This is a genomic window from Pseudoxanthomonas japonensis (assembly GCF_010093445.1).
GTDB classification, from domain to species: Bacteria; Pseudomonadota; Gammaproteobacteria; order Xanthomonadales; family Xanthomonadaceae; genus Pseudoxanthomonas_A; species Pseudoxanthomonas_A japonensis.
In genome coordinates this window covers 112200-169870 of the sequence record NZ_PDWW01000003.1, presented here as the reverse complement: position 1 = coordinate 169870, position 57671 = coordinate 112200, and the positions used below count along the sequence as shown (strand labels likewise).

Annotated in this window: 38 protein-coding genes, 1 tRNA gene and 1 pseudogene (2 of these 40 cut by a window edge); 12 read left to right on the top strand and 28 right to left on the bottom strand. The window is 67.3% G+C overall.

The genetic code is table 11. From position 1 onward, the window contains the following. Window positions 1-950 carry the 5' portion of an HD-GYP domain-containing protein gene (locus CSC78_RS04065; protein ID WP_162336622.1) on the bottom strand. The gene continues 313 nt to the left of window position 1, outside the view, so only the first 950 of its 1263 coding nucleotides appear in the window; it begins with the start codon at window positions 948-950; the stop codon falls past the left edge of the window. Between the two features lie 101 nt (window positions 951-1051). Here CSC78_RS04065 and CSC78_RS04060 point away from each other — a divergent pair, with 101 nt between their 5' ends. The 4 genes and pseudogenes from CSC78_RS04060 to CSC78_RS18845 form a co-directional block, all read left to right on the top strand. After that, on the top strand, window positions 1052-1456 hold the full coding sequence (locus tag CSC78_RS04060) for a GFA family protein (RefSeq protein ID WP_162336621.1): 405 nt from the start codon (window positions 1052-1054) through the stop codon (window positions 1454-1456). Window positions 1457-1553: 97 nt separating this feature from the next. Further along, entirely contained in the window at window positions 1554-2246 is a 693-nt protein-coding gene (locus tag CSC78_RS04055; protein WP_162336620.1) for a TetR/AcrR family transcriptional regulator, read from the top strand. 71 nt (window positions 2247-2317) lie between these two features. After that, window positions 2318-3532: an NAD(P)/FAD-dependent oxidoreductase gene (locus CSC78_RS04050; protein ID WP_162336619.1), complete on the top strand. Its 1215-nt coding sequence runs from the start codon at window positions 2318-2320 to the stop codon at window positions 3530-3532. A 70-nt stretch (window positions 3533-3602) separates the two neighbouring features. Further along, a pseudogene (locus tag CSC78_RS18845) lies at window positions 3603-3857 on the top strand (HupB); the annotation flags it as partial. 55 nt (window positions 3858-3912) lie between these two features. Here the strand turns inward: CSC78_RS18845 and CSC78_RS04040 are convergent. The 7 genes from CSC78_RS04040 to CSC78_RS04010 all read right to left on the bottom strand — a co-directional run bounded on the left by CSC78_RS04040 (window position 3913) and on the right by CSC78_RS04010 (window position 10375). After that, entirely contained in the window at window positions 3913-4341 is a 429-nt protein-coding gene (locus CSC78_RS04040) for a hypothetical protein (protein ID WP_162336692.1), read from the bottom strand. Window positions 4342-4356: 15 nt separating this feature from the next. Further along, window positions 4357-4563 carry a PspC domain-containing protein gene (locus CSC78_RS04035; protein WP_162336618.1) on the bottom strand — a complete coding sequence of 69 codons (207 nt, stop codon included), beginning with the start codon at window positions 4561-4563 and terminating at the stop codon, window positions 4357-4359. Between the two features lie 42 nt (window positions 4564-4605). Next, window positions 4606-4983 carry a YfeK family protein gene (locus CSC78_RS04030; protein ID WP_162336617.1) on the bottom strand — a complete coding sequence of 126 codons (378 nt, stop codon included), beginning with the start codon at window positions 4981-4983 and terminating at the stop codon, window positions 4606-4608. Between the two features lie 191 nt (window positions 4984-5174). After that, window positions 5175-6245: a class III poly(R)-hydroxyalkanoic acid synthase subunit PhaC gene (locus tag CSC78_RS04025; RefSeq protein WP_162336616.1), complete on the bottom strand. Its 1071-nt coding sequence runs from the start codon at window positions 6243-6245 to the stop codon at window positions 5175-5177. Further along, a complete protein-coding gene (phaE, locus tag CSC78_RS04020) occupies window positions 6242-7648 on the bottom strand; it encodes a class III poly(R)-hydroxyalkanoic acid synthase subunit PhaE (RefSeq protein ID WP_162336615.1) in 1407 nt (468 codons plus the stop codon). Before phaE ends, CSC78_RS04025 begins: the two co-directional genes overlap by 4 nt. A gap of 71 nt (window positions 7649-7719) precedes the next feature. Next, window positions 7720-8334: a CDP-diacylglycerol--serine O-phosphatidyltransferase gene (gene pssA / locus CSC78_RS04015; RefSeq protein WP_162336614.1), complete on the bottom strand. Its 615-nt coding sequence runs from the start codon at window positions 8332-8334 to the stop codon at window positions 7720-7722. 205 nt (window positions 8335-8539) lie between these two features. Then, window positions 8540-10375: a 3-hydroxybutyrate oligomer hydrolase family protein gene (locus CSC78_RS04010; protein ID WP_162336613.1), complete on the bottom strand. Its 1836-nt coding sequence runs from the start codon at window positions 10373-10375 to the stop codon at window positions 8540-8542. Between the two features lie 133 nt (window positions 10376-10508). Here CSC78_RS04010 and CSC78_RS04005 point away from each other — a divergent pair, with 133 nt between their 5' ends. Genes CSC78_RS04005 through CSC78_RS03995 form a run of 3 tightly spaced genes read left to right on the top strand, consistent with a single transcriptional unit; the run spans window position 10509 to window position 12415 of the window. After that, on the top strand, window positions 10509-11276 hold the full coding sequence (locus CSC78_RS04005; RefSeq protein ID WP_162336612.1) for a 3-hydroxybutyrate dehydrogenase: 768 nt from the start codon (window positions 10509-10511) through the stop codon (window positions 11274-11276). A 10-nt stretch (window positions 11277-11286) separates the two neighbouring features. After that, window positions 11287-11742: a hypothetical protein gene (locus tag CSC78_RS04000; RefSeq protein ID WP_162336611.1), complete on the top strand. Its 456-nt coding sequence runs from the start codon at window positions 11287-11289 to the stop codon at window positions 11740-11742. A 10-nt stretch (window positions 11743-11752) separates the two neighbouring features. Further along, complete coding sequence (locus tag CSC78_RS03995) at window positions 11753-12415, top strand: response regulator (protein ID WP_056881237.1); 663 nt, start codon at window positions 11753-11755, stop codon at window positions 12413-12415. A 1274-nt stretch (window positions 12416-13689) separates the two neighbouring features. On the opposite strand, the gene CSC78_RS03990 is transcribed toward CSC78_RS03995, so the two are convergent. The 3 genes from CSC78_RS03990 to CSC78_RS03980 form a co-directional block, all read right to left on the bottom strand. Continuing rightward, entirely contained in the window at window positions 13690-14178 is a 489-nt protein-coding gene (locus CSC78_RS03990) for an NUDIX hydrolase (protein WP_162336610.1), read from the bottom strand. Window positions 14179-14347: 169 nt separating this feature from the next. Then, complete coding sequence (locus CSC78_RS03985) at window positions 14348-17731, bottom strand: PAS-domain containing protein (protein WP_238391154.1); 3384 nt, start codon at window positions 17729-17731, stop codon at window positions 14348-14350. Between the two features lie 181 nt (window positions 17732-17912). Then, a complete protein-coding gene (locus CSC78_RS03980) occupies window positions 17913-20138 on the bottom strand; it encodes a TonB-dependent receptor (RefSeq protein WP_162336609.1) in 2226 nt (741 codons plus the stop codon). A 169-nt stretch (window positions 20139-20307) separates the two neighbouring features. Between CSC78_RS03980 and CSC78_RS03975 the strand changes: the two genes are divergently transcribed. From CSC78_RS03975 to CSC78_RS03960, 4 genes are all read left to right on the top strand, one after another. Then, window positions 20308-21711, top strand: coding sequence for a GntP family permease (locus CSC78_RS03975; protein WP_162336608.1), 1404 nt, complete (start codon window positions 20308-20310; stop codon window positions 21709-21711). Window positions 21712-21809: 98 nt separating this feature from the next. Further along, window positions 21810-23684, top strand: a complete 1875-nt coding sequence (locus CSC78_RS03970) for a DUF1800 domain-containing protein (protein WP_162336607.1) — start codon at window positions 21810-21812, stop codon at window positions 23682-23684. 7 nt (window positions 23685-23691) lie between these two features. Then, window positions 23692-25176, top strand: a complete 1485-nt coding sequence (locus CSC78_RS03965; protein ID WP_162336606.1) for a DUF1501 domain-containing protein — start codon at window positions 23692-23694, stop codon at window positions 25174-25176. A 306-nt stretch (window positions 25177-25482) separates the two neighbouring features. Beyond that, window positions 25483-26283, top strand: a complete 801-nt coding sequence (locus CSC78_RS03960) for a hypothetical protein (RefSeq protein WP_162336605.1) — start codon at window positions 25483-25485, stop codon at window positions 26281-26283. A 24-nt stretch (window positions 26284-26307) separates the two neighbouring features. Here the strand turns inward: CSC78_RS03960 and CSC78_RS03955 are convergent, their stop codons facing one another. After that, on the bottom strand, window positions 26308-27453 hold the full coding sequence (locus tag CSC78_RS03955; RefSeq protein WP_162336604.1) for an NAD-dependent epimerase/dehydratase family protein: 1146 nt from the start codon (window positions 27451-27453) through the stop codon (window positions 26308-26310). Between the two features lie 628 nt (window positions 27454-28081). Between CSC78_RS03955 and CSC78_RS03950 the strand changes: the two genes are divergently transcribed. Beyond that, entirely contained in the window at window positions 28082-28975 is an 894-nt protein-coding gene (locus CSC78_RS03950) for a hypothetical protein (RefSeq protein ID WP_162336603.1), read from the top strand. Between the two features lie 116 nt (window positions 28976-29091). On the opposite strand, the gene CSC78_RS03945 is transcribed toward CSC78_RS03950, so the two are convergent. From CSC78_RS03945 to nuoL, 16 genes are all read right to left on the bottom strand, one after another. Beyond that, window positions 29092-29511: a hypothetical protein gene (locus CSC78_RS03945; RefSeq protein ID WP_162336602.1), complete on the bottom strand. Its 420-nt coding sequence runs from the start codon at window positions 29509-29511 to the stop codon at window positions 29092-29094. A gap of 138 nt (window positions 29512-29649) precedes the next feature. Beyond that, complete coding sequence (locus CSC78_RS03940; RefSeq protein ID WP_162336601.1) at window positions 29650-30912, bottom strand: CynX/NimT family MFS transporter; 1263 nt, start codon at window positions 30910-30912, stop codon at window positions 29650-29652. 151 nt (window positions 30913-31063) lie between these two features. Beyond that, complete coding sequence (locus tag CSC78_RS03935) at window positions 31064-34768, bottom strand: TonB-dependent receptor (protein ID WP_202924114.1); 3705 nt, start codon at window positions 34766-34768, stop codon at window positions 31064-31066. 23 nt (window positions 34769-34791) lie between these two features. Next, window positions 34792-42099 carry a DUF7507 domain-containing protein gene (locus CSC78_RS03930; protein WP_162336600.1) on the bottom strand — a complete coding sequence of 2436 codons (7308 nt, stop codon included), beginning with the start codon at window positions 42097-42099 and terminating at the stop codon, window positions 34792-34794. A gap of 242 nt (window positions 42100-42341) precedes the next feature. Beyond that, on the bottom strand, window positions 42342-43016 hold the full coding sequence (locus tag CSC78_RS03925; RefSeq protein WP_162336599.1) for a DUF3617 domain-containing protein: 675 nt from the start codon (window positions 43014-43016) through the stop codon (window positions 42342-42344). 566 nt (window positions 43017-43582) lie between these two features. Then, window positions 43583-45691, bottom strand: coding sequence for a polyribonucleotide nucleotidyltransferase (pnp, locus tag CSC78_RS03920; RefSeq protein WP_162336598.1), 2109 nt, complete (start codon window positions 45689-45691; stop codon window positions 43583-43585). Window positions 45692-45875: 184 nt separating this feature from the next. Beyond that, a complete protein-coding gene (gene rpsO / locus CSC78_RS03915; protein WP_162336597.1) occupies window positions 45876-46136 on the bottom strand; it encodes a 30S ribosomal protein S15 in 261 nt (86 codons plus the stop codon). 150 nt (window positions 46137-46286) lie between these two features. Then, window positions 46287-47237 (bottom strand): tRNA pseudouridine(55) synthase TruB, encoded by a 951-nt coding sequence (gene truB / locus CSC78_RS03910; protein WP_162336596.1) that lies wholly within the window; start codon window positions 47235-47237, stop codon window positions 46287-46289. Window positions 47238-47372: 135 nt separating this feature from the next. Next, window positions 47373-47744 (bottom strand): 30S ribosome-binding factor RbfA, encoded by a 372-nt coding sequence (gene rbfA, locus CSC78_RS03905; RefSeq protein WP_162336595.1) that lies wholly within the window; start codon window positions 47742-47744, stop codon window positions 47373-47375. Between the two features lie 110 nt (window positions 47745-47854). After that, complete coding sequence (gene infB / locus CSC78_RS03900; protein ID WP_162336594.1) at window positions 47855-50503, bottom strand: translation initiation factor IF-2; 2649 nt, start codon at window positions 50501-50503, stop codon at window positions 47855-47857. Window positions 50504-50610: 107 nt separating this feature from the next. Next, window positions 50611-52122, bottom strand: a complete 1512-nt coding sequence (gene nusA / locus CSC78_RS03895) for a transcription termination factor NusA (RefSeq protein ID WP_162336593.1) — start codon at window positions 52120-52122, stop codon at window positions 50611-50613. Window positions 52123-52126: 4 nt separating this feature from the next. Then, complete coding sequence (gene rimP / locus CSC78_RS03890; protein ID WP_162336592.1) at window positions 52127-52741, bottom strand: ribosome maturation factor RimP; 615 nt, start codon at window positions 52739-52741, stop codon at window positions 52127-52129. 165 nt (window positions 52742-52906) lie between these two features. Beyond that, window positions 52907-52983: transfer RNA gene (locus tag CSC78_RS03885), tRNA-Met, on the bottom strand. A 128-nt stretch (window positions 52984-53111) separates the two neighbouring features. Further along, window positions 53112-54575, bottom strand: coding sequence for an NADH-quinone oxidoreductase subunit NuoN (nuoN, locus tag CSC78_RS03880; protein ID WP_162336591.1), 1464 nt, complete (start codon window positions 54573-54575; stop codon window positions 53112-53114). 9 nt (window positions 54576-54584) lie between these two features. Beyond that, window positions 54585-56096: an NADH-quinone oxidoreductase subunit M gene (locus CSC78_RS03875; protein WP_162336590.1), complete on the bottom strand. Its 1512-nt coding sequence runs from the start codon at window positions 56094-56096 to the stop codon at window positions 54585-54587. A gap of 58 nt (window positions 56097-56154) precedes the next feature. Next, window positions 56155-57671: the 3' portion of an NADH-quinone oxidoreductase subunit L gene (gene nuoL / locus CSC78_RS03870; protein WP_162336589.1), read on the bottom strand. It continues 706 nt past the right edge of the window; 1517 of the gene's 2223 nt are visible here — the last part of the coding sequence; its start codon lies off the right edge, out of view; its stop codon occupies window positions 56155-56157.

Sequence of the window (57671 nt, the reverse complement as noted above, 5' to 3'; positions counted from 1 at the left end):
GATTCGGCCGGATCCCAGCCGTTCTTGTAGGGCCGGTTGGAGGTGATGGCATCGTAGACGTCGCAGATGCTGCTCATGCGGGTGAGCAGCGGCAACTCGGTACCGGAGAGACGCTGTGGATAACCTGCGCCGTTGACCTTCTCATGATGGTGGCGGGCGATGTGCAGGATCGCCTCCTGGGTGATGCCACCATCCCGCAGCAGCCGTTCGCCATGCACCGGGTGCTGGCGGACGATGGCAAACTCGTCCTCGGTCAGCTTGCCGGGCTTGTTGAGCACGTCCAGCGGCAGCATGGCCTTGCCCATGTCGTGCAGCAGGCCGCCCAGCGCGGCGTCGCGCACCTGGTCATCGGGCAGCTGCAGTTGGCGGGCCAGCATCGTCATCAGCGCGCTGACCGCCACCGAATGCAGATAGGTATAGCTGTCGGCGTCCTTGAGCCGCGCCACGCTGACCAGGGCGGTGGGATGACGGTCGACCGAGCCGGTGATTTCGTCCAGCAGCGGCTTGACGTGGCCGGCGTCAACGCCACGACCCAGGCGCACTTCGCGGAACATCGCCTCGACCGCGTCGCGCCCCTCGTCGCAGATGCGGCGGGCACGCGAGATCTCGGACGCCAGACTGACGGTGCCGTCGGCCACGATCACCCGGCGGTGCTCGGCCTCCGGATCCTTATCCGTATCCGTGGCCGACGGGGACATCGCGACCGGCTGCGCGGGCACCGGTCCTGCCGCGTCCGGGGTCGGAGCCTCGGGTGAGTCGCGATCGCCGTCCAGCTCGCTCCGGGACAGGTCCACCACCACCTGCCCAACCCCGCTGTCCTGCAGCTCGGCGATGCGTTCGTCGTCGAGCAGGAACGACGTGCGCCAGAACGGATGCTGCATCCACGGACCCAGCAACTTCTGCACGTACATGCCCGGCCGGAGGTCGGCGACATTTACGGTCTGCAGCATGCATGGCTCCGCCAGGTTGGGGGGTCCGTTATGCTCCCGCCCATCGACCAGCACGGTGGGGCGACCCCAGTCCCCCGAACGGTATCGGCACGGGAGCCCACATGCTGAAGACCTATAACGGCAGCTGCCACTGCGGCGCAGTCCGCTTCGAGGCCGACATCGACCTCACCCAGCCCACCTACCGGTGCAACTGCTCGATCTGCCGGCGCAACCGGTTCTGGCCGGCCATCGTGGCGCCCGACCGGTTCCGGCTGCTGGCAGGCGAAGGGGAACTGGTGGAGTACCGCTTCAACACCCTGCGCAACTCGCACCACTTCTGCCGGACCTGCGGCGTGCGGCCGTTCGGCATCGGCAACGACATGCCGGGGGAAGCGCGCATCTACGGCGTGAACCTGGGCTGCCTGGAAGATGTCTCGCCCGAGGAGCTCGACGCCGCGCCGGTCGTTCACGTGGATGGCGCGCACGACCGCTGGCAGGAAGCGCCCAGGTTCACGCGTTACCTTTAGGCGGCACGTCGAACAACGACCGTATAGCCGCCACAGTCCCGCGGCGTTTTGCTAGGCTGGCGCAATATCGCCACCCAGCCGTGTGCAGGGACTTTCCGTGAGCATCCAGTCCGAATATCTGGAAAACGTTTCCAGCGATGCCGACCCCGGCACGGTGCCACTGCGGGCACGCCCGCAGGTGGAACTGTGCCGTCGCGGCGAGATCCGCGCCGAGAAATTCCTCGATGCCGCCACCGAGGTATTCGCCGAGAAGGGGTACCAGCACGCTCGCCTCAGCGAGATCGTGGCGCGTGCGGGCGGATCGCTGGCCACGCTGTACCGCATCTTCGGCGACAAGGAAGGATTGGCCTGCGCCATCCTCGAACGTCGCCTGGACCTGCATATCCATGTCCTGAGCGACCTCAACCTGACCGAGCTTTCGCCCCAGCAGGCGCTGCGGCGCGTGGCCATCCGCATGGCGCAGCTGATGGCGGGCACCGATTCGCAGGTGGTCTACCGCATCGTGATCGGTGAGGGCCAGTCGTTCCCCGCCTTGCGCGACTGGTTTTTCGATCATGTGGTGGCGTCCATCCGCCGCACGCTCGAAGATTATTTCGAGCAGCAGGTCGCCGCGGGCCGCCTGCACCTGGCATCGCCCAAGGCGGCCGCCGGCCAGTTCTACATGAGCCTGTTCGGCGACCAGGTCGTCCGCCTGGCTGCGGGCGGGCCGCACCTGCCGGACGTCGACACGCTGGAAGCGCAGGCACTGGCGGCCGTCGACCTGTTCCTGCAGGGCGCTTTGCCGCGCTGACCGCGCGTCCTTCACCCCTCGATGGCAGGCGGCCTGCGAGCATGGTCGCCTCGTGACGGGACCGGACGCGCATGGACCTCAAAAGCGGTTATCCCTTCTGGGCGGTCAGCAACGGGCTGATGCAGGCGTTTCCGCGCCTGGAAGCCGACCATCGCTGCGACGTCGCCGTGCTCGGCGGCGGTATCACCGGCGCGCTGATCGCCGATGAACTGGCCCGCCATGGCTTCGACGTGGCGGTGCTGGAGCAGCGGGACATCGGCTGGGGCAGCACCGCCGCCAGTACCGCGCTGCTGCAATACGAAATCGACACGCACCTGATCGATCTGGCCAAGCGCCATGGCGAAGCCGATGCGGCGCTCGCCTACCAGGCCTGCGCCGAGGCCATCGACCAATTGCAGGCGGTCGCATCGGCCTGGCGCGATGTCGGCTTCGCGCGCAATCGCAGCCTGTACTACGCCAGCCGACGCCGCGATGTCGCCAGCCTGGAAGAAGAGTGCGTTGCCAGGAAGAAGCACGGCCTGGAGGTGGAGCTGCTGTCGTCCGACCGCGTGCGCGACGATTACGGATTCGATGCGCCTGCCGCCCTGCTCAGCCAGCAGGCGGCGCGCGTGGATCCGTATCGTCTGACCTATCGCCTGCTGCAGCGGCTGCAGAAGCAGGGCGCATCGGTCTTCGACCGTACCCGCATCGAAGAGATCACCCCCACCACGCGCGGCGTGACGCTGCGCACCGACACCGGACTGACCGTGCGCGCCGGGCATCTGGTGGTCGCGGCGGGCTATGCGAGCCAGCACTGGCTGAAGAAGTCGGTGGCACGCAACCGCAGCAGCTACGCCGTGATCAGCGATCCGCTTCCGGAGTCGGCGCTGGGCTTTCTCGCCGATACGCTGCTGTGGGAAACCGCCCGCCCCTATCTGTATGCGCGCACCACCTCCGACCGTCGTCTGCTGCTGGGGGGAGAAGACGATTCCGTCGATATCCCGGCCAAGCGCGACGCGCGCGTGGAGAAGAAGGCACGCACGCTGCTGAAGCGGTTGAAGGAACTGTTCCCCGAACTCGCGCTCACCCCGGCGTTCTCATGGGCCGGTACGTTCGCGGAAACCGAGGATGGGCTGCCGTTCTTCGGTCCGCACGAGCAATGGGGTCCGCGGGTGCACTTCGCGATGGCCTACGGCGGCAACGGCATCACCTACAGCATGCTCGGCGCCGGGCTGCTGCGCGCATTGATCGAGCGGCGCAAACACGCCTTGTGGCCCTTGTTCTCGTTCCAGCGCATGGAGCGCTGAACATGTCTTGACGGTGCCGTCATCCAGGTCGCGCGACGCTGCGCTTCCCTACGCCCCGGGAGACAGCGTCATGCCACGCGGTGACAAGTCTGCGTATACCGACAAGCAGAAGCGACAGGCCGAACACATCGAAGAAAGCGAACTGGAACAGGGCCGCTCGCGCGAGGACGCCGAGCGCATCGCCTGGGCCACCGTCAACAAGCAGGACGGCGGTGGCAAGAAGAGCGGCTCCGGGCGCACGACGGCGGCAAAGCAGGCTACCAAGAAAACGGCCAGCAAGACCGCCACACGCTCCAAGAAAAAGAAGACCGCGAAGAAGACCTCACGCAGCTGAGGTGCTGCCGACGTGGACGACGGTGGAACACAACGACCGTCGTCGGTCACCCGCCCGGCCACCATCCCTTGCCCGTCAATGCGTAGCGATCGGCCGCGCGTTCGAACGGGTTGCGGACGCTGACCCCGCCGCACAGCAGATAGACCGGCAGGAACAGGGGTCCCAGCACCATGTACTGATAGACGTGCGCGCGCTCATGGTCGCCCAGGCGGATGCGCGGATGCTGCGTGCGGCCGGCACGATGCTCGTAGGTGACGCATTCCGACTCCAAGGTATCGCCGGTATGCAGGATGCTGTTGCCGAAGGTGATGGCGCCGCCCGGTCCCCACGGCCAGCGATGGAAGACGACCGCGAAATCGCGCGGGCTCCATTCTGGTCTCGCGCCGAACGGCATGCCCACGGCGCCGGCGACGAGGCCGATCAGCGTATTGGGAACGGCCCACGCGATGCCGAGCACGCGGGCGGACCACAGCATGGTCGGCGCCAAGGCTCAGTCCTGTTCGTTGGGCATCAGCAGCCAGAGGATCAGGTAGACCAGGATGCCGGGGAACGCCGCCGACGCGATCGACACGACGACGAAGATCACCCGCAGCAAGGTCGCGCTCCAGCCATAGCGGTGGGCGATGCCGCCCATCACGCCGGCGATCATGCGGTCGTTCAACGAACGCGCGAACGGTTTGGATGCCGAGTTGTTCATCGCCGACTACTCCCCGCGGTGGTCTGGACCGAGTCTAGCGCGTCAGCGGACCGGCGCGCCTGAACCGCGCAGCGTCTTGAGCTTCGCCGTGAACCACGTGGCGGCCGGCTGTGCGGGCTGTCCCGGACACCGCACCTGGTAAGCCTTCCCGCTCATGCTGCTCTTGCTTGCCGCGCGCTCGATGAACTGTTCCGCGGTATCGACCAGGTTTTTCTTCAGCAGGTAGTCGTACTTGCGCTGCAGGTGCTTGCGGGCCTCGTCACGCCCATGCCACGTACCGTTGCGCTGGAACTCGCAGGACGACGTGGAGAGGGCGTCCATCAGGCCCTGGATCTCGCGCTTGGCGGTCGCTGAAGGTGCGGCCGACGCGAGCGCGGAAAAGGCGATCAGACAGGCAGCGAAGGTGAGGCGCGACAGCATGGGATTACCCTGATGCAACAAAGGTGAAGGGGGCGCACTTCTGTAGGAGCGACGTCAGTCGCGACCGCACGGCCCGATGCGCCGACAACAGAAGGCCAAGTCGAACAGGGGACTGGCCCGACGGCGACCTTCATATACTGTCGGATCGCGGTCGCGACTGACGTCGCTCCTACAAAAGGCAGCGTGCGCACTTATCGGGCGCGCTGGCCCAGCCAGTGATGGATGGCCGTCGGTACTTCGCGCTGCGCACGGCTGGACACGTAGATACCGATATGGCCACCCTTGAAGCTCAGTTCGGTGTAGTCATCGGTGCCGACAACGTCCTTCAGCGCACGCGAGGCATCCGGCGGCACCAGATGGTCCTGCTCCGCATAGATGTTCAGCACCGGCATGTCGACGAAGCCCAGGTCCACCGCTTCGCCGCCGATCTCGATGCCGCCCTTGATGAAGCCGTTGCGCTGGTAGAACTGCTTGATAAACTGGCGGAAGGCTTCGCCGGCGAGATCCGGCGAGTCGAAGATCCATTTCTCCATGCGCAGGAAATCCTCGATCGCCCGCTTGTCGTCGAGGATGTCGACCAGCCCCACGTACTTCTGCAAGTTCAGCCGGAACGGCTTCAGCATCAGGTAACAGGCATTCATCATGTCGGCGGGCACGTTGCCCAGCGCGTCGACGAACAGGTCCACGTCGAGTTCGCGCGTCCAGTGCGAGAGCATGTTGTCCGGCGTATGGAAATCCACCGGGGTGACCATGGTGATCAGGTTCTTGACCTTCTCCGGGTGCAGCGAGGCGTAGCACAGCGAAAACGCGCCACCCTGGCAGATCCCGAGCACGTTGACCGCCTCGCGGCCGCTGCTGTCGCGCAGGTGGTCGACGGCGCCGTCGATGAAGCGGTTGATGTAGTCGTCGAGTTCGAGAAAGCGGTCCGAGCGGTCCGGATAGCCCCAATCGATGACGTAGACGTCCTCGCCCTGCGCCAGCAGCCCCTTCACCAGCGAGCGGTCGTGCTGCAGGTCGACCATGTACGGCCGGTTGACCAGCGCGTAGACGATCAGCAGCGGGATTTTCGCGGTCGGCGCCTTCTCGCCGATGAAGCGGTACAGCACCACCTTGCCGTCGCGCCAGACTTCCTGCTTCTGGGTGGCGCCGTAGTGGACGTCTTCCACTTCAGGCAACGTATGCAGCCCGGCGGACAGCTTCTGCGTCAGCGTGGTGGCTTCGTGCGCCAGCGCTTCGGCGCTGAAGTTGAGCGGTCCGTTCATTTGCCTTTACCCCGCTTCGTCTTCTTGCCGGTCCCGGGCGAGTCGACGACTCCGCTGCGCGTTGCGTTGCGCGCCACCCAGTCCTTCATCGACACGACCGCCGCAGGCTTGGCCGACGCTGGCTTTGCTGGCGGCGCCTTGGCTTGCTTCGGGGCTTTCGCGACCGAGGCCTTCGATACCCGTTTGGCAGCCGCTTTCTTCGTCCTGACAGGCTTCTTCGCGACGCCCCGGGTCGCGGCGGCCACGGGTTCCCGCTTGCTTGCCGCCGGCGCCGTCGCGGCCACGGTCCGCCGTGCAGGCTTCTTGGCCCCCTTCTTCTTGGCGGCTGGACGCTGCTTCGTCACAGCTTTGGACGCCGAGGGCTTGCGGCGGACGGGCGCGCGCTTCTTCGTTGTTTTCGGCTTCGCGGCGACGGGCTCGGACCGGGATGGCGCCTCCACCACGACCGGCGTCTCCGTCGGCGTCGTAACGCGCGGTGCCGGCGCACGGCGGGCGGGTGCGGCCTGTGCACGCGTCAGCCTGCGCAGTGAACGCTCGAGTTCAACGATCTTGCGGTGGGCGGAGTCGACTTCCGTCCGCGTCGGCATGCCGAACAGCGTGCAGACCTGCTCGACCTCGCGCTGCACGCCGAGGTGCAACCGCGCCTGGGCGTTCGCCAAGCCACCGTAGGCATGGCGGAAATCGCTGGACATGGCGACCTGCGCGTACGCCTCTTCAGCGGCATCGATCCACAGGTCGAACAGGGCCCGTGCATTCTGCAACTGGCGGCCCGGCTCCGCATGCTCCTCCAGCTTGCGCTCGAAACGCACGAAGGCGTCCTGCGCCACCTGCAGCATCAACTGGTCGTACTCGCCGACCTGTCGCTGGTAATCCTGGTACGCCTGCGCCAGTTGCTGCCAGCGCTCCTGGTGTTCGCGCGACAGACCGAAGGTCGGCAAGTGCATCCAGCGGTCGCCATCGCGCTGCAGGTTCTCCAGCCAGGGGCGCATCTGCTGCATCCAGCCATCCATGCCGTGCGCACCGCCCTGCATGTGGCGGAAGATGTCGGCGAACGGATTCTGCGCCGGCGTGGGCTCGGCCATGCCGAGCGCCGAGCGCCAGGCGCGGCCGATGTCGGTGGCATCGTGGTCGCGGCCGGTGAACTGCGCGGCAACCTGCTGCATCTGCCCGAACCACTGGCTGGCCTGCCGCTGGAAGCGGCCAACGGCCTCGTCCACCTGCGGCTGCCCGCCGGGCACCAGCTTCGACCACCAGTCGACCGTCTGCTGCCAGCCGGGCGCGGCACCGGGCATGGACATCGTCGGCGCTGCGCCGGCCTGCCGCAGGGCATCACCCCACAGGCTCCAGTACTGCTGGGCGACCGATTCGAAATCGCCCGGCCACGGTGGAACGGAATTTGCCATGTGCCCTCCCTTTCCCGACCGATTCTAGCCGCGGCCGGCGGCGCGTGCATGACGTGCCCTCACCTCACGGCTCAAGGCTTGGGAATGCGCAGCGTCTTGCTGATCATCAGCGTGCCGGATACCGCGAACAGCAGCACCAGCGGATGCAGCAACCAGGGCCCCAGCTTCAGCGCGCCCAGCCACAGGTCCGGCCCCACGTGGCCCAGGTAGGCCGCGATCGCCAGCAGCACGACCAGCAGCAGGCTGGTCGGGATCGGCGTGCCCTCGAAGTACTTCACCTTGTCGCCGCCGTCGGCCAGCGACTCGGCGGTGACGTTGTAGCGCGCCAGCCGGCTGACACCGCAGGCCACGAAGTACGACAGCACCAGCCAGTCCCAGCCGCCCTGCATGCCGCAGGCGTAGGCCAGCGCGGCCGGGGCCACGCCGAAGGAGATGACGTCGGCCAGCGAATCCAGTTCGCGTCCCAGCACCGAGGCCTGGTTGCGCCAGCGCGCGACCCGTCCGTCCAGCGCGTCGAAGATGAAGGCCAGCGGGATCAGCGCCATGCCGATCATCAGGTCGCGCAGGATGCCCTCCTGCAGGAAGCGCATCGCCGCGAAGATCGCGCCGGTGCCGCAGAACGCATTGCCCAGCGTGAACCAGTCGGCCAGCTGGAAGTCGCGGATCATCGAGAAGTGTCGGGACATGGCGGCAGTCGTGACCGGGGACGGCCTACAGGGTAAGCCGAACCGGGTGAAACCGTCGTGGGGGCACCCTACCCTCCGTTCCGTGGGAGCGACGTAAGTCGCGATTGAACGGAGTCAAGAAGGCAAGAATTGCCCATCATCCCAATGTATCTCTGGATGCCGAGCATCTTTTCGCGACTCACGTCGCTCCCACACCTGAATCCATTTACCGCGGAATCGCGAGCTGGCTGAGCTCGACACTACCCGCGCCACGCGGTTGCGCGCTGATCAGCGCATTCGCCGGCAATTCGCGGCGGCCATCCAGCGTGGCATCGACCTGGTCCAGCGCGGCGTAGACATACGGCAGCAGCGGCACGTAACGCGCGCCGTAGGCGGGCAGCGCCAGGAAGCCGTCGAAATGCTGCGCATGACGCACCTGCCAGTAGCGCACGTCGGGGTTGGCGGCACGTGCCGCAGCCACGTAAGGCGCGCTGGAGAACGCGGGCGGGACAAGGCCATCGTCCAGGCCATGGATCACCACGACCGGACGGCGCGTCTTCGGGGAGTGCGCCGCCGTCTGCGCGATGCCCGCCTGCACGCGGCGCGCGTCATCCGTGCTGCCGGTCTGCAGCGCACGCAGGCACTGCAGGCCAGGCAGGGTGAAGTCCGGCGGCGCCAGCGTCGTATCGACGATGCCGACACCGGCACCCGGCGGAATGCCGCTGCCCTCGGACCACCACGCGGCGCGCTCGGCGGCCGTCGCGGCACGCGCGGAAAAGTCGGCGTTCTGCGCCGAGAACGCGAAGCCGCACGGATGCTCGCCCACGCCGTAGCGACCGTAAGCGGACGCATACGTCACCGCGACCGCACGCCACAGGTCGAAGCCCACGCTCAGCGCGCCGGCGACCAGCGCCTCGTCGGTCCAGCCGTTCGCCTTGAGTTGCGCATGCGCCGACGCCGCCTGCGCCTTCGCATCGGCACCCGTCACCAGGCCCGCCGCCTTCAGCGTGGCGCAGCGCGCCGTCCACCGCGGTTCGACCTGTGCACGCAGCGGTGGCTGCGGCAGCGACTCGGCCGGCAGGTCCAGCATTGCGCACGGCATCAGCAGCGCCGCTTCGGTGGTGTAGTCGTACAGCGAGCGCGCGCCGGGCGCATCGGCCGCGTAGATGTTGGGTTCGCCGGCGACCACGGCATCCAGCCAGCCGCCCTCCTCCTCGCTGGCGCGCAGTACCGCACCGCCGCCGTTGGAGATACCGACCGCGATGACGCGCGTGTTGTCGAAACGGAACGGCGCCGCCTGCGGGAAGGCCTGGTCCAGCGCAGCCAGCGCGAATTCCGCCGCCTGCTTCACATGCTTGCCCCAGTCCGCCTCCGGATTGTCCTTGGAATGCGCGTGCTTGACCGCCACGCCGCTGGCGCCGACCGGCGCGTCGGGCGTGAAGGCGAGCGTGTCGACGCCGAGTTCGCCGATGGTGCCGTCCTCGCGCGCGCCGCGCTGGTCGGTCAGGTCGAAGTAATCCGTGCCGGCGCCCTTGTCGGTGTAGGCGACCGCACACCCCTTAGGCAGCGCCCACGGCGCGGCGACGGCGATGGCGCCGTAGACGCCACGCGAGCCGGACGCGGCGGTGACGACGACGCAGCGCTTCGTGGCATCGAAGTTGTCCGGCACCTGCACCAGCACGCGATGCGGCTGCTTGGCGCCGGGCACCGTCGCCAGTGCCGAATACTCGCGACCCGGCGCGCTGGCCACGCTGCCGTAGGCCTGCCCGTAGCTGCCGGTCAGCGACAGGTCGGCGATGCCGCGCCAGTTCGCCCAGATCGCGCGGCGACGCAGTTCGGCCGGCGTCGGGTTGGCGGGATCGGCGAACGCGGGCGCCGCCATCGCGCGCAGGCCGTCCAGGCCCAGGCCGGCGGTAAGCAGGTCGTCGGCGCCACGATGGTCGGTGACGCGCTGGGGCTGGATCATGTGGGCCACCGCTTCGGGCTTGGGCGGCGCGCTGCTGCAGGCGGCGAGCGCCGCACCGAGCAAGAGGCCGCAGGAAATGCGCGTCTTCGCGTTCATGCGTGGAAAGCGTCCAGGGTTCCGGTCAATGCCATGAAACTACCCTCCGCGGGAAGCGCCGTCATCGTACTTTGGTACCACGAACCGCGCGCGCCTGCCTGCTACCCTAGCGACGACACGCAGGAGTTCCCCCATGCAGCCCACCCACACCCTCCTCATCACCGGCGCGGCCAGCGGCATCGGCGCCGGCATCGCCGCGCAGCTGGCCGAAGCCGGCCGCCACGTCATCGTCAGCGACCTGAACCTGGACGCCGCCGAAGCCGTCGCCACGCAGATCCGCAGTGAAGGCGGTTCGGCGGAGGCCGTCGCGCTCGACGTCACCTCGCAGGCCAGCATCGACGCCGCGCTGGCGACGATCTCGCGGCCCATCGACGTGCTGGTCAACAACGCAGGCCTGCAGCATGTCTCGCCGCTGGAAGACTTCCCCATCGAGAAGTGGGACTTCCTGGTGCAGGTGATGCTGGTGGGCGTGGCCCGGCTGACGCGCGCGGTGCTGCCCGGCATGCGCGAGCGCGGCTTCGGCCGCATCGTCAACATCGGCAGCATCCATGCGCTGGTCGCCAGCCCGTACAAGAGCGCCTACGTGGCGGCCAAGCACGGTCTGGTCGGTTTCTCCAAGGTGCTGGCGCTGGAAACCGCCGACACCGACATCACCATCAACACCGTGTGCCCCAGCTACGTGAAGACGCCGCTGGTGGACAAGCAGATCGCCGACCAGGCACGCACGCGCGGCATCTCCGAGGCCGACGTGGTCAGCCAGGTGATGCTGAAGCCGATGCCGAAGGGCGTCTTCATCGGTCTGGACGAACTGGCCGGCATCACCGCCTTCCTCACCTCGCCCGCCGCCCGCAACATCACCGGCCAGACCATCGTGGTGGATGGCGGCTGGACGGTGCAGTGAGCATCGGACCTTGAAGATCCGCGTCCCGCCGAGAACATGCAACCTGCTTGCGATCATCGTGCTCGCCGCCTGTAGCGAATCGGCGCCGGAACATCCGCTTCGCAGCGAACTCGCACGCCTGTCCGGCTCCCAGGCCAACGCCTGCGGATGGGTCGCCGCAGGAGGGGAGACGGAAGCAGGTTGGGCCTGTGCCCAGGAGGCCGACGCCGCCGGACAAGCGTTCTGGTTTGCCGTCCAGGGACGCGGCGTCGACTCCGAGGTATGGGATGCGATTGGACGCGACGCTCACGGCATGCGCTACCACCTGCAGTACGACTCCAATCCCTATGGCGAAGCTTCGCTGATGCCTCGCTACTTCCGCGACACCTGCCTTGGCGCGTTCCGCCTGAGGAAAGACGAGGGCACCCGACTCGGGTGCTCAAGGGCAAGGATCGAGACCCGCCAGATGCAAGCACCCGCCCAATGACTTGCGCCGAATGCCCAACCTCCTGATCGCCGACGACCATCCGCTGTTCCGTGCTGCCCTGCGCGGTGCGGCGGCGGACGCCGTGGCGCAGCTGTCGGTGCGCGAGGCCGAGTCACTGGATGGCGTCATCGCCACGCTGGAAGCGCACGACGACATCGACCTGGTGCTGCTCGACCTGCACATGCCCGGCAACCACGGGCTTGCGGGCCTGGCGGCGATCCGCGCGCAGTTCCCGGCGGTCGCGGTGGTGGTGGTGTCGGCGAACGACGATCCGCGCGTGGTGCGCCGTGCCCTGGACCACGGTGCCGCCGGCTACCTGCCCAAGAGCTCGGGCCTGGACGAACTGCGCGACGCGATCCGCAGCGTGCTCGCCTGCGAGCAGTGGCTGCCGGCGTCGCTGCGCGGCGCGGTCGCACGCGCGCAGTCGTCCGAACACGACACCGAACTCGCCGGTCGCTTGGCGAGCCTGTCGCCGCAGCAGTTCCGCGTGCTGACGCTGGTGGCGCAGGGCCTGTTGAACAAGCAGATCGCCGACCGCCTCGACGTGCAGGAGCGCACGGTGAAAGCGCATCTGTCCGCGATCTTCGACCGACTCGGCGTGCGCAACCGTACCCAGGCCGGCGTGGTACTGCGCGAACTGGAACTGGCCGATCCGGCACGGCAGATCGAGTAATCCTGCCTCGTTGCCACGCCGCATGTCGGGAACGAATCCCCGCGACGCCCACGCCGTCATCCCAGCGAACGAAACTCCGCGCCCCGCATGTCGTCATCCCAGCGAACGCTGGGATCCATTCGGCTCCTGCCCTTGCTTTCGCTGGATGTGTCGCGGAGAACAGCAGGATGGGTCCCAGCGTTCGCTGGGACGACGGCGCGAGAATCGTCATCCCGGCGCAGGCCAAGACCCAGTGCCTTTGCTCTTCCAAGCGGGTTAAAGACGCAGATCGCTGGCCCCCGGCTTGACCCGCCGTCCGGCGCTTGAAAGTCGCCGTGACGAGAGCTGCATCACCCTTGGGTACGTCATCCCAGCGAACGCTGGGATCCATTTAGCTTCTGCCCTTGGTTTCGCTGGATGTGTCGTGGAGAACAGTAGGATGGCTCCCAGCGTTCGCTGGGACGACGGGCCGGAATCGTCATCCCGGCGCAGGCCGGGACCCAGTGTCTTTGCTCTTCCACGCATCTTAAAAACGCAGATCGCCGGCTCCCGGCTTGACCCGCCGTCCAGCGTTTGAAAGTCGCCGTGACGAGAGCTGCATCACCCCTGATTACGTCATCCCAGCGAACGCTGGGATCCATTTGGCTTCTGCCCTTGGTTTCGCTGGATGTGTCGTGGAGAACAGCAGGATGGGTCCCAGCGTTCGCTGGGACGACGGCGCGAGAATCGCCATCCCGGCGCAGGCCGGGACCCAGTGCCTTTTGCTTCCCGCGCATGACGGCGACGCACGTCGCACGCCCGGCATTGGCGGGGATGACGGATTAGTGCGTGAAACCATCCGCCATCGCAGGACCGTCGACTGCACTGGCCATAATTTCGCCACCCATCTTGACAGCGTTGCGCCGCAACGCGCGCCGATGCTTATCCACATGTTCGTCGACAGACCATCCACATGCGGTGTGGACAACCTCGTCGCCGACCCGTCACGCGCTGGTCAAATTTTCGCCACGCATCTTGACAGCCCTGCGGCACAAGGCGGCGGCGGGGTTATCCACATGGTTTCCCAACGTCATTCCACAGCGGATGTGGAAAAGTCGTGGCGTGGAACACGCGCCCGTTTCTGTAGGAGCGACGTGAGTCGCGACCGTAGAAAGGAACGTCCTTGATCTGTCGACAACAGAGAGCCACACGACTATCGTCGTCTCGCCCCCGAATCATGTACGGCGCACTGCCCGTCGCCCATTCCGGTCGCGACTCACGTCGCTCCTACAGAAGAAGCATGCGAACGGGCAGGTTCAGATCCGCGAGTAATCCCACGACACCATGCGGCCATCGCGGTACGGCATGACGCCGTGGAAGCCGCGCGGGTCGTCGTCGAACACCAGCGGCAGGAAGTGGCGGTCGCCATCCCACAACGGCAACTCCATGATCTTCTCGACCGGCACCCACTCCAACGTGCCCTCGGGATTGGACTCGAACGGCGTGCCGCTGTACGTCGTGATGAGGAAGACGAATCCCAGCCAGTCCTCGCCGTGTTTGCCGAAGCCCGGCCAGCTGATCGTGCCGCGCAGCGTCATCGCGTCGCAGTCGATCCCGGCTTCCTCGTGGATCTCGCGGCGCATGCCGGCGACCACATCCTCGTCGGGCTCGATCTTGCCGCCCAGCCCGTTGTACTTGCCCAGGTGCTGGTCGTCGGGACGCGCGTTTCGGTGGATCAGCAGGACCTGCGAGCGGTCCGGCGACAGCACGTAGCCGAGGGTGGCGACGATGGGGGTGTAGGGCATGGGGGATCGACGGGCAGTGGGGCAGTGATTCTACCTGTGAACCATCCGTCGTCGTCCCAGCGAATGCTGGGACCCATCTTGCTTTTTTGCGGGTTCGGGCGCGGCACGGAAGACGAGCGGACAATCAAGAGCAAATGGGTCCCAGCATTCGCTGGGACGACGATGAGCACTACGTCGCCCGCGCCGCCAGCAGCCGGTCCAGCACCGACTTCAGCGCCAGTGGCCGCACCGGCTTGGCCAGCAACGGCAGGTCCGCATCGCGCACGGCACGTCGCACGGCATCGGTCTGGTCGGCGGTGAGGATCAGGCAGGGCCGGGAACCGTGCGCTTCGCGCAGGCGCTCGGCCAGCGCCACGCCGGTATCGCCATCGTCCAGGTGGTAGTCGAACAGCCAGAGGTCGGCCGTCTGCTCCTGCAACGCGCGCTCTGCCGCATCGCCATCACCGGCGATGGCGACACTGCATCCCCAGCCCTCCAGCACCTGTCGCAGCGCAGACAGCGCGACGGGATCGTTGTCGACCGCCAGCACGTGGCGGCCGGCTAGGCCCGGCTTGCCGAACGGTACGGGCACGGGCGCAGGGGCCGCCACCCGCACGAGGTCGACGGCGAACACCGCTCCCCGCCCTACCCGACTGCGCAGCGACAACGGCGCGTGCAGCAGCGCCGCAATGCGGTCGGCGATCGACAGCCCCAGACCGAGGCCCTGCCCGGGCACGTCGTCGCCACGACGGAATTCCTCGAAAATCCGTCGCTGGTCCGCCTCGGCGATACCCGGCCCCGTGTCCCACACCTCGACACGCAGATGGGGGCCGATGCGCCGCACGCCCAGCAACACGCCACCACGCGCGGTGTAGCGCACGGCATTGGCGAGGAAGTTCTGCAGGATGCGCCGCAGCAGCTGCGGGTCGGTGTGCACCCAGGCGCGTGTGGGCACCATGGCGAACGACAGGCCGCGCTCGTGCGCGAGCACGCGGAACTCCGACGCCAGCGGCTCCAGCACTTCCAGCAGCGGCAGGTCACGCGGCTCCGGAACCAGCCCACCTGCTTCCAGCCGCGACATGTCCAGCAGGCCGGTCAGCAGGTCGGTGGTGGAATCCAGGGCACCGCGCACCTGCAGCGCGGTCTCGCGCTGGTGCGTCTCCGGCAACTGTTGCGACAGCGCGTCGGTGAACAGCTGAGCCGCATGCAGCGGCTGCAGCAGGTCGTGTCCGATCGCGGTCAGGAAGCGGCTCTTCGCATCGTTCGCGTGTTCGGCCTCGCGCTTGGCGGTCTCCAGCAGCGTGGTGCGCTCGGCCACGCGCTGCTCCAGCGTCTCGTTGGCCTGCTTGAGCGCCCGCTCCGCCCGGCGCGATGCAGTGACGTCGGTATAGGTGGCGACGAAGCCGCCCCCCGGCATCGGATTGCCGCGGATCTCGACGATGCTGCCATCCGGGAACACGCGCTCGGTCAGGTGCGGCGTGCCCGCTCGCATGAAAGCCAGCCGCCGTTCGAGCGCCCGATCATCGTGGCCACGCTGCGGCATGCGCTGCAACGCCCAGCGGGTCAGGTCGGCGATCGGGCGTCCCACCTGCAGCACCTCGGGCGGGAACCCGAACATCTGCGCATAGCGCCGGTTCCAGGCGACCAGCCGCTGGTCGCGGTCGATCACGCTGATGCCCTGGCTCATGTTCTGCAGCGCGGCTTCCAGCACCTGCTGGTTGAAGCGCAGGTCCTGCGAGACCTCGCCGACGATGGCGGCGACGGTCTCCAGGTCGCCGCTTTCGCGGCGCGCCGCATCCAGCAGCAGGCGCGCGGATGCCGACCCCAGCACCGCGGCAAGTTCGCGTTCCAACCGCGCCTCGATCAACGCGGGCACCGGTCCGCTGCGCGGCGCATCGACCAGCAGCTCTTCCACCCGCTCGCGCGGGAGGAAGCGGCGTCCGGCATCGCGCAGCGTCCCGGCATCGAAGCCGCGGCTGTCGGCGCGGCGCGGTGCCGTGCCGCGCCATCCCATGACGACCAACGTCACCACGGTTCCGAGGAACAGGCTGACGCCGACCGCACGCCCCAGCCGGCTCCAGCCCGTCAATCCGAAAAAGCCATCCGGCGCCAGGGCAGCGATGCCGAAGGGCCCCTGCGACAGCCAGGCCGGCGCGACGCCACGCGCGTCCATCGTCACCGGCAACAACAGCAGCCAGACCCAGACGACGAAGCCCGCCGCGATGCCGGCGATCACCGCGCGCGGCGGCGTCTGCGGGCGCCAGATCGCGAAGCCCAATGCCGGTGCCAGCGTGGCCAGCGCCGAGAACGACACCGCGCCGACATCGGCCAGCGCATCGTTGCCCGCCACCAGGCGGCTGTACGCCCACGCAAGCAGCATCACCGCGACGATGCCGACACGCCGCTGCGTCAACACCGCACCGCGCAGGTCGCCCCCGCGCCCGCGCAGCCAGCCGCCCCGCAACAGACCCGGCGCCAGCCAGTGGTTGCCGATCATCAGGCTGAGCGTCAGCGTGCTGACCACCACCATGCCGGTGGCCGCGCTCAGGCCGCCGAGGAACGCCAGCAGCGCCAGCCCCTGCTGCCCTTGCGACAGCGGCAGCGCCAGCACGTAGAGGTCTGACGGCACCGCGTCGCCGAACATCGCACCGCCGGCGCGCGCCAGCGGCAGCAGCGGCGCCGCCATCAGCACCATGTACAGCGGGAACAGCCAACGCGCCGTGCGCACATGGCGTTCGTCCCGGCATTCGACGACGCCCACGTGCACCTGGTGCGGCAGGGTGAACATGGCCAGCACGCCCAGTGCGACCAGCGGCAGGAAGCCATAAGTGGTCGACGCGGGGGCCTGCACGGGTGCGACATCCGGCAAATCCGGCAGGCCGAACCAGACGAACAGCCCGAGCGCCAGCATCGCCGCCAGCTTGAACAGCGATTCGAACGCCATCGCCAGGATCAGGCCGCGGTTGTGTTCCACCGCGCTGGCACGCCGCGTGCCGAACAGCATCGCGAACACCGCCATCGCCAACGCCACGTACAGCGCGCTGTCCTGCCACGCCGGCAGCGCCTCGTTGCCAGGCGAGCGCGTCAGCAACGCGAAGCTCATCGCCACCGCCTTCAGCTGCAGCGCGATGTAAGGGATCAGGCCGAGCGCCGCGACCAGGGTCACCGTCGCCGCCAGCCAACCGTCCTTGCCCAGCCGCGTGGCAATGAGGTCGGCCAACGAGGTCGCGTTCGACTCATGTGCCATCCGCACCAGCCGCACCAACAGGAACGCGCCGAAGACGTACAGCAGGATGGTGCCGACGAAGGTCGGCGGCAGCGGCCAGCCGTAGCGTGCGGCCTGCGTCACCGTGCCGAAGAAGGTCCACGAGGTGCAGTACACCGCCAGCGACAGCGCGTAGATATAGGGCCATTGCACCGCCAGCACGTGCGGCCGCCGCTCGGCGTAGAGCGCGGAGCCGAACAGCACGCCCAGCCACAGCAATCCGGCCAGCACCACCATGCCCACGCTCAGCACGCGGAACCCCACGTAGCGTGCGCCATGCGCACGACCGCGCGATGCCGGAAACCGCATGTCGATCCCGTCACGATGATCGATGCCGCATCGCACCCCGACCGCGCAAGGCGCGCGGCGGCTTCTGCGGTCGTGCGCATGGCGCACGCTACGGGGCGGGAAGACATGCGCGGGAGCATAACGCAGCAGCGGCGGGCTTTCGCCCGCCGCTGTCGGTTCCGCGTCATGGCCGTGCGCGTGCTCAGAAGTCGTAGCGCGCGGTCAGGCTGTACTGGCGCGGCGGACCGTAGAAGCCGGACAGGACACCCAGCGCCGCCTGCAGGTTGTAGCCGGTGGTGCGGTATTCCTCGTCGGCCAGGTTGGTCCCCTGCAGCGAGAACGACCACGCGTCGTTGGCGCGCCAGACCACGCCAGCGCTGAGCAGACCATATCCCGGCTGCTTGATTGCCTCGCTGAGGTCGGTGGTGGGATACACCTCGGACTGGTAGGAATAGGTCACGCGCGCGGAGAGGTTGCCGCCGTTAGCCAGATCGGTGCGGTACTCCAGGTTGAGCGCACCGGAGAATTCCGGGGCATTGGTGAAGTACTGCGTATCGGCGACGTTGACGCCGCCGGTGATGAACTCGTCGTATTTGGCATCCAGCCAGGCCAGGTTGCCGCTGATCAGCCAGTTCGCCGTCGGCAGGAACTGGTATTCCACTTCCACGCCGTTGACGGTGCCCTTGCCGGCGTTGGTGAAGTCGCCGAAGAACTGGGGGTTGCCGTTGCCATCGATGTACTGCGTGAACACCGACAACTGGATATCCTTGTACTTATTGTGGAACGCGGACAGGTTCAGGAACAGGCGCTGGTCGAGGAACGACATCTTGCTGCCGACCTCGAAGCTGTCGACGCTCTCGTCGTCGAATGGCTCGCCCGATCGCGGCACTGCGGTGGTGTTCGCGCGGATGTTGTAGCCGCCGGACTTGAAGCCGCGCGAGGCCAGGCCGTACACCATGATGTCCGGCGTGACCTGGAAGTCCAGCGACGCCTTGGGCGATACGTTCTTGAAGTTGATGGTCTTGTCGAAATTGGCGGCGACCACGCCGTTCGGCGTCGTGAACGTGGCATCGGTGTAACCGATGTTGTAGGCCACCGCATGCTTGTCCTCGTCGGTATAGCGCGCGCCGACGTCCAGCTTCAGACGATCGGTGAGGTCGAACGTCCAGTCGGTATAGATCGAAAAGCTGCTGGTGTTGACCACGCCCTGGGTGTCGCCGAAGCTCAGGCCGAAGAAGTTGTTCAGTACCTGCCCGCCGGCGTCGCCATCGAAATGGTAGACGCCGACCACGCCGCGCGCACGACCGCCACCGTCGTAGTTGGCCTGCACTTCGTTGGTCACCTGGCTATCGCTGTAGAACGCCTTCACGTCCGCAACCGGGAACGGCGTCATGTCGAAATCGATGTTGGTCTCGGTATCCGACTCCCGCTTGGCGACGACGTACTTGAATGCCCAATTCTCGTTGGGACGCCAGTTCACGGTCGCCGACAGCCCCTTCATCTCGGTGTCGTTGACGTTGGGCATGGCGCTGTAGATGTCGTAGCGGCTGTCCATCGGCGTGTAGGCCGACAGGCCCGGAAACAGGAAGTTCGCCGTCGCACTGGTGTTGGCCGACAACAGCTTGCCGCCACGCACGCCCGACTGGTCGTCCAGGTAGTCGAAGGCGAATTGCACGTCGAAATCGTCCTGCGAGTACGCGCCCAGCTGCAGTCGGACCGCATTGATCTCCTTGTCGCTGACCTCCTGACCGTTGAACTTGTTCTCGCCGAAGCCGTCGCGGTTCATGCTGGCGACCGACACGCGGCCGCGCAGGCCGCTGTCCTTGCCGCCGATCTCGCCGCCCAGCGCAGCCTTCACGTCGAGCTGGTTGTAGTTGCCCACGGTGACCGAGGCGAAGCCGGTGGTTTCCTGCGGCAGTCCGCGCGAGATGTACTTGATGGCGCCGCCGATGGTGTTCTTGCCGTACAGCGTGCCCTGCGGACCGCGCAGCACTTCGATGCGCTCCACGTCGAACACGTCCAGCAGCGCGCCCTGCGGGCGGGCGATGTAGACGTCATCCAGGTAGATGCCCACGCCCGGGTCCACACCCCACAGCGGATCGGCCTGGCCGACGCCGCGGATGTAGGCGGTCACGGTGCTGGTGGAACCGCGTGCGGCGTACACCGTCAGGTTCGGCACCTGCGCGTCGAGGTCGCCGAGATCCTTGATGTTGAGCTTGTCCAGCGTCTCCGGCGTGAATGCGGTGACCGCGACCGGCACGTCCTGCAGGGTTTCCTCGCGCTTGCGCGCGGTCACCTTGACCGAATCGAGCGTGGTGGCGTTGGTGGCTGGCGACGCGGTGGCCGGTGCGGCGTCCTGCGCCCATGCCACGGGCATGGACGACAACAGGACACAGCCGATGGCCAGGCTCAGGTGCTTGCGCTTCATGGGTCTCCCCCTCCCGGGTATGACATGGCGGCGGACGGATGCCGCCGATTGAAGCGAACACTAGTGGGCGGGCCGGGCGGACGGCATCGTACCTTCGTACAGTGGGCCGGCCGGCGCGGCGCTGCCGATACTCGCCGCACTGAAACCGGCGGTGGCCGAGGAGTCGTGGATGTCGTTCCTGATCGTGCTGGCCGCGCTGTGCTTCCTGATGTTCGTGGCCTACCGCGGCTACAGCGTCATCCTGTTCGCGCCCATCGCGGCGCTGGGCGCGGTGCTGCTGACCGATCCGTCGCTGGTCGCACCGATGTTCACCGGCCTGTTCATGGACAAGATGGTCGGCTTCCTGAAGCTGTACTTCCCGGTGTTCCTGCTGGGGGCGGTGTTCGGCAAGCTGATCGAGATCTCCGGGTTCTCCAAGGCGATCGTGAAAGCCACCATCAAGGTGGTCGGCGCGCAGCGCGCCATGCTGTCCATCGTGCTGGTGTGCGCGCTGCTGACCTATGGCGGCGTGTCGCTGTTCGTGGTGGTGTTCGCGGTGTATCCGTTCGCGGCCGAACTGTTCCGCCAGAGCGACATCCCCAAGCGGCTGGTGCCGGGTACCATCGCGCTGGGCGCCTTCACCTTCACCATGGACGCGCTGCCGGGCACGCCGCAGATCCAGAACATCATCCCCACCTCGTTCTTCGGCACCACGGGCTGGGCCGCGCCGGTGCTGGGCACGCTGGGCGGCGTGTTCATCCTGATCGTCGGCATGAGCTACCTGGAGTGGCGTCGCCGCGTGGCCGCGCGCAACGGCGAGGGCTATGCCGGCAGCGACGAACTGCGCAACGAACCCGAACCGTTCAAGGGTGACCGGCTGGCCCATCCGCTAATCGCGATCCTGCCGCTGCTGCTGGTCGGCGTGGCGAACTTCCTGTTCACTCGCTGGATTCCCGGTTTCTACGGCGAGAGCCAGTCGTTCGTCCCGGCGGTGATCGGCAACCCGGCACCGGTCGTGCAGGAAGTGTCCAAGGTCGCCGCCATCTGGGCCGTGCAGGGTGCGCTGCTGGTCGGCATTGCGTCGGTCATCCTGTTCGCATGGAAGCCGGTGTTCGCCAGCTTCGCCGAGGGCACGAAGAGCGCCATCGGCGGCGCGCTGCTGGCGTCGATGAACACGGCTTCGGAGTATGGTTTTGGCGCGGTCATCGCCGCCCTGCCCGGCTTCCTGGTGGTCGCCAATGCGCTGCAGGCCATTCCGAATCCGCTGGTCAACGAGGCCATCTCGGTCACCGCGCTGGCCGGCATCACCGGCTCGGCCTCCGGCGGCATGAGCATCGCGCTGGCGGCGATGGCGGACAGCTTCATCGCCAACGCGAACGCGGCCGGCATCCCCATGGACGTGCTGCACCGCGTGGCCTCGATGGCGTCCGGCGGCATGGACACCCTGCCCCACAATGGTGCGGTCATCACCCTGCTGGCCGTCACCGGCCTCAGCCATCGGCAGTCCTACAAGGACATCTTCGCCATCACCCTGATCAAGACGACGGCCGTCTTCGTCGTCATCGGCGTGTTCTACGCCACAGGTTGGGTCTGACCCGCCCGATGGCGTGACCGGCCTGTGCGCGCGGTCGCAAACGGCGTACGGTTCTTGGCCAATACTCCCCGCATTCCGGGGAAGTCAGGGAAATCCGCATGGCGTACTACACCGTCCCGTGGCGTCGGCTCTTCGCGCGCGGGCCATGGCGGCGCAAGACCGTCAGCACGCGCGCCCGACTCGATGCCGTCCAGACGAAACCGCTGGCGGCCGCGCCCAGCCTCGATAGCCAGGTCCGCCAGCGCCTGAACCGCCTGTACGGCTGGAAGGGCGGCGAGCGCGCCAGCCCCAAGGACACCACACCCGCACCGGACGTCGTGGCCGTCACCTCGCAGAGCGGCGGCCGCGTGATGATGGGGCAGTCGAATCCCCGCCTGCTGACGATGGCCCGCCCGCCGTTCGCGGTACAGGCGTTGAACCACCTCAGCTACGGCGCCACCGCCGCCACGGTCGCCGAATTCAATGCACTGGGCAGCAATGACCGCCAGCGGCTGGCGGCCTACGTGGACTGGCAGCTCAACTGGGACGCGATCGACGACAGCGCGGTCACCAACCGCCTCAACGCTGCCGGCTACACCACCCTCAACAAGAGCCTGTCCCAGCTGTGGGCCGATCACGTGGTCTCCGACCCCGAGTACGGCGTACGCATGCGGCCGGCCAACGAGGTGCAGCGCGCGGCGTTCGTGCGCGCGGTGTATTCGCGCCGGCAACTGCGCGAAGTGCTGGTGAACTTCTGGCACGACCATTTCAACGTGCTGGGCACCGACTTCAGCGTCGGCCCGGTGTTCGTGCACTACGACCGCGACGTGATCCGTGCCAATGCGAAGGGCAACTTCCGCACGATGCTGGAAGCCGTGGCCCAGAGCACGGCGATGCTCCATTACCTGGACAATCTCAACAATTCCCGCTCCGGCCCGAACGAGAACTTCGCCCGCGAACTGCTGGAGCTGCACACCTTCGGCGCCGAGAACTACCTGGGCTTCATGGACCCGTTCCAGGTGCCGCCCTGCCCCGAGGAACCTGCCTACCCGATCGGCTACACCGACATCGACGTGTACGAGACCTCGGCCGCCTTCACCGGCTGGTCGGCGAAGAACGGCCACTGGCAGTTCCCCACCGAGAACGACGGCACCTTCGTCTACCGCCAGTCGTGGCACGACGCCGGCCCGAAATTCCTGCTCGGCATGCTGATCTATCCGGAACAGCCGGCACTGAAGGATGGCCGCGACGTGCTGGACCGCCTGGCCAGCCATCCGCGCGTGGCCAAGTTCATCTGCAAGAAGCTGATCCGCCGCTTCGTCAACGACACGCCGAAGCAGGCACTGATCGACAGCGCCGCGGCGATCTTCCGTGCCAACTGGCGCGCGTCGAACCAGATCGAGCTGGTGCTGCGGCACATCCTGAATTCCGACGACTTCATCAACAGCTTCGGCCAGAAGAACCGACGCCCGTTCGACTGCGCCGTCGCCGCGATGCGCACGATGGGCGGCGACTGGACGATCCGCCTGGACCACGGCCGCAGCGGCGACTTCATGTGGCTGTACGGCTTCACCGGCCACACGCCCTACAACTGGCCGGCGCCGAACGGCTATCCCGACAGCGGGTTGTCCTGGTCGGGTTCCAACTCCTATGCGATGACCTGGCGCCTGCTGGGCTGGCTGACCGAGAGCAAGGACGGCGACGTTCCCCTGCACCCCATCGTCGACACCACGCGCGCCAATGTGCCCGTCGCCACCTGGACCGCGAACACCCTGGTCACGTGGTGGTGCACGCGCCTGCTGGGTTACCAGCCCGAGGCCGCGCGCAAGCAGGCGCTGGTCGCCTTCATGGCGCAGAACGGCGACCCCAACACCTACGTCATCACCGACACCAACACGTGGCAGGGCAGCGACCTGAAGCGGCATTACAACCACGAGCGCCTGCGCAGCATGGTGGCGCTGATCCTGATGACTCCCGAATTCATGAGCCGCTGAGGCCCCGATGACCGACTTCCGACTCACCCGACGCGAATTCGTCAAAGGCTGCGGCGCGGCCGCCATCGTCGGCACCACCGGCGCCAGCCTGATGTTCGCCGATCCCGTCGACGCCGCCGTCAACAGCTACGACACCGTGGTGCACCTGTTCCTGCGCGGCGGCATCGATGGCCTGAACCTGGTGGTGCCCGTCAGCGGCGTGGACCGGACCTTCTACGAGGAGGCACGCCCCAGCCTGAAGATCGACACCAGCGGTGCGTATGGCGCGTTGCCGCTGACGCTGTCCGGCGGCGCCGGCACCGGCTTCGGCCTGCATCCCTCGGCCACCGGTCTGCGCGACCTGTGGAACGACGGGAAGATGGCCATCATCCACGCCTGCGGCATGGCCACCACGGTGACGCGCAGCCATTTCGACGCGCAGCTGTACATCGACCTGGGTACGCCCGGGAAGTACGGCTCGCCCACCGGCTGGATGACCCGCGCCTGGGAAACGCGTCCGAACGGCACCGGCACCCTGCCCGCGCTCGGCGTCAGCGGTACGCAGCCGGCCGGTCTGATGGGCGCGATCGATGCGATGACGATGAGCAGTCCTGGCGATTTTTCGCTCAATACGACGGCGTGGAGCTGGCAGCGCACGCGCAGCGATTCACCCAGCGGCCTGCGCGGCGTCAGCGAAACCGTGGCCTCGCTGTGGAACGGCCAGACCGGCATGGAAGTCAACGGCCGCCGTGCCGATGGTGCGTTGCGCCTGATCGGCCAGCAAGGCTACGCCAGCCTGCCGGCGACCTGGCCGACCGGCAACTTCGCGCAGCAACTGTGGACCATCGCGCAGACCATCCGCTTCAACTTGGGCCTGCGCTACGCCACGCTGGATCTGGGCGGCTGGGACACGCACGAGGGCCAAGGCACGGCCGGCAGCGGCTACCACTACTACCAGAACAAGATCGCCGAACTCTCGCAGGCGCTGGCCGCGTTCTATGCCGAGCTCAACGGCACCGGCGAGATGGCGCGGGTGACGGTGGTGGTGCAGTCGGAATTCGGCCGCCGCGTGCGCGCGAACGCCAATGGCGGCACCGACCATGGCTACGGCAATCCGATGCTGGTGCTCGGTGGCCCGGTGAACGGCCGCCGCTTCTACGGCACCTGGCCAGGCCTGAATCCGGAAACCCTGTCGCCCACCTTCGGCGACGTGCCGGTGACCACCGACTACCGCCGCGTGATGTCGGAAATCCTGATCCGCCGGATGGGCAACGCCAACCTCAGCCAGGTGTTCCCCGGCTACACCGGCTATGCGCCGCTGGGGATCATGCAGGGCACCGATCTGGCGCCGAAGGTGGAGGACTCTGCCGTCACCGCGACGTCGATCCCGTCGCTGGTCGTACCGGACGCGTCGTCCCCGACGCGCGTGACGGAACAGCCGACCGAACGCGCCGTGCCCGACTGGCAGCGGCGTGGTCCGGTTGACCGGATGCTGGTGCGGCGCGAGCGCTGAGGCGTACGCGACTTGCCCTTGCAGCAAGGCCATGGTGAGCTAGGTGCTCGCCATGGACGCTGGGAGATCGCACGGATGCCTGTGTTGCGCGCGTACCGCGGGTTCGTCGCCTCGCTGTTGCTGATAGCGGCTGTGGGGTTCGGCTGGTGGATCGGACGCACCCATTCCACGACACGTCCCGCCTCGGATCCGGCCGATGCCGACGAGTCCCGTGCCACCGACGGCCAGACGCCCCCCTCCCCCCCGCGATCCGTTGCACCCGGGGCATTTCCACCCAACCGACCTTTGCCCGCCCCGCAACGACCGTTGCGCGAGGTCCTGCCTGATCTGCGCGCGCGTGCGGATGCGGGCGAGCCCAACGCCGCCTGCAGGCTGGCAGCCGAGATGGAGTATTGCGACCGCCTCGCGACGCAGCTGTCCAACATGTCCGAAGCCATGAGACCAGCAAACGCCCAGCTGCCCCCCGGTACCCAGATGGCACCCGAGCTCCAGGCAGTGATGCGCCAGAACCTGCAGGCTATGTCCGCCGGAGCGGAACACCTGCTGCAGGAAAGCGCACATTGCGAAGGCGTTGCCCTCGTCGACGCTTCCCGACGCGTACGGTACTGGCGGAGCGCGGCCCTCGGCGGCAACGTCATGGCGATGCGCCACTACGCTGTCGGCAACGCGTTTCGCATGAACGAAACCCTGGAGAACTTGGACGACCTGCGTGTCTACCGGCGCGAAGCGGAGACCTTCGCGCAACGTGCGGTCGCCGCTGGCGACCTGCCCACCGTCATGGCGCTCGCCGCCGCTCGTAGCCCCAACCGCCCCTTCCGACGTTACCTGTTGGCGCAAGCGGTAACGCCGGATCGATCGCAGGCCCTGGCGCTCTACCTGTATGCGCAAACCCTGATGGGTGACGACCCGCGCTTCTCGCCGTCGCGCACGTTCGTCGACCAAGCCGTGCGCAACCTCGAGCAGGACCTGGACAGCACCTCCGTGGCGCGTGCGCGTGCGCAGGCATCCGACTACCAGCGCAGACAGCCGACGCTCGCCGCCACCGTGCGAGGCGCTCCGTTCGGACACACTCCCGATGTGCAACGACAGGAATGCACGCCGCCATGAACGGCGGCGTGCGACACGCCGGGCTCACCCCTTGCGCGCGTGCCACGCCTTCAGCAGTTCCGCTTCCTTCTCGCGCGTGATCCCCGCATTGAGCTTGGCCTGACGCTCGGCCGGCAGGCTGCGGAACCACGCCAGCAGGTCCTGCACGGTAGTGGCCAACGGGCGGAAGGTCAGGCCGGCAGCGATCGCGCGCTGGTTGCTGACCGAGCCGTAGCCGGCGTACTCGCTGTCCTTGGACGGCACCCAGATCGGCAGGCCGACCTGCTGTTCCTCCAGGAACTTCGGCGTCACATGCGTCAGCGTCATGCCGCCGCCGGTGACGGCCTGGCAGCCATGCAGCATGGCGTCCATCGACAAGGTGTAGTCCGGACCGCAGGCGTTGAAGACGCCGGTGGTCTTGGCCTCGGCCAGGCGGATCATCCACTCGCCCAGGTCGCGGCCGTCGATGATCTGGACAGGGTCGGTGCCGTCGCCCGGCACCAGGATCTCCCCGCCCTGCGCCACCCGGTGCGGCCAGTAGGTGAAGCGGTCGGTCTCGTCGCGCGGACCGACGATGTAGCCCGGGCGCACGATGGTGACGTTCTTGCCGAACTGCTTGTGCGCCTCGGCTTCACTCAGTGCCTTCAGCGGACCGTACAGGCCGCCGATGTCGGCACGCAGCGACTCCTGCGTCTCCGCCATCGCATCCTTGCCCTTGTACTGCGCCAGCGCCGAGGTCTCGGTGATGCCGGGCTTGCTGCCGTCGGCATAGACCGAGATGGTCGAGATGAAGAGGTAGTGGCCGACGTTGCCCTTCAGCACCTTGCCCGCATCGCGCACCCAGAACGGCAGGCTGGTGGGGTTGTCGATGCAGACATCCCACTTCCGTCCCTTCAGCGCGCCCAAGTCGCCGGTGTTGCGGTCGCCATGCAGTTGTTCGACCTCGGACGGCCACTCGGGCGAAGGCCGCTTGCCGCGGTTGAACAGGGTGACCTTGTGGCCGCGCTTCAGCGCGTAGTCCACCTGGAACGGCCCGGTGAAGCCGGTGCCGCCGAGGATCAGGATAGTCAGAGGCTTGGCCGCCTTGCCGACCGGCTTGGCCTCGCTGGCGGCGGAGGCGAACGACGGCAGTGCGGCCGCCGCAGCGGCCAGTGCGCCCAGCTTGAACAGGTCACGACGGGTGGTGGTCATGCGAGAGCTCCCCAGGACGGGCCGGACTGGCCGCAGTCCGCATTGATAGCACCGCCTCCCGCGGCCCACCCCTGCCTGAAGTCGTGGTGACTTCCTGATACACCCACCGGCGAGCGGAAAGCGGCCGCCCGCGTGTTCCGCCACCCTCCGAGCCGCTCCCGGCAGGGAAAAAGCCTCCCGCGAGCGGCTTGGACCCGTTCCGGGTCGGTGGAAAGTCGCTTCCTAGCGGCGTCGACCCTCGCGGGAGCGGCAGCACATCGCTCCCGCGAGAGAAAAAGCGTCTCCCAAGAGGGAGGAAAGCCGCTTTGGAGACACTTCGTGCCGACCCAGAGAAGCGGAAAGCCGCTCACGATCGACATTTTGTCTGGAGAAAGAGGCTGCACAGCCTCTCGAGAGCGGCAAAAAGCCGAACCGGAGAGGCGTCGGTGTTCCATCGGAGAGAGAAAAAGCCGCTCCGGGTTCGGAAAAAGCTGCTCGGTCGTCGCCGGAGGTGTGCCGGTCGTCCCGGACCGGCGGACGTGCCCACCCTGGCCTTGGCGACGCGAGGCGGCAGGACGCTTCGATCCCACGGCCGCCCCGGGCCAACCGCTGCGTTGAACCACCGGGGGCCACCACAAGGAGTTGCACCATGCCCGCATCACAGTCATTGATGACCACCCGTCGTGGCGAGTTCCGCACGCTGTACCGCGCCCTCGCGCGCAAGCCCGACGCCTTCGCCTCCACGCCCATCGTGTTCTGCGAAGGCGATTCGTGGTTCTCCACGCCGCTGGCGATGAACCTGCTGGACTGGCTGGTGTTCCCGGCGCCGGAGGATGAGAAGAAAGGCGTGCCCCTGTTCGGCGCCGGCGGCCTGTTCTTCCGCACGGAAGACAGCGGCGACCTGGCCGTCGACATGTTCACCACGCGCGGGATCCGCGACCTGTCCACGTGGTACCGCGGGTTCGAGTTCGACCTGGTGCTGGTCAGCGCCGGCGGCAACGACTTCGTCGACACCTTCCTGCAGACCACGTTCCGCGGCGCGGCACCGATGAGTCCGTCCGCCGCCTTCCAGCGCGTGGTGGACACCGGTCGCTACGACGAGGTACTCGCACGCTACCGCGCCTTCGTCACCGCGTTCCAGGCCATCCGTCCGCACACGCCGATCCTGGCGCACACCTACGACTACCCGCGCGAACTCGGCCGCCCCGCGCAGCTGACGCTCGGCAACCTCGGTGCGGCTGCGCTGCTGAAGAAGGGCGTGGGTCCGTGGATCGGCAACAAGGTCGCACACGTGCTGCCTCGCATCGAGCAGCAGCGCGAATTCGCCCGCCTGCTGATCGACGGCTTCGTTGAGCGTGTATTGATCCCGCTGCGCGACGACCGCACCACCGGCAAGGTCTTCGACTTCGTCGACCTGCGCGGCGTGCTGACCAGCGGCAGCCAGTGGTTCGACGAGATGCACCCGACGGGCGCGGGATTCGCCGCATTGGCGAACAAGTTCCGCCAGCAGATGCGGGCGAAGCTGGAGATCAAGCTGGGGTGAGGCGCCACATGACGCTGTAGGATGGGTGGAGCCATAGGCGATACCCATCGCGCACACCGTCTGCCGCGGAGATGATGGGTATCGCCTTCGGCTCCACCCATCCTACGGGCCTGCAATCAGTGGCGGCGAACGGACCCCAACCCTCCAAGCACGCAGAAAAACGCGGTGACTCCGAGGCTGCACGCTGCACCGACCAGGAACGAGAGCGGCACGGAAACCGACCCCGGCCCGCCATGCATCAGCCCTGCCCATAGGATCCCGCCGACCAGCGTGGTGACAAGACACAACGTCAGCGTATTGAGCCGTTTGAGCGCACGCAGGATAAGCATCACGGGCAGGCAAACGACAAGCATGCCGATGTAGCCGTAGATCAGCGACGCGACCACCACGAACGGCAACGCGATGAGGATGTCGATTTCGCTGGCATACATACCTGGCAGGAATGCGGCAAGCGGAATCGCCAGCACGGGCGTAATCAACGGCGCCGAAAAGAACGCGATGAGCGGCGAGGGCTCCGGCGGCGGTTCGATTCTCATGGCGACAGCGTGTGATCCTGTTCTTGCGCAATGATCTCCGGCGACAAGGCCGCTCGATTCATCGAGCGGTCCGTCTACACGATTGCCTTGAAGACCATGGGTGGGCCGCCTCCTGCCACCCATCCTACAGGCGGCAAGCTAGTGCCAGGTATCTTCCAAATACCGCGGCCTGCACGCCAGGTAGCCGCCGATCACCAGCACCCCGATGCACCCGCCGAGGAACGCCATCGGCAGCGCCCAGCCATGCGTGTGATCGTGCAACAGACCAAAGGTCAGCGGACCCGCACAGGACAGCGTATAACCCACGCCCTGCATGAAGCCGGACAGCGATGCCGAGCCTTCGGGCGTGCGCGTGCGCAGGTTTATCATGGTGAGCGACAGCGGGAACGTGCTGGGCCCCAGGCCCAACAGGGCCACCCACAACCACGGCGCGGCCATCGGCGCCAGCAGCAGGCCGGCGAACGCCGCCGCGTAGAAACCGGCACAGACCACCACCACGATGAAGGGGTTGCGCATGCGCACCGCGATCTGCGGCATGGTCAGCGACGCCACCAGGCCCAGCGCCGAAAACAGCGCCACCATCGTGCCGCCGAGCGCCGGCGTGCCACCGGCTTCGACCAGCAGCTTCGGCAGCCAAGTGAACATCGAATACGTCACCAGCGAGGTCATGCCGAACATCAGCGCCATGCCCCACGCCACCGGCGAGCGCCAGGCGCGCCCTGTGGATCGTGGCGCGGCAAGTTCAGGCGCTTCATCGTCGACGGTAACGGCTTCGTCGTGCACACGTGCCAGCGGGCTCTTGTGCGCACGCTCCTGCCACAGCAGCAGGCACCATGGAACGGCTGCAGCGGCGGCGAACACCGCCCACAGGCCGAGCGAAATGCGCCAGCCAGCCGCTTCCATCACCGGCACCGCCAACAACGCGGGCAGAATGGTGCCCGCCTGCAGCACCGTGATGTACAGCGTGCTCACCGTGCCGACGCGATCGGCGAAGTAACGCTTCACCAGCGGCGGCAGCACGATGTTGCCGATGCCCATGCCGGCCAGCGCAGTCAGCGAGGCGGCCATCAGCGCCGTCGTGTCGCCTGCGGCGCTGCGCAGCAGCAGGCCGAGCATCGCCAGCAGCATCGCCAGCAGCGCCGTCCGTTCCAGGCCGATGCGGTGCGCCAGTGCAGGCGTGGCCACGCCGAACAGCGCGAACGCCGCGGTCGGCAGCATGCCGAACACCCCGGTCATGGTCGCGCCGAAGCCGAAGGTGTTGCCGAGCGTATCGAGCAGCGGCGTCAGCGAGGTCACCGCCGTGCGCAGGTTGAACGCGGACAACACGATGCCGAGCAGCACCAGTCCGCGGCCGGACCAGAGCGAGGCTGGTGCGGCCGAGTGGGTCTTCGTGGAATCCATAGCCGCCATTATCCGCGATGGCGTGCGACCGCGCGTCGCGGCCACGGAGACGGTGTGTCCCGTGTATTCCGGTTGCCTGCCCCGCCCCAACGGAAAAGCGGGCCGAAGCCCGCTTTCCCGTGTTGCGTGGTGAAGCCGACACCCCAACCCGTCAGTACGTACCCGTCATGTTGACGAACCAGCCCCGGTGGTCGTAGTCGAAGTCCGTCAAGTCGTCGCTGAAGCGGGTGAAGTTGTAGCCCGCACCGAGACGGAAGTGCTTGTTGATGTCCCGGTCCACGCCGGCCAGGAAGCCGTGCCGTGCGCCACCGTCCTTCACGTCGAGCCAGCGGTACTCGCCCAGCGCGTGCCACTTGGTGCGCAGTTCGTAGCGCGCCTGCACCGCACCGAAGGTGGTGGCCGAGTCCAGCCACACGCCCGTGCCCCGCCCCATGCGCACCTCGCCTTCGCGGCGCGACAGCTTGCCCGCGAACTCCCAGTGCTGGTCGTGCTTGTACACGCCCTCGAGCGACACGATCTGCGAACGCTGATCATATTCGGCGCCCCCGAGCTGACCCATGCTCGCCAGGTCGTACAGGTAGGTGTAGCGACCGAACACGCCCCAGCGCTGGCTGTTCCACGGGCGGTAGGCGAAGCCCAGGTTGCCTTCGATGAAACGGGCGCCTTCCTGCGGGTTGAGCCGGTCGTCGGTGTCGGCGTAGTTCAATCGTGCCGCGATGCGCCAGCTGTCGTTGATGCGGTGGGTCAGGCGCGTGGTGCTCACCCACTGCTCGCGCTGTTCGGCACCGGTATCCTCGCGCCATTCCAGCTTGCTCTGCCAGTCGGTCTCCGGCGACGTGCGGCCACCGGACACGCTGACCGCGCGACGGTCCACCACACCCCCGGTCTGCGCGTTCTCCAGTTCGCCCTCGGACAGGGTGAAGCCGGTGTTCCAGCCGCGGGCCGGATAGAAGTCCATGCCGAAGGTGTGCGCCAGGCCAGACTCGTTGCGCTCCTTCAGGAACTGGCTCTCGTTGAACACGTTGACCTGGCTGGACAGACGCCAGCGCTGGCCCAGCGTCCAGCCGTTCTGCCCCTGCTGGTTGAACAGCGAGTCGTAGCCGGTCGTGTCGGTCGAGTGCGTGTAGCCACCGTAGAACGTGTGTTCTGGCGTGATGCGGTATTCGGCATTGACCGTCGCCGCGTTGCCGCGGTCGCCGTCGGTCACTTCCGCACCCACCGACGAACTGTCGCCGAACAGGTGCTTGGCGCCCAGCGTGTAGGCGTCGTTGTCGGCGTACCGGCCGCCATCATCGTCCACGGTGAGCTGCGCCACGCCATACAGTTCCCAGGCAGTACCGATGCGGTGCTGGTACTTCAGCGCCGCCAGCGTGCCGACCGCGTCGAGTGCGCCGCTGTCCTCATCGACACGACGCACTTCGAACCCCAGTGTGCCGTCGTCGTTGAGGCGCCACTCGAGCGTGGCCTGCGCCTGCGTCAGTACGTCCGCGCCGCGTTCGGCGCGGGTGTAGCGGCTGTACAGGCGGATGCTCTCGTTGAACTGGCCCAGCACTTCGGCGCCGTACTCGGTCACCGGCAGGCCGTTGTCGTAACGCGAGACGGAGTAACCGGCATCGGTGCGACGCCACCACGTACCGGCGCTCCAGTCCTGTTCGGTCCAGCCAAGTTCCTTGAAGTTGGCGCGCGCTTCCAGCGACTTGGCCTCGCCTTCCCGGTTCAGTGCCGTGCCGTTCTGCTGGATGAAACTCAGGCCGCCGTTGTCCGAGAAGAACGCGGGCAGGCCGAACGATTCGCTGCGTGCGTATTCGGCTTTCAGGAACGTGCCCTTGCCTGCCTGCAAGCTGAGGTCGCCACCCTTCAGCGTGTAGTCCTCGCCCGCGCGGCTCTCGTCGATGTAGGTCGCACCCACGCCGACGTGGTCGCCGAACCAGTGCTTTCCGCGCAGGCCCACGGTGAGTTCGTCCGCGTCGAAGCCCGACGGCACCCATTCGTAGTCCACCAGCAGGCGCTGCTCGAAGCCGTCCAGCGGGGTGTCGCGCGTCAGTGTGGGATTGTTGTCGCGGCTGATCTGCGCCAGCGGACGCGTCAGCAGGATGCGGCCCTGCAGTTCATCGATCTCGTAGTCGGCGCCCCGCTGCAGCACCACGCGATTCTCCGTGCGGCCGGTGGTGCGGTCGCGCACCTCCAGCGTCACCACGTCCGAGCCGGGCAGCAGATCGGTGTGGCGCAGGTAGTACAGGCTGCCGCCGGTGCCGATGAACTCGTTGTGGCCCGGCGCGCTCTCCGGCTGCGAACCGAACACGCGCAGTTCGCTGCCGGCATCGCCCCAGCGGTTGCTGGCGTTCGAGCGCCAGTTCAGTGCCGCGCCGTACAGCGAACGCTGGTACTGGGCGAATTCCGTCCCCGTGATGCCGGTGCTGTAGTTGCCCCACAGCGCCTGGTTCTTGTCCCAGTCCACGCGCAGGTAGAAGCGGCCCATCGTGTCGACGTCGCGATAGGTGTTCGAATCGTCGCCGTAGACCGGGTAGTACAGGTCCGGATCGAGGCGACGGAAGATGTCCTGCGGATCGGCTTTGGTGAAGCCGTCGAACAGCCGTTCCAGGTCGCGTTCGGTGGTGTCGGCCTGCGCGGTGACCAGGTATTTGCCGGCGTACTTGGCCTTGCCGTAGAACGCGAGGCGGCCGTCGCTGATCACGTCGTCCTGGTAGCGCGTGTCGTTGGCGAACGCGGCGCCCGAACCGCTGATCTTGTTCTGCGAGAGGGTCACGTCGGCCAGGCCGACACCGAAGAAGTAGCGACCGCTGACGTCGACATCGAGCGTATGCCCGGCCCGTGCCGCCTGCGCGTCGTTGCCGCGTCCACCCAGCGCGATGTCGAAACGGTGCCGCCCGACGGGGACCAGGTATTCGGCGACGAACTTGCGTTCCAGGTCCACCGGGTAGTCCTGGCCGTTGATGCTCAACGACGCGTCGCCCGGCAGGTTGCGGCCCTGGATGCGGATGCGCGATCCGTACAGCGGGATGTTCTGCTGGCGCAGGCCGTTCTCCGCGAACACGCTGTCGATCAGGCTCTGCGACTGCGCCTGTTCGACGCTCAGCGCGTTGCCCAGCTGGCGCTCGGTCGCGTTGCGTATGGCGGTCGCACCGCGTTCGGCTTCTTCCGGCGACACCAGCTGCAACGTGCGCGGCAGGGTTTCGTCGACCTGGCCGTTGGCGCCGGTGGCACGCAGCACGTAGACCAGTTCATCGCCCTTGCGGAAGCGGTACTTGGCCGGCAGCGCGCCATCCCAGTCGACCCGACTCACCGCTGCCACGTCCAGCGGCACGGTGGCCAGCGGTTCGATCAGGTCCGCGTCGCTGGCGCGATACAGGCTGATCTCCAGGCGCTCGATGAAGGCCGGGTAGTTGCCGCGCACATAGAACTGCACGGGCTTGAGGAGGTTCGTGCCGTCGAAGGCGGCGAACGACGGCGCCGACACCGACAGTTCCGGCTGGCCGAGGGTGGGATCCTCGGTCGCCCAGATCACGCCGCCACCGGGCAGGTCGATCGAGAACTTGCCGGTGACGACCGCCTTCGCAGGTGATGCCGTCTGCACGGTCACGCGCCGGTCCGGCTGCAGCGTGGCCGAGGAGGCCTGCGCGTCCGTTTCACGGGTGGCCGGCTGGTCGTAGCTGCGCGTGCGCAGGCGGAAGAACAGTCCGTCCTCGCTGGTGCAGCGGTCCGTGTCGCACGTGACCGTCGCGCCCTCGCCCTGCACGGCGGTGTCCGCGGTCGTGGCCGCTTCCTGCGCGGCCACCATCGGCGCCGCGCCGGCCAGCAGCGAGATCAACGTGTAATCCAACAGCTTCATCTTCATGCGCTTGTCCATGACCCGCCCCCTCATTTCCGTGCGCCGTTCGGCGCGACCGGGTCGTTTTCGATTTCCACCCGCAACGTGGCGCGGGCCGATGCACCGAGGCGTCCGGCGAGGGCGTCGAACACCGCCTTCGCACGTCGCATTCCCAGTGCGCTGTTGTAGGCATGCGAGCCGCGCCGGTCGGCATGGCCGACGATGACGACGTTGCCTCCACCCTGCCGTTCGAGTGCCGCGGCCATCGCATCCAGCAGCGGAGCGAACTCCGCCCGGATCGTCGCCTTGTCGGTGTCGAACAGCAGCGTGCCGAGCAACGCATCGCCCCCGCGCACACCGGCCACCAGCGATGCCGGTTCCCCGGTGCGGGCGCGGACACTGACGGTCAGCGCCTTGGTGGCCGGACCGTCGAGCTGTGCCAGCAGGGCATCCTTGAGCGCGTTGGCGCGATCGAATGCGAGGCCTTCGTTGTCGCCATCGGCCTGGATCACCACCTCACCGCCCTGGTGCTCGCACACCTTGGCGGCCATGGCGGTGACCAGCGGCTGGTACCGCGGGGGCAGCGCAGCGCTGCCGGGTGCGAACTGCACCTCGCCCAACTCGAGTTCCAGCTGTTCGCTGCCACCTTCGATCACCTGCTCGGGCAGCACCACGCCCCAGTCGAAGCGCACCGGCACGCCCGGCGTGACACGGCGCAGCAGCGGGTTGTCGGTGGTCATGCGGGTACCGGCCGGCAGCGTGGACGGATCCACCTTCAGCACGACGTTGCGTCCCCGTTCCCACGCGCCACCGGACAGACCGGCCAGGTGGTAGCGGCCGAACTGGTCGGTCTCGATCAGCAGGCCTTCCACCGTGGCGATGCGCACGCCCGGCACACCGCGTTCTTCGATACCGGCGTTGCCGATGACGTAGTCGACGACATGACCGCCCTCGCCCTGCGCGACCCTGCGCTCCACGGTCGGCATCGCCGCCGTGAGGCCCTTGGCGGCTTCGCCCGTGGTCTCCAGCGAGGTCACGCCGTTGCGGTCCATCCGCACCGTCACGCCCTGGTCGTTGGTCAGCACGAAGTCGTCGGTGAACGACAGCTCGCGCAACGCCTGGCGGATCACGACCTGACGGCCCTGCACCGGGTCGGCCTCCGACTGGCGTCCTGCCATCGCGCCGACCTCGAGGCCGTGCAGCAGCGGTGCGCTGGCGTCTGCCTGCGGTTGCGGACCCGTACCGCGGTCCAGCGTCGTCGAACCGGCGACATAGACCTCCGGAGCGAAACCACCCTGCACGCGGATACCGCTCAGCGCCGCGCCATCCTGCCAGCCATCGCCGTCGCGGTCGTTGAAGACCGTGCCGAACACCAGGCTGTCGTCCACCATCGCGTCGGCCACCAGCATCACTTCGGCGGTCGCCACGTTCGACAGCAGTTCACCGGACGACGACACCGCCTGCGCCTGGTTGACCTGCGTGCCGGCACGCGCGCCGGCACCCACCCGCATCATGTACACCAGTCGTGCCGTGCCGCCGACCGGGATGTCCAGGCCTTCGAAACGCACAGGATGCTCGCCGGACACGGTGGCGGCGTTGTCGCCATCGCTGACCGTCAGCGAACCTTCCACGTAGCTGAGACCGGCCGCCGGCGTATCGATGATGCTGCCGTTCGACAGCGCACCGTCACCCAGGTTTTCGACCGTCACGGTGTAGCGCACCAGATCGCCGGTCTGCACGTCGCGCACGCCTGCGGTCTTGGTCACGCGCAGCAGCGCTTCGCCACTGACCACCACGACGGCATCGGCCGTATCGCAGTTGGTCGGGTTCAACACTTCGCACAGGGTGTACGGATAGCGATACGTCCCGGGCGGCGTGCCCGCGGCGATCGTCACCGTGCCGTCCGGATTCATCACCAGTCCCGCGTGCGGCGAACCGCCCGGCACCAGCGTGACCTGGCCGATCTGCGCGGGACCGCCACCCAGGGTGTCGTTGCCCAGCACGCTGGGCAAGGTGCCGCCCGTGCCGCTGCGGATCGGGACGAACGTGTCTTCCTCTGCATTGATCGTCGTGGCCACCACGGTCAGCGACACCACCGCGTCGTCGCAGTTGTCCGGATTCAGCGTCTCGCAGATGCGGTAGCCGATGGTGTACGTCCCGGCAGGCGTTCCCGCCGGGACGCTCACCACGCCCGACGCCGGATCCATCACCGGAACCGGACCGCCGTTGATGGAGGTGGCCGGCGTCGTCACCGTGCCGGTGATACGCGACGGGTCCACCGCCACGCCGTTGATCACGTCGTTGTCGTAGGCGTTGCCGGCCGACGGGTTGCCACGGGCGCCGTCGACGGGCGCCAGGACATCGTCCACCGCATTCACCACCGGCAGGATGGCCGTGTCGACGCTGCTGGAGGGCGTGCTCACGCCTGGCGGCGTGGTGCCGCCCGGCGGCGTCGGCGGCTGGCCTGCGGCGGTGGCGCTGTTGCGCACCTGGCCGGCCAGCACATCGTCAGGCGTCACGTTGTAGGTCGCGTTCGCCACGACCTTCTCACCCGGCTGCAGCTGCCCGGCCACGCCCGGCCACGCATAGGTCAGCGGACTCAGGCCGGCCAGCGCGTCGGTCACTGACACGTTGGTCAGCACCACGTTGCCGGTGTTTTCCACATCGAACTGGTAGGCGATCGTGCTGCCCGCACGGTACGGACCGGTCGAGGTCACCGACTTCAGCAGCGTCATGGCCGGCAGCTGTTCGGTCGCCGAGTCCACCGTGCTCGGCGGACTGGTGATCGTCGGCGGCGTCGGGCCACCCGGCGGGGTCGGCGGCTGGCCGGTCACCGTCGCCGTGTTGCGCACGTTGCCGACCGCCACTTCCGCGGCCGTCACGGTATGCACGCCCGTGCAAGTGGTGTCCACACCCGGCTGCAGCGTGGTCGACGCACACACGGCCGGTGCATCCAGCTGCGTGTCGTTCACCACGATGCCGCTGAGCACCACGTTGCCGGTGTTGGTCACCAGGAACTGGTAGGCGATCACGCTGCCCGTGTTGTAGGGACCGGTCGACGTGACCGACTTCACCACCGTCATCGCCGGCAGCTGCTCGGTCGCCGTGTCCACCGCGCTCGGCGGACTGGTCACCGTCGGCGGCGTCGGGCCGCCCGGCGGGGTCGGCGGCTGGCCGGTGGCCGTCGCACTGTTGTGCACGTTGCCCACCGCCACTTCGGCCGCCGTCACGGTGTGCATCCCCGTGCAGGTCGTGCTTGCCGCGGGCGCCAACGTCGTCGCCGCACAGACCGCCGCCGCATCCAGCAGCGCGTCGTTCACCACCACGCCCGTCAGGTTCACGTTACCGGTGTTGGTCACCACGAAGGTGTAGGTGATCACGCTGCCCACGCCATACGGACCGGTCGAGGTGACCGACTTGACGAGGCCCAGCGCGGGATTCTGCGCAGTCGCCGTGTCCACGCTGCTCGGCGGACTGGTGATGGGCGTGGGCGGCGTACCACCCGCGGGGGTCGGCGGCTGGCCGGTCACCGTCGCGCTGTTGTGCACATGGCCCGCGGCCACCTCGGCCGCGGTCACCGTATGCACGCCGGTGCAGGTCGTGCTGGCGCCCGGTGCCAGCGTCGTCGCCGGACACGTGGCCGGTCCATCCAGCAGCGCGTCGTTCACGACGACGCCGCTCAGCGTCACGTCACCGGTATTGGTCACCACGAACTGGTAGGCGATCACGCTGCCCAGGCCGTACGGACCGCTCGAGGTCACCGACTTCACGACGGTCATCGCGGGCGCCTGCGCGGTCGCGGTATCCACGACGCTCGGCGGACTGGTCACCGCCGGCGGCGTCGGACCGCCCGGCGGCGTCGGCGGCTGGCCGGTCACCGTCGCACTGTTGTGCACGTTGCCCACCGCCACTTCGGCGGCGATCACCGTGTGCACGCCGGTGCAGGTCGTGCTGGCACCCGGTGCCAGCGTCGTCACCGGACACGTGGCCGGCGCATCCAGCTGCGCGTCGTTCACCACGACGCCCGTCAGGGCCACGTTGCCGGTGTTGGTCACGATGAACTGGTAGGCGATCGCGCTGCCTACGCCGTACGGACCGGTCGAGGTCACCGACTTCACCAGCGTCATCGACGCAAGCTGCGCGTCGATCGTCGTGGTGACGGGCGGACTGGTGCAGCCCGCCGTACAGGCAGGATCGCCACCGCCGGTCACGCTGGCCGTGTTGTTCGCGTTGCCTGCCGTCACGGGCGTGACGTTGATCGTGATCGTCGCCTGTTCGCCGGTCTGCAGGTCCGCCAGGGCCACGGTGCAGCTCACGTCCTGCCCAACGATCGTGCAGTTCGGCGTGGCGCTGTTGACCACCACGCTGGCCGGCACCGTATCGGTCACGACAGCGTCGGCCGTCGCATCCGCATTGCCGCTGTTGGTCACGGTGATGGTGTAGTCGAACGGGACCCCGGTGACGGCCGTTGCCGGTCCGCTCTTGGCGATGTCCAGGGCGGGCGCATTGATCGTCGTGGTCACGGCCTGGCTGTCGCAGCCGGTGACGCAATCCGGATCGCCACCACCGGTCACGCTGGCCGTGTTGCTCACGCTGGTGCCCGCGGCCGCCGTCGGCGTCACGCGGATCACGTAGCTCACCGTATTGCCCGGCGCCGCATTCGAAAGCCCGGACGCGATCGTGCACTCCACGGTCTGGCTGCCCGACGGATTCGTCACGCAGCCGGCCGGCAGCGTACCGATGGTCAGTCCCGCCGGCACCACGTCGGTGACCGTCGCGATCACCGACGTCGCCGCCGTGCCGCTGTTCGTCACGGTGAAGGTGTAGTCGTACGGCACGCCGATCACGGCGGTCGCCGGGCCGCTCTTGACGATGTCCAGGCTGGAGGCGACCACCGGTGTATCCACCGGCGTGCTGACGCAACTGCCTGCGCTCGCACAGGCGGGATCGCCGCCGCCGGTCACGCTGGCTGTGTTCGATACCGTCGTGTTGTTGATGGCGCCCTGCGGCGTGACCGGAATCACGAAGCTCACCGCATTGCCGGGCGCCACGTTCGACAGACCCGCGGCGATGGTGCATTCCACGGTCTGGCTGCCCGACGGATTGGTCGCGCAGTTCGCGGGCAAGGTGCCGATCGTCAAGCCGGCCGGCACCACGTCCGTCACCGTCGCCGGCGCCGACGTCGCCGCCGCACCGGTATTGGTCACCGTGATCGTGTAGTCGAACGGCACACCGATGGCGATCGTCGCCGGCGCCACGACCGATGCGGTCTTGGCGATCTCCAGCCTCGGCTGGCTGACGAACGCCACGTGGAACGCGCAGTCCTGCGTCACGGGCGTCACGTCGTAGGTGTACACGCCACCGGTGGGGCCGCTCAATGTGGCCTGGCAGGTGTTGGCGCCGCCCGGCGTGGTGATGACCGGAATGTGGCCAGGCGTGGTCGGCGTGAAGGTATAGCTGGTGCCCTGCCCGTCTTCCACGACCTGGGGCGATGATGTGTTCAGCGTGCCGCCCGTGACGCTCGGCGTCACGATCCAGACCGTCGCGAACTCGGCCGTGACCTCCAGGTCCTGCGTGCCCATCCGCACGTAGCATTCGTTGCCCGTGATCGTGGTGCAGCCGCCGGTCCAGCCCTTGAAGATGGAACCGTTGTCGGCCACCGCGGTCAGGTAGGCCTCCTGGCCTTCACCCAGATTCTCCGAACTGCAGGCCGACCTTGCGCCGCCGGACGGACACGCATAGATCGCGGGAATGGCGTTCAGGCGCCCGGAGCCCGCGCCGATCGTGTTGGCGGTGAGCAGGTGCTGCGCCGCGCTGACCGGTGTGCTGACGCCGTCGGTGTTGTTGGCCGAGACGCTGTCGGACATGCCGGCGGGCGGCGTGACGCTGACCACCGTCACGACCGGCGTACCCGCCGCCGTGGCCGTGATGCCGCTGACGGTATAGACCAGCGACTGGCCGACCGGCAGGTTGGCCGTCGCGGTGGAGATGGGGCCGGAACCGCTGCCGGTCGCGCCGCAGGTCGCCGTGCTCCCCGGGGCCGGCGCGCAACTCCAGCTCGCCGTGCCGCTCGTGCCGTTCAAGGTCTGGGCGATGGTCGCGCCAGTGGCATCGACCGGCCCGTTGTTGGTCACCGTGACCGTATAGGCCACCGCGCCGCCCACCAGATAGGACGGCACGCTGCCATTGCTGACGCTGACGCCCAGGTCGATCAGGGTCGTCGTCGCAGGCGAGATGGTCGTCTTGACGAGCGGGCCGATGAAGGGACTTACCGTGTTCGCGCGAACGTCGTAATCGCCGTTGTTGATGACGTTGTTCGGACCGGTCGTGGCCGCGCCGGCGGGCACGGTGAACGTCACCGGGAAGCTGCCACCGGCGCCCGCCACGAGGTCGCCCACGGGACAGTCGATGTAGTTGCCACGCGGTGCCGTGCCGGTGAACGGACCGGTGCACGTCGCCGGCCAGCTGCCAGGCACGAACGTCAGCGGCAGACCGTTCTCGGTGAACGGCGCAGCGAGTCGGACCGTCGAACCCAACGCGTAGACGCCGGAGTTGTTGACGTAGTGGTAGTTGTACGTGACCTGCTCGCCGGGCTTGGTGGTGGATGGACCGATGGCAGCGACACTGAGACCCGGCATCTTGGAACCGAACACGTCCATGTAGACCTGGGCGGTGTGATCGGCGGCGCCAGCAGAACAGTTGGCCACATAGACTTTCAGCCGAATCTGGTCACCCACGTCGAGCCGGCCATTGCCGGGCGAGATATCGAAACCCTGCCAGTTGGTGAACTGGTAGTTGCCGAACGACTGCCAGGGAATGCCCGACTGGTTGGAATAGTTGAAGGTGTGGAAGAGCTGGGTGTTGCCCTTCGTCAGATTGATGACTTCGACGAAAAAGAACGGCTGCTGGCCAGCGGTATGGTTGGGATTGTTGAGAACGGGGGCCATCGCGAAGCGCAGATGGACCTTGCCGTCGACCGGGTCGACGTCGCTCAACACCATGGTCGCTTCCTGCTCCATCGAGTAGGCGGCACGGGCGCCGTTGCCACCGAGCTGGGAGGATGCCGTGCCGGAGAACGGATAACGGACACCATCGACGCCTGTGTTGGCCGCAGTGCCTGCGGTGGTGAGGATGCGGACGTTGCCGCCAAACGCAGTATTGACTGTATTGGTACTGGCAATGGTCTCTTGCACGGCACCCAGCGTCAGCTGGCTGCTGTTGGTCGGCGGCACGGTCGTCAGCGCGCTGCTCGATCGGGTGTAGCGCTCCAGCTTCCACTCGGAGAAGTTCTGCGCCTCGAATCCACCGTTCTTGATCTGCGCATGCACCGTCGGGGCGAACAACGCCAGCAGCGCCATCAAAGCGAACGCAGCGAAGACGCCGCTCCTGCCTTTCCGTCGATCGGTCTTCCCGATCCGTCGTCCCCGTAGTACCGCGGCAATCTGCATGATCCGTCCCGTCCTGAAGGCAAAAAGGTTAGAAAGCGACGCGTGCGAAACCCGCGCGGCTTGTGCATGAAGTGGTGGGCATGGCGTCACGCCCGGATGGCGGCTCGGACGGCGCAGTGCATTGCGCGGCCCGTCCACGGCGCTGAGGCCGCTCAATGCGCGTGCCCGCTTGCGCGGCGCGCGTCGTCGACCGGATTCACCGTGATGCCGTTCGGCAGCACCATGTCGCCGGCGCGCTGGCCGGCCTTGCAGCGGCCGAGCCAACGCCCCTCGAATGGGACGTGGTCCGTGTTGTTCGACGGAGAACCCGGCTGCTGGATGCGGTAGGTGCCGCTGTAGCGCGTTTGCATGTCGCCACGCAGCGTCAGTCGCATATCGACGCGCTGGCCATGCGACCGGCAGACAGTGCCGACATCGTGGCCGCCGCGTGCGGCGTTCTTGCTCACGGTGATCCGCTCGCATCCTTCCCGCGCGGGAAGCAGGAACAGGGGGACGACGCGCTCTGCGTTCGCATCGGTGCAATGCAGGACGGTCATCGCAGGTTGCACGCGGCCGCCAGCACCCGAAGGAGCGTGGGCCTGTAGCGTCACTTCCCACAGGCCAGGCTTGCGCACCGGCAAGTCTTTGTAGGGATCGGCGTCGACGCCGGACGCCCAGGCCAGCGCAGGCAGCAGCGCCAGCAACAGCATCGGAACGAGCCGCCATCGTCCATCGACGGCATGAAGGGTGTTCGCCGCGCGCAAAAAGCCGGCCATGGCGCGCGAAAGCGCGCCTGTTGTCGAATCCATCGATGTCCCCAGGGTTCCCGAAAACCCGTTCGTTGCCATCGCCCGCAGACCGCCGGACGAATCCCCATGACCTACGTCCGCCGGCGCATTCCCCCGAAGGAATCCACTACTTGCCGGCGCGGACGTCTGCCTCGCTGGAGCGACGCGGCGCAGTCCGCCGCACGTCTCCTGCCTTCTCGTGTTCCATTATCGGCGATGAGACCGAAAACTGAAATATGAATTTCGCGGAATCGATCAGGCGCATGACGCGATGCAAGTCCGGTGCCACCAAGGAGAAGCTTCTCCCGCAGGCGTGGGAGACATCGCATGCGGCGCGCCGGAAAGGCGTCCACCAAAGGCTGGAGGCGCAGCGATGCCTCCCGCATCGCCATCATCGGATCCCGTGGCAGTCACGCAATGCGCCGGCGGTGTGCGCGGGCTTTCTGCCGCCCATGTCGGAAAACCGGCGCGCGCGGCCACGCCACGGACAGATGCCGCGACGCGTCGCCGTCGCAGGTAGAACGGACGCGTGCGGACGCGATCAGACGCAATGCGTCACCAAGTGCCGCAAAAGAAAAAGCGGGCCGAAGCCCGCTTTTCCGTAACACGTCGCGATGTCGTGCGGCTTACTCGGCCGACACGCCCTCGCCTTCTTCCACGGCCTTGATCGACAGGCGGATGCGGCCCTGCTTGTCGACTTCAAGCACCTTGACCTTGACCACGTCTCCTTCCTTCAGTGCGTCGCTGACCTTCTCGACGCGGTCGTTGGAGATCTGCGACACGTGCACCAGGCCGTCCTTGCCCGGCAGGATGGTGACGAACGCACCGAAGTCCATGATCTTGGCGACCTTGCCTTCGTAGATGCGGCCCGGCTCGACGTCGGACGTGATCTGCTCGATGCGGGCCTTGGCGGCCTGGCCGGCGGCGCCGTTCACCGACGCGATGGTGATGGTGCCGTCGTCCTGGATGTCGATCTGCGTGCCGGTTTCCTTGGTGATCGCCTGGATCACCGAACCGCCCTTGCCGATCACTTCACGGATCTTGTCGGGGTGGATCTTGATGGTGATCAGGCGCGGCGCGAACTCGCTCAGCTCCTGGCGCGGTGCGGTCATCGCATGGGCCATCTCGCCCAGGATGTGCAGTCGGCCGGCCTTCGCCTGCGTCAGCGCCTGCTTCATGATCTCTTCGGTGATGCCTTCGATCTTGATGTCCATCTGCAGCGCGGACACGCCGTTGGCGGTACCGGCCACCTTGAAGTCCATGTCGCCCAGGTGGTCTTCGTCACCCAGGATGTCGCTCAGCACGACGAAGTCGTTGCCTTCCTTCACCAGGCCCATCGCGATGCCGGCCACCGGCGCCTTGATCGGCACGCCGGCATCCATCAGCGCCAGCGAGCTGCCGCAGACGGAGGCCATGGAGGACGAACCATTCGACTCGGTGATTTCGGAGACCACGCGGATGGTGTACGGGAATTCTTCCATCGTCGGCATCACGGCGAGCACGCCGCGCTTGGCGAGGCGGCCGTGGCCGATCTCGCGACGCTTCGGGCCCATCATGCGGCCGGCTTCGCCCACCGAGAACGGGGGGAAGTTGTAATGGAACAGGAAGTGGTCCTTCCACTCGCCGCCAACGGCGTCGATCACCTGGCCGTCGCGGGCGGTGCCGAGGGTGACGGCGACGATCGCCTGCGTCTCACCACGGGTGAACAGCGAGGAGCCGTGTACGCGCGGCAGCACGCTGACCTTCGAGGAGATCGGGCGGACGGTGTCCAGCGCACGGCCGTCGATGCGGACCTTGGTGGCCAGCACGGAACCGCGCATGGTCTGGTATTCCAGCTCGCCGAATTCCTTCGACAGCGCGCCGGTGGCCCAGCCTTCCGATTCCGCACGGCCGGCCAGCTGCGCCAGCACGTCCTTCTTGATCGCCGAGATGGCGTCGCGGCGCTGCAGCTTGTCGCGCACCTGGAAGGCGCCGTCGAGCTGCGTGCCCACGGCTTCCTTCAGCGCGGAGACCAGCGCTTCGTTCTTGGCCGGGGCGGACCAGTCCCAGTTCTTGGTGCCGGCTTCGACGACCAGCTCGTTGATGATGTGGATGACCTTCTGCATTTCGCGATGGCCGAACATCACCGCACCCAGCATCACGTCTTCCGACAGCTCGGCGGCTTCGGATTCGACCATCAGCACGGCATTCGAGGTACCGGCGACGACGAGCTCCAGCTTGGAGTCCTTCAGTTCGCTGACGGTCGGATTCAACACGTACTCGCCGTTGATGTAGCCGACCTTGGCGGCACCGATCGGGCCGTTGAACGGCGCACCGGTCAGGGCGACGGCGGCGGAGGCGCCGATCAGCGCCGGGATGTCGCCGTCGATTTCCGGGTTCAGCGACATCACCGTGGCGATGACCTGCACTTCATTGCGGAATTCTTCCGGGAACAGCGGACGCAGCGGGCGATCGATCAGGCGGGAGATCAGCGTCTCCTTCTCGGTCGCGCGACCTTCGCGCTTGAAGAAGCCACCGGGGATGCGGCCGCCGGCGTAGAACTTCTCCTGGTAGTCGACCGTCAGCGGGAAGAAGTCCTGGCCTTCGCGGGCCGACTTCGCCGCCACGGCGGTGACCAGCAGTACGGTGTCGTCGAACTTGACGACGACGGCGCCGCCGGCCTGACGGGCGATTTCGCCGGTTTCCAGGGTGACCTGGTGCTTGCCGTACTGGAAGGTTTTGGTGATTTTTGCCACGGGGGTTTCCTTGGGATGCCTTGTGCGGGTTGGACCTCACGCGACCCTTGTCGCGTGTGGCTGGCCGGATGCGTCCGGCCGGTGATGCTGTGTGGGGCGGGCCCGATGCGGCCAGCGGATGCAGCGCATTCCGTTCCCTGAAATGCAAACCGCGGCGCATCTCTGCGCCGCGGTCGGGGGTATATCAGCGACGCAGACCGAGCTTTTCGATCAGGGTCTTGTAGCGCTCGTTGTCTTTCTTCTTGAGGTAATCAAGCAGGCTGCGGCGGCGGTTGACCAGCTGCAGCAGACCACGACGGCTGTGGTGATCCTTCTTGTGGGTCTTGAAGTGGCCGCTCAGGTGCTCGATGCGGGCGGTCAGCAGGGCGACCTGCACTTCCGGGGAGCCTGTGTCGTTGGCGCCACGGGCGTTGTCGGCAATCACTTTCTGGGTATCGACGGACATGGTTTCTCTCTGTTGGATGCGTGGCCTGCAGGAACGCGGGCTGTCCTCCGCGCGCACCGCCTGGCTCGCCGTTGATGAAGCTGGGAAATGTAAATCACCGGTGAAAACCGGCGGCGTAGTGTAGCCCCGGGGGCCTTGTGAAACAAGGTTTTATTGATCCTGCCCGGCCCTGGTGGCAGTGCCGGCGACCGCCCATGCGAACAGTCGCTGCGGCGACAGCGTGCCGTCGGCATCGACCGTGCCCAGCCCCAGGACACGGTCTTCCGGCCCATGGATGGCCACCGGACCATCGCTGGGGGGGTAGCCACGCAGCCGCTGGCCCTGCGCCAGCCGGCGCCCGCCGGCGGCATCGACGTCGACACGCGGGAAGCCCATCAGGCCGGCCTCGACGGGCAGCAGGCAGGCGTCGAGGGCCGCCTCGCCGCCTTGTTCAGCGATCGCCTGCAGCGCTTCCAGGGTGTACATGCGGGGCTGCCTGAACGGGTCGACCCAGAGCCGCCGCAGTGCCCCCACGTGGGCGCCGCATCCCAGCGCTTCGCCGAGGTCGCGGACCAGGCTGCGCACATAGGTGCCGGACCCGCATTCCACCCGCAACGACAGGCGGTCGGAGGCGATCTCCAGGATCTCGATGCCGTGGACCTCGACCTCGCGCTCGGGCGCCTCGATGACGTCGCCGCGGCGAGCCTTGGTGTAGAGCGGTTCCCCACCCTGCTTCAGGGCCGAGTAGATCGGCGCCCGCTGGCGGATGCGGCCTGTCAGCGGCGCCAGCGCAGCCTCGACCGTGGCGACGTCCAGCGACGGCACAGGCCGCTCACGCAGCGGCGCGCCGTCGGCGTCGTCGGTATCGGTGGTGGTGCCCAGCACGGCAACCGTGTCGTAGGCCTTGCGCGAGCCCAGCAGCAGGCCGGCGATCTTGGTGGCCTCGCCGAAGCACAGCGGCAGCAGGCCGGTGGCGAGCGGATCGAGGCTGCCGGTATGCCCGCCCTTCTCTGCGCGGAACAGGCGACGTGCGACCTGCAGGGCGCCGTTGGAGCTCATGCCCTGCGGCTTGTCCAGCAGCAGCAGGCCGTGCAGCGGGCGGAATTGGATGCGTCCTGCCATACACAGTCCAGGTCAGTTGGCGTGGCGGGGGGTCGCCGCATCGTAGCGTCGAGCTTGCTCGACTGCTTGCGAAGTAGGCATCCGGGCACCGGAGCGGAGAGCAGCGGAGCAAGCTCCGCTCTACGGCATGACGTATCAGGTTTCGTCGTCGGACCCGGGGACCGGCGGGTTGTCGCGCAGCAGGGTTTCGATGCGCTCGCCACGGTCGACGGAGTCGTCGTAATGGAAATGCAGTTCGGGAACGTGGCGCATCTTCACGCGGCGCGCCAGTTCCATGCGCAGGCCCCAGGCCAGTTCCTTCAGGCCCTTCACCGCCTCGGCGGAACGTTCCTGCATCAGCGCGGTGACGAACACCTTCGCATGCGCCATGTCGCGGGTGACTTCCACGTCGGACACGCTGACCGACGGCAGGCCGTGCTCGCGCACGGCCTCGTGCACCAGCGTGCCCAACTCGCGACGGAGCTGGGCGGAAACGCGGTCGGTGCGATGGAACGACTTGGTGGGCACGTGATGGGTGATTCGCTATTCGTGGTTCGTAGAAAACGGGGCCGGGACTGGGAGGACTCGTGATCCGCTGCTGCGAATCACGAATCACCACTCCCGAATCATGCGAACCCTTACAGGGTTCGCTGGACTTCGATGCGCTCGAAGCACTCGATCTGGTCGCCCGGCTGCACGTCGTTGTACGCCTTCACGCCGATGCCGCACTCGGTGCCGTTGCGCACTTCGTCGACGTTCTCCTTGAAGCGGCGCAGCGACTCCAGTTCGCCCTCGAACACCACGGTGCTCGCGCGCAGCACGCGGATCGGCTTGTTCCGCTTGACCGTGCCTTCGACCACCATGCAGCCCGCGACCGCGCCGAACTTGGAGCTGCGGAACACGTCGCGCACTTCGGCGATGCCGATGATCTCTTCGCGGATCTCCACGCCCAGCAGGCCGGAGGCCACCTGCTTCACCTGGTCGATCACGTCGTAGATGATCGAGAAGTAGCGCAGGTCCACGCCGTTGGCTTCGATGATGCGACGCGCGGAGGCGTCGGCACGCACGTTGAAGCCGATGACGGTGGCCTTGGAGGTGACCGCGGAGTTGGCATCGGACTCGGTGATGCCGCCCACGCCGGAGCTGATGATGTTGATGCGGATCGATTCGTTGGACAGCGCGACCAGCGAATGGCGCAGCGCTTCGACAGAACCCTGCACGTCGGCCTTGACGATCAGGTTGAGGCTGAGCTGGCCTTCGCCCTTGCCCAGCTGCGCCATGATGTCTTCCATGCGGCTGCCGGCGGACTGCACCAGGCGCGACTCGCGGCGCTTGGCGTCGCGCTGCTGCGCCACGTCCTTGGCCAGCCGCTCGTCCGCGACCACGACGAAGTCGTCGCCCGCTTCCGGTACGCCGGACAGGCCCAGGACCTGCACGGGAATGGACGGGCCGGCCGACGGCGGCTGGTTGCCGGTCTCGTCGAACAGCGCCCGCACGCGGCCGTACTGGATGCCGCAGACCAGGTAATCGCCCTTCTTCAGGGTGCCCTGCTGCACCAGCACCGTCGCGACCGGGCCGCGGCCCTTGTCCAGCGAGGATTCGATGACCACGCCGCTGGCACGACCATCTTCCACGGCCTTCAGTTCCAGCAGTTCGGCCTGGATGGAGATGGCGTCCAGCAGGTTGTCCACGCCCTGGCCCGTCTTGGCCGAGATCTCGACCATCTGGGTGTCGCCGCCGAAGTCTTCGGCGACCACTTCCTCGGCCAGCAGCTCGTTCTTCACGCGCAGCGGGTCGGCGTCGGACTTGTCGATCTTGTTCACCGCCACGATCAGCGGCACCTTGGCCGCCTTCGCATGCTGGATGGCTTCGCGCGTCTGCGGCATGACGCCGTCGTCCGCGGCCACGACCAGCACCACGATGTCGGTCAGCTTGGCGCCACGGGCACGCATCGCGGTGAACGCGGCGTGGCCCGGGGTATCGAGGAAGCTGATGACGCCCTTCGGCGTTTCCACGTGGTACGCGCCGATGTGCTGGGTGATGCCGCCGGCTTCGCCGCTGGCGATCTTGGTGCGGCGGATGTAGTCCAGCAGCGAGGTCTTGCCGTGGTCGACGTGGCCCATGATGGTGACGACGGGCGGACGCGCGACCTTGTCGCCCTGCTGCTCCTCCGAATGCGCCAGCAGTTCGTTCTCGACGTCGTTGGCGTCGGCGCGCACGGCCTTGTGGCCGAGCTCTTCGGTGATCAGCGCGGCGGTGTCGTGGTCGATGGTCTGGGTGATGGTGGCCATCACGCCCATCTTGAACAGCGCCTTCACCACGTCGCCGCCCTTCAGCGCGAGCTTCTGCGCCAGGTCGGCCACGGTGATGGTCTCGCCGATCGCCACTTCGCGCACGATCGGCGCGGTCGGGCGTTCGAAACCGTGCGCACCGCCGCCACCGCGGCTCTGCTCATGGCGGCGCGGCGGCTTCGGCTTGCCACGCGACGCGCCGCGACGGGCGCGATCGGCCGCGGAAAGGTGCAGCTGGCCGGCGAAGCGGCTGGTGTTGTCGTCGTCCTCGACGCCGGCGACCATCGCGTGCGAGCCGCGGGTCTTGTGCTTGGCCGCGGCGGCATTGTTGCGGTCGTCGGTGCGCGGCGGATCCTTGCGCACGACCAGCTTGGGCACGTGGTGGCCCTGCGTGGCCGGCTTGGCCGGACGCGCGGTCTCGTCGCCATCGACGGCGACGGCACCGGCGGCGAGCGCGGCGGCTTCGGCATCGGCCTGCGCGCGCGCAGCTTCGGCCTCGGCGCGGGCGGCGGCTTCTTCCTGGCGGCGACGCTCGAGCTCTTCGGCGCGCTTGGCGTCTTCCTGCGCCAGGCGCTGCTGTTCGTCGAGGTTGCGCTGGCGGGATTCCTCCAGCTTGCGCAGGATCTCGGCGCGCTCGGGATCGGCTTCGTTCTGCCAGTTGGTGGCGACCGACTCTGCGTCGGTCGGCTTGGTGTAGGTGCGCTTCTGGCGCACTTCCACGTTCACCGTGGTCTTGCTGCGGCCGGCCGCGACGGTGACTTCCTGCACCTTGCGACGGTTCAGCGTGATCTTCTTGGGCGCAGCCTCATCCGTCGCGGCATCGCTCTTGCCGTGCGAGCGCTTGAGGAAGCCGAGCAGCTTCACTTTTTCCATGCTGGTCACGACCTGGTCGGGACCGCTGAAGCTCATGCCGGCTTCGGACAGTTGCTCCAGGAGTTTCTCGACCGGCGTGTTGACCAGTTCAGCGAGCTTGCGGATGGTGGTTTGCTGCGACATTCGGATCCTAGGTTTTGTGTTTCGCCCCCCCGGCGGTGGAGGGGCAACCCTGTTGGAAGGGGGGAATTCTAAGCCCTGCGGACACCAGGGCGGTGTTCATGGACGGCTCATGCGCCGCGTTCCAGACGAGCGATCTCCTCGGCGCGGGCGGCCAGGATCAGCGCCGCGGCACGACCCTCGTCCAGGCCCTCGATGCCGAACTCGACCACTTCGTCGGCGGCCAGGTCGGACAGGTCCTCGCTGGTGCGGACGCCGTGCGAGGCCAGCGCGAACGCGGTTTCCTCGTCCATGCCTTCCAGCGCCAGCAGGTCCTCGGCCGGGTGGTCGTCTTCCAGGCCCTCTTCCTCGGCCAGCGCCTCGTTCAGCAGGGCGTCGCGGGCGCGCGAGCGCAGCTCCTCGACGATGTCCTCGTCGAAGCCCTCGACGGCCAGCAGTTCGCCGACCGGGACATAGGCGATTTCCTCGACCGTGCTGAAGCCCTCGGCGACCAGGATGGCAGCGATTTCCTCGTCCACTTCCAGCTTGTCCATGAACAGCTGGCGGGCGACGGCCTGTTCGGCCTCGCTCTTGGCCTGCACCTGGTCGGCGGTCATGACGTTGAGCTGCCAGCCGGTCAGGCGGCTGGCCAGGCGCACGTTCTGGCCGCCCTTGCCGATCGCCTGCGCCAGGCGGTCTTCCGCCACGGCCAGGTCCATGGAGTGCTTCTCTTCATCGACGATGATCGACTGCACTTCCGCCGGCGCCATCGCGTTGATGACGAAGGTGGCCGGGTTGTCGTTCCACAGCACGATGTCCACGCGCTCGCCGTTGAGCTCGTTGCTCACGGCCTGCACGCGCGAACCGCGCATGCCGATGCAGGCGCCGATGGGGTCGGTGCGGGTGTCGTGCGCCAGCACCGCGATCTTGGCGCGGTCGCCCGGATCGCGTGCGCAGGCCTTGATCTCGACCAGGCCCTGGCCCACTTCCGGCACTTCCAGCTTGAACAGCTCGATCATGAATTCCGGGGCGGCGCGGCTGATGAACAGCTGCGGGCCACGCGGTTCGTAGCGCACGTCGAACAGATAGCCGCGGACGCGGTCGCCGGCGCGCAGCACGTCGCGCGGAATGCCCTTGTCCTTCGGGATGAAGGCCTCGGCGTTGCCGCCCAGGTCCACGTAGATGTTGCCGCGCTCGGCACGCTTGACCACGCCGGTGACCAGTTCGCCCACGCGGTCCTTCCAGGCGTCGACCACCTGCGCGCGCTCGGCCTCGCGGACGCGCTGCACGATGACCTGCTTGGCGGCCTGCGCGGCAATGCGGCCGAAATCGGGGTTCTCGATCTTCTCTTCGATCCAGTCGCCCACTTCGGCGCCTTCCGCTTCGTCCTCGGCATCCATCAGGCGGATCTGGCGGTCGGGCGACTCCATCACCACGTCGTCGGCCACCACTTCCCAGCGGCGGAACGTCTCGTAGCTGCCATCCTTGTGGTCGATGGTGACGCGCACCTGCACGTCCTGGTCCAGGTAGCGCTTCTTGGCGGCGGACGCCAGGGCGGCTTCGATGGCATCGAAGATGACTTCGCGCGGCACGCCCTTCTCGTTGGCCACCGCATCCACGACCAGCAACAGTTCCTTACTCATTCGATCACTCCGCGCGCGGCTTGCGGGCCGCCGGTTGGTTGGGTTTTTTCTTGGCTTGTTTGGCAGGGGTGCGCTTGGCGTCCGCTGCCTTCTTGGCGCCGGCCTTGCGGCCACCACCGGGTTTCTCTGGCGCCAGGCCGAGGGCGGCCCAGTCCGGGACCAGTCGTCCCTTGTCGATATTGTCGAACGCCACCGTCATCTCGGCGTCGTCCACGGTGAAGACGATGTTGTCGCCTTCGATACGGCTGATCGTGCCCTGCAGGCGGCGACGACGGTCCTGCGGCAGCTTCAGCACGACCTTGGCCGACTCGCCGACGAAGCGCGCGTAGTGCGCCAGTTGGAACAGCGGGCGGTCCACGCCCGGCGAGGACACTTCCAGCGTGTAATTGCCGGAGATCGGGTCCTCGACGTCCAACTGCGCCGACACTTCACGGCTGACTGCTTCGCAGTCTTCGATGTTGACGTGGCGCGTGGCGCGCTCGGCCTCCCGCACGTCGATGTACAGGCGCACGGTCGCGCCGCCGGGTGCCGGCAGGTATTCGATGCCGAGCAACTCAACGCCCAGTGCCTGGACGGTGGGTGCCAGCAGGTTGGCGATGTCGTTGGCCTTGTCGCTCACGGATTCGCTGCCGATGGTTCGTGGTTCTGCATGTCGCTGAAACAAACAAGGGGCCCGATGGGCCCCTTGTCCGATACGCTGGATGTCGGTGCAACGACGGGAACATGCGTCGTTGCGTGCCCAGGCTTTTCGTCGGTCGCCGGTATCGGCGACCTCGGATAAACATGGTAGCGGGGGCAGGATTTGAACCTGCGACCTTCGGGTTATGAGCCCGACGAGCTGCCAGACTGCTCCACCCCGCAGCAGAAGCGAAATTATGATGAATACGCCGGTGCATTGCAAGCCTTGTCATGCACCAACTTGAAACATCGCGTTCATCACGCGTGCCGGCGGTCCCTCGCCGACGGAACATCCGGGACTGATCCAGCCCTCAGCCCGCGAAAGCGAGCTTGCACCACGCCATGATCGGGTTCCAGGCGATGCCCAGCGCCAGCAGGGCCAGCGCATTGACGCCGAACACCATCGGCACCACGCGGTCGGCGCGCGGCGGCGGGACTTCGCCCACCGGCTCGTCGAAGTACATCACCTTGATGACGCGCAGGTAGTAGAACGCGCCAATCACCGCGCACAGCACGCCGACGATGGCCAGCCACAGGAAACCGCCATTGACCGCCGCGCCCAGCACGACCAGCTTGGCCCAGAAGCCCAGGAACGGCGGCACACCGGCCAGCGACGCCATCACGCACAGCACCAGGCCGGCCTGCCAGGGATTGCGCGCGTTCAGGCCCTTGAAGTCGTCGATCCTGTCGGCTTCGAACCCCTGCCGCGACAGCACAATGATCGCGCCGAACGCTGCCGCGGACATGATCGCGTAACTGATCGCATAGAACAGCGCCGCCGAGTAGCCCACTTCACCGCCGCCGGCGAAGCCGACCAGCAGGAAGCCGACATGCGAGACGGTCGAGTACGCCAGCATGCGCTTGAGGTTGGTCTGGGCGATGGCGATGACGTTTCCGATCACCAGCGACGCGGCAGCCAGGCCGGCCAGCAGCCACTGCCATTGCGCCGCGGCCGGGCCCAGGCCGTCCTGCAGCAGACGGAACGCCATGCCGAAGGCAGCCAGTTTCGGTGCCGCACTGATGAACAGCGTCACGGGCGTCGGGGCGCCGTGGTAGACGTCCGGCAGCCACATGTGGAACGGCGCCGCACCCAGCTTGAAGGCGACGCCTGCCACCATGAACACCACGCCCGTCAGCAGCAGCATGCGGGCATCGCTGCTGCCGCCCAGTGCCGCACCGGCGGCATCGAAGATCGCCGGCAGGTGCAGCGAGCCGGTCGCGCCGTACACCAGCGACATGCCGTAGAGCAGCAGGCCCGACGCGAGCGAGCCAAGCACGATGTACTTCATCGCCGCCTCGGTCGCCAGCCCATCGTCGCGGTTCAGCGCGACCAGCGCGTACGAGCACAGCGCCAGCAGTTCCAGGCCCAGGTAGACCATCACCAGGCTGCCGGCCGACACCATCATCATCATGCCGGCGGTGGCGAACATGACCAGCACCGGCGCCTCGCCCGGATACAGGTTGCGCTCGCGCAGGTACGGCCAGCCGTAGACCAGCGACAGCGCGCTGACCGCGACGATCACGACCTTGCTGACATCGGCCAGCGTGTCGCGCACGAACATGCCGCTGAACACGGCGCCCTGCCCGCCCACGCCCGTTGCCAGCATCCACACGACGGCGGCCATGACGACCAGCGCGATGCCGTGGGTGATGAAGCGGCGGGAATTGTCGAGGAACAGGTCCAGCATCAGCAGCGCGAACGCGCCCCCGATCAGGGTCAGTTCGGGCAGCAGCGGCTGCAGGTCGGCGGCGGAGATGGGCATCGGCGTCGTCATGGTTCTTCCTTACAGCTTGCTGTTGGCGAGCTGCATCGCCAGTTGCGCGATCGACGGTTCCATCAGGTCGGTCAGCGGCTTGGGATACACGCCCAGCGCCAGCACGCACACGGCGAAGCCGCCGAGCACCACCGCTTCGCGCAAGGACACGTCCTGCAGCTCGGCCACGTGCGCGTTGGCCACGTCGCCGAGGATCACGCGCTTGACCAGCCACAGCGTGTAGGCCGCGCCGATCACCAGCGTGGTCGCGGCGAAGAAGGCGATCAGCGGATGCTGCTGGAAACTGGCCAGGATGACCATGAACTCGCCGACGAAACCGCTGGTGCCCGGCAGGCCGGAGTTGGCCATGCCGAACAGGATGAAGAAGGCGCCGAACCACGGCATCGTGTTGATGACGCCGCCGTAGTCCTTGATCATGCGGGTGTGCATGCGGTCGTAGAGCACGCCGACGCAGGTGAACATCGCGCCCGAGATGAAGCCGTGGCTGATCATCTGCACCATCGCGCCCTGCAGGCCGAGGCGCGCACCATCCAGGTTGCCGTAATCACGCACCAGGCTGAAGGCGATGAAGATGCCCAGCGTGACGAAGCCCATGTGCGAGACCGACGAATAGGCGATCAGCTTCTTCATGTCGTCCTGCACCAGCGCCACCAGGCCCACGTAGACCACGGCGATCAGCGACAGCACGATGACGAACATGGCCCACTCGTGGCCGGCGTCCGGCACGATCGGCAGGCTGAAGCGCAGCAGGCCGTAGCCGCCGATCTTCAACGCGATCGCGGCCAGGATCACCGAGCCAGCGGTCGGCGCCTCGACGTGCGCATCCGGCAGCCAGGTGTGCACCGGGAACATCGGGATCTTGACCGCGAAGGCGATCAGGAACGCGAAGAACAGCCAGGTCTGTTCCTTGGCGTTCAACGGCAGCGTGTACAGGTCGGCCAGCTGGAAGCTGCCGCCCTTGATGTACAGGTACACCAGGCCGACCAGCATCAGCACCGAGCCGAGGAACGTGTACAGGAAGAACTTCAGCGAGGCATAGATGCGACGCGGACCGCCCCAGACACCGATGATCAGGAACATCGGGATCAGCATCGCCTCGAAGAACACGTAGAACAGCACCGCATCGCTGGCGGCGAAGATGCCGTTGGTCAGGCCTTCCAGGATCAGGAACGCGGCCACGTACTGCGCCACGCGCTTGTTCACCGAACCCCACGCGCCGGCCAGCGTCAGCACGGTGATCAGCGTGTTGAGCAGCAGCAGCGCCACCGCGATGCCGTCCGCGCCCAGGTTGTAGTGGATGTCGAAGCTCGGGATCCAGGCGCGGGTTTCGACGAACTGGAGACCCGGATTCGCGTAGTCGAAGCCGGTCAGCAGGCCGATGCTGAAGACGAACGTCAGCACGGCGACCGCCAGGCCCAGCCAGCGGGCCGCGTCGGCGCGGGCGTTGCCCACGGCGAGCACCAGCGCGCCACCCAGGATGGGCAGCCAGATCAGAACACTAAGCAGGGGCCAGTTCGACACGTTGTGTTATCCGTTGAGTTCTTCGCCAGGACGCTCCGCACGGGGCGGCGTCAGGTCGCTACTGCCAAAACTTGATGACGACGCCCAGCAGCAGGATCAGGCCGACGATCATCGCGAACGCGTAGTGGTACAGGTAACCGGACTGGGTCTTGCGCAGCAGCTGCGCGCCCAGGTCGACCAGCTTCGCCGTGCCGTTCACCGCCGCGCCGTCGATCACGTACGTGTCGAAGGCGCGCGAGGCCTTGCCCAGCTTTACGCCGCCGCCGGCAAACCCGTTGATCCACAGATGGTCGGCCCAGTACTTCTTGTCCAGGATGTTGGTCAGGAAGGCGCCGACGGTGCTGCGACGCATCTTGCCCGGCAGCTCCGGCTTGAACAGATACAGGAACGTGGCCAGCAGGAAACCGCCCAGCGCCAGCCAGAACGGCGGCATCTGCATGCCGTGGATCGCATAGCCGACCGGCCCGTGCCAGAACTCCTCCTTCAACGCCATCACGGTATCGCGAGGCGACAGCGCCACACTCGGGTCGACACGCAGGAAATCGATCGCGCCCAGGAAGAACGGCGTCGCCTCGTGGTGTCCCCTCCAGTCCGTACCGAACAGCATCGGGCCGATGGTGAAGAAGCCGATGAAGATCGATGGTATGGCGAGCAGCACCAGCGGCACCGTCACCACCCACGGCGACTCGTGCGGCACATGCGCGCCGTGATGCCCGTGGTCGTCATGCGCCGCATCATGGTGCGCGTCATGGCCGTGACCATGATCGTCGGCATGGGCGTCGCGGAAGCGCTCCTTGCCGTGGAACGTCAGGTACAACAGGCGGAAGCTGTAGAAACTGGTGACGAATACGCCGAGCAACACCGCCCAGTAACCGTAGGTGGCGATCCACTCGCTCGGCCCCTGGATGTTCTGCGCCGCCATCACGCCCATCTCGCCAACTTCCCTGCCCACCTCGTGCGCGACGTGCTGGTGGTGCTTGGCGGCCTCGATGATGGTGTCCTTCGAGTAGAAGCCCGAGAAGAACGGCGTGCCGACCAGCGCCAGCGTGCCGATCAGGCTGGTGATCCAGGTGATCGGCATGTACTTGCGCAGGCCACCCATCTTCCGCATGTCCTGCTCGTGGTGCATGCCGATGATGACCGAGCCGGCTGCCAGGAACAGCAGCGCCTTGAAGAACGCATGCGTCATCAGGTGGAACACGGCCGCCGAGTACGCCGACACGCCCAGCGCCACTGTCATGTAGCCCAGCTGGGACAGCGTGGAGTACGCGACCACGCGCTTGATGTCGTTCTGCACGATGCCGATCAGGCCGGTGAACAGCGCGGTGGTCGCGCCGATGAACAGCACGAAATCCAGCGCGGTCTGCGACAGCTCGAACAGCGGCGACATGCGCGCCACCATGAAGATGCCGGCCGTCACCATGGTCGCGGCGTGGATCAGGGCCGAGATGGGCGTGGGACCTTCCATCGAGTCCGGCAGCCACACGTGCAGCGGCACCTGCGCCGACTTGCCCATCGCACCGATGAACAGGCAGATGCAGGTCAACGTGGCCATCGACCAGATCATCGGCTCGT

Excerpts from the sequence above, each read along its gene's own strand:
- CSC78_RS04060 (WP_162336621.1), top strand. The coding sequence starts at position 1,052 with ATGCTGAAGACCTATAACGGCAGCTGCCACTGCGGCGCAGTCCGCTTC.
- CSC78_RS04050 (WP_162336619.1), top strand. The coding sequence starts at position 2,318 with ATGGACCTCAAAAGCGGTTATCCCTTCTGGGCGGTCAGCAACGGGCTG.
- CSC78_RS04040 (WP_162336692.1), bottom strand. The coding sequence starts at position 4,341 with ATGCTGTGGTCCGCCCGCGTGCTCGGCATCGCGTGGGCCGTTCCCAAT.
- CSC78_RS04035 (WP_162336618.1), bottom strand. The coding sequence starts at position 4,563 with ATGAACAACTCGGCATCCAAACCGTTCGCGCGTTCGTTGAACGACCGC.
- CSC78_RS04030 (WP_162336617.1), bottom strand. The coding sequence starts at position 4,983 with ATGCTGTCGCGCCTCACCTTCGCTGCCTGTCTGATCGCCTTTTCCGCG.
- CSC78_RS04025 (WP_162336616.1), bottom strand. The coding sequence starts at position 6,245 with ATGAACGGACCGCTCAACTTCAGCGCCGAAGCGCTGGCGCACGAAGCC.
- phaE (WP_162336615.1), bottom strand. The coding sequence starts at position 7,648 with ATGGCAAATTCCGTTCCACCGTGGCCGGGCGATTTCGAATCGGTCGCC.
- pssA (WP_162336614.1), bottom strand. The coding sequence starts at position 8,334 with ATGTCCCGACACTTCTCGATGATCCGCGACTTCCAGCTGGCCGACTGG.
- CSC78_RS04010 (WP_162336613.1), bottom strand. The coding sequence starts at position 10,375 with ATGAACGCGAAGACGCGCATTTCCTGCGGCCTCTTGCTCGGTGCGGCG.
- CSC78_RS04005 (WP_162336612.1), top strand. The coding sequence starts at position 10,509 with ATGCAGCCCACCCACACCCTCCTCATCACCGGCGCGGCCAGCGGCATC.
- CSC78_RS03995 (WP_056881237.1), top strand. The coding sequence starts at position 11,753 with ATGCCCAACCTCCTGATCGCCGACGACCATCCGCTGTTCCGTGCTGCC.
- CSC78_RS03990 (WP_162336610.1), bottom strand. The coding sequence starts at position 14,178 with ATGCCCTACACCCCCATCGTCGCCACCCTCGGCTACGTGCTGTCGCCG.
- CSC78_RS03985 (WP_238391154.1), bottom strand. The coding sequence starts at position 17,731 with ATGCGGTTTCCGGCATCGCGCGGTCGTGCGCATGGCGCACGCTACGTG.
- CSC78_RS03980 (WP_162336609.1), bottom strand. The coding sequence starts at position 20,138 with ATGAAGCGCAAGCACCTGAGCCTGGCCATCGGCTGTGTCCTGTTGTCG.
- CSC78_RS03975 (WP_162336608.1), top strand. The coding sequence starts at position 20,308 with ATGTCGTTCCTGATCGTGCTGGCCGCGCTGTGCTTCCTGATGTTCGTG.
- CSC78_RS03970 (WP_162336607.1), top strand. The coding sequence starts at position 21,810 with ATGGCGTACTACACCGTCCCGTGGCGTCGGCTCTTCGCGCGCGGGCCA.
- CSC78_RS03965 (WP_162336606.1), top strand. The coding sequence starts at position 23,692 with ATGACCGACTTCCGACTCACCCGACGCGAATTCGTCAAAGGCTGCGGC.
- CSC78_RS03955 (WP_162336604.1), bottom strand. The coding sequence starts at position 27,453 with ATGACCACCACCCGTCGTGACCTGTTCAAGCTGGGCGCACTGGCCGCT.
- CSC78_RS03950 (WP_162336603.1), top strand. The coding sequence starts at position 28,082 with ATGCCCGCATCACAGTCATTGATGACCACCCGTCGTGGCGAGTTCCGC.
- CSC78_RS03945 (WP_162336602.1), bottom strand. The coding sequence starts at position 29,511 with ATGAGAATCGAACCGCCGCCGGAGCCCTCGCCGCTCATCGCGTTCTTT.
- CSC78_RS03940 (WP_162336601.1), bottom strand. The coding sequence starts at position 30,912 with ATGGATTCCACGAAGACCCACTCGGCCGCACCAGCCTCGCTCTGGTCC.
- CSC78_RS03935 (WP_202924114.1), bottom strand. The coding sequence starts at position 34,768 with ATGAAGATGAAGCTGTTGGATTACACGTTGATCTCGCTGCTGGCCGGC.
- CSC78_RS03930 (WP_162336600.1), bottom strand. The coding sequence starts at position 42,099 with ATGGCGCTGCTGGCGTTGTTCGCCCCGACGGTGCATGCGCAGATCAAG.
- CSC78_RS03925 (WP_162336599.1), bottom strand. The coding sequence starts at position 43,016 with ATGGCAACGAACGGGTTTTCGGGAACCCTGGGGACATCGATGGATTCG.
- rpsO (WP_162336597.1), bottom strand. The coding sequence starts at position 46,136 with ATGTCCGTCGATACCCAGAAAGTGATTGCCGACAACGCCCGTGGCGCC.
- truB (WP_162336596.1), bottom strand. The coding sequence starts at position 47,237 with ATGGCAGGACGCATCCAATTCCGCCCGCTGCACGGCCTGCTGCTGCTG.
- infB (WP_162336594.1), bottom strand. The coding sequence starts at position 50,503 with ATGTCGCAGCAAACCACCATCCGCAAGCTCGCTGAACTGGTCAACACG.
- nusA (WP_162336593.1), bottom strand. The coding sequence starts at position 52,122 with ATGAGTAAGGAACTGTTGCTGGTCGTGGATGCGGTGGCCAACGAGAAG.
- nuoN (WP_162336591.1), bottom strand. The coding sequence starts at position 54,575 with ATGACGACGCCGATGCCCATCTCCGCCGCCGACCTGCAGCCGCTGCTG.